The following is a 53,206-nucleotide window of genomic DNA, read 5'->3' on the forward strand; positions in this document are numbered from 1 at the left end:
GCCCGCCAGCCCCGCAACGATCACCTGCCGCCGCCCGCCCGGGGCTGCGCCGCGCGTGCCAAGGCTCCAGACCGCCGAAGCGACCATCGGCCCGATCACCGCCATGTTGAAGCAATTCGCGCCAAAGGCGGTGATGCCGCCATCACCAAAGAAGACCGCCTGAATGAGCAGCGCCACCGAAATCGCCAGCACCGCCGCCCAGGGCCCAAGCAGAATCGCCGCGATGCCAAGCCCCACCGCATGCGCCGTCGTGCCCCCGGGAATCGGCAGGTTGAACATCATGATCACGAAGCTGAAGGCCGAGACCAGTGCAATAAGCGGGATCGTCCGTGCCTCCTCGACCCGTTCGATCTTGCGCATCGCCTTGATCCAGAACGGCAACGTCGCGGCAAGGGTCACCGCACAGGTGGCAGGGCTGAGATAACCGTCGGGAATGTGCATCGCAATGCTCCTGTCCTGGCATGCCCCGGGAAACGCTCGTCGCACCAACGTGCCCGAGGTGGCGGTATGATTTTTTCATCCTTTCGTCATAAGTCCGGGCTGTCAAGCGCAGAGGACGGCCCGGAGAGGCATCCCGGGGATGACCGCTAGCGACAAAGGATCTGGGGCCGAGGGACGCAAATCCCCCGATTGACCGGCGCGACACCACAGTGCCACGGAGGGAGCCACATTCTATGATCCCTACGCTGAACCATGGGGGCACGTCGGCGATGTCATGCGAGATCGCTTCGTCCATCGCTCCTGCGGACGGATCTCTCCCGAGGCGGCAGAGCCTGTCGTGCGCAAGACCCGCGAGGTCTCGAGCCGGGCAGGGCGGGGAACGTCGTGCACCGGGAAAAGATGTGAACCGCCTGTAGAATAAGGCGCGTCTTGCCCCGGGAAGCCCGGCACCTGTCATCTGGGTCGAGGCATCCGGAGAGCAAAATTCGCATCGCTGCAGCCGTTCCGGCCCGTTCTGCCCCCTCTCGAATCATCTTTTCACAATACATCGGCACTCTCGCAAAACGCGGGCGCAGTTTTCGAGCCGCACGCTTCCAGCCGTGAACAGATCCTGTCGGCGGCCTGATCGACCTTCCCCGACCGAAAGAAGCGCACAAATCGACCACGAAATTTCCTTGCGCAGTCGGGCCTTAGAGGATGGCTGTCAGGCGCGGCGAACAGTTTTGGCAAAAAGTGAAGACAAGGTTGACGGCGGAAAGCACAAAAGCGGCATTTTGACCGCAGTTCCGTTTTGAAAACGTCGCATTAACGCGAATGACCGATACCTCCGTCAATCGAAGCTGACACGTCTCCTTTCGTAAACGGCGCATGAGCCAGGCAGATCGCTGCCCGCAAGCTCCTCGGGGTGAAGCCCTGTCGCCGTCCTGCATCCCTCCAATCACCGGGTCTTCCGGCAACCGAAGTCAGGCAAAATGGCACTGGTCAAACGCACCGATATCACCGCTTCCGCCGCCCCCAAGGCCGCGCCCGTCAAATCCAAGGAAGACACCGCGGCAAAAGCCCGCGGTGGCGCGCCGATCGACGCGCAGCGCCGTCAGGCCCGCACCTTTGCACGTCAGCAGGCGGCGGCGGAGCAGATCGCCTCGGCGACCACCGAACTGGCGACCGGCGTCGCCGAAGCCACCTCGGCGAGCGAGGAACTGAAGCGCGCGATGGAAGAGATTGCCGCGGGCGCCGAACAGGCCTCGACCGCGGCTTCGGTTTCGCTGAAAGCGGTGCGGGAAATGTCGGCCATTCTGGTGACGAGCCGCGAGGCCGCCGGAATCTCCGTCGACAAGACCGAGGCGCTGCAACGCCTCGTCGGCAGCACCCGCGACCAGATCGTGAATTCCATCGCCGCCATTTCCCGCGCGGCGCAGCGTCAGGAAAACTCGGTCAAGATCGCCCGCGAGCTGGAAAATCAAGCCTCGACCATCGGCGAGATCGTCAAGGCTGTGGCGCGGATCGCCGATCAGACGAACCTTCTGGCCCTGAATGCCGCGATTGAGGCGGCCCGGGCAGGCGAGCATGGCAAGGGCTTTGCCGTCGTCGCCGATCAGGTGCGCACGCTGGCCGAAACCTCGGAAAAATCCGCCCGCGAAATTCAGGATCTGATCGGCAAGATCCAGGAAGAGGTGCAGGTGATCGCCGAGGGGATCAAGCAATCCGCCGACACTGCCCGCGCCGAAGTCGAACGCGGGGAAAAGGTCAATCATCAGCTCGTGCAGGTGAGCGACGACATGTCGATCATCGTCGAGGGCGGACGCGATATCGCCAGCCAGGCGCGGGAATCCGAGCTGGCTGCCGGAGAGGCGCAACGCGGCGCCGAGGATATTTCGAGTTCCGCGAACACCCAGGCCGCCGCCTGCGAAGAAATTCTCTCGACGCTCGATCAGCAGAACGTGGCGCTGTCGGAAAGCGAAGCCTCGTCGGCGGTGCTGTCGGAAATTGCTGACGAGCTGAAGAACAGCTCCGACGTACGCAAGAGCGCCGAAGAGGTCGCCGCCGCGGCGGAAGAGCTGTCCTCGGCCATTGAAGAGATCAACCGTGCCGCGTCGCAGATCCTGACCGCGATCGATCAGATCGCGGCCGGGGCGAATACGCAGGCCGCCGCCACCACCCAGGCCGCCGCCGCCGTGACGCAGATCCAGAGCGGGGCGGAAAACTCGCGGGTGCGGGCCGAGCAGGCGCTCGACCGCGGCTCGGCCATCGCCGATCTCCTGTCTCAATCGCGCGCAGCGGTCGACGAACTTGTCGGCGGCGTGCAGGAATCGGTCGAGGCCAATGGCCGTCTGCGCGAACAGATCGCGGCACTGGCGCAGGTGTCCGGGCGGATCGACAAGATCGTCGACGCGATCTCGACCGTCGGCATCCAGACCAACATGCTGGCGGTGAACGGCTCGATCGAGGCCGCGCGGGCCGGCGAATTCGGCAAAGGCTTTGCGGTCGTGTCGACCGACATTCGCAACCTTGCCGAGGAGAGCAGCGAAAATGCGTCGCGCATCAAGGATATGGTCAAGATGATCCAGGAACAGATCGGCATCGTGCGGGTCGATCTGGATGAAATCTCGGCCGCGGCTCTGGTCGAGGTGGAAAAGAACCGGGCGATGACAGCTGATCTGGCGCGGGTCGCCGCTGATATGTCTCAGGTGCTCGACGGCAACCGCACCATCGCCAGCGAAGCCGAGTCGATGATCTCGCGCATCACCGACGTGCAGACGGGGATCAACCAGATCGCCGCGGCAGCCGGTCAGGCGAACCAGAATTCGGCCCGCGCCGCAGCAGCCGCCAAGCAGCAGTCGCAAGGGGCGGATGAGCTGGCCTTGGCCGTCGAGTCGATCGCTTCGCTCGCCGACGAACTGCAAACCGGGCTCTGAGGCGGATCCGTCATGACCGACAGTATCGAGACGGGCGCAAGCCCCTCCGCCCCCCCGAAATCCGGGGCCAAAGGGGCACGCGCGGGCAAGGCAAAAGCGGCGCCCGGCAGCACGGCCCCGACCGGAGAGCCCGCGCAGGCGGGCCCCGTTGCGGGGACGGCGGCGCGCCAATTCGTGATCTTCTCGATCGCGGGCGAGGATTTCGCCGTCGCGCTGAGCGCGGTGCGCGAGATCATCCGCGTTCCGGCCATCGTCAAGCTGCCGCTGGCGCCCATCGCACTCGAAGGTCTCGTCAACCTGCGCGGCTCGGTTCTGCCGGTGGTCAACACCCGCCGCCTGTTCGGGCTGGCGGAACAGGCGCATGACGATGCCACCCGCGTCGTCATCCTTGACGGCGAGCGACCGGTGGGGATCGTCGTCGATGATGTGGCCAATGTGATCAGCGTCGATGCCGACCGCATCGAGGCGGCAGGATCGGTCACCACCACCGTGCGCTCGGACCTGCTCGACGGCGTGATCAAGGCCGAGGAAACGCGCGGCATGATCATGATTCTGGATGCGCTCGGCATGATCGCGCGGGAATTCGAGGCGTTCGAGGCCCGCAGCAACGATGTGGCCGCCCGGCTGCAGGCGGTGGCACAGACCGCCCCCACCGCCGGGGTGGACAGCGATCAGATGCAACTCGTGTCCTTCGATGTGGCCGGTCAGGAATACGGGCTCGAAATCACCTGCGTGCAGGAAATCGTTCAGGTGCCCGAACGCATCACCACGGTGCCGAAGGCTGCCTCGGCGGTGATCGGCATGATGAACCTGCGCGACCGGCTGCTGCCGGTTCTGTCGATGCGCGCGCTGTTCGGCATGGCTCCCGCGGCACTTGCCGATCACAACCGGGTTGTCGTCGTCTCGCTCGATGGCGGGCAAAGCTCGGTCGGCCTGGTGATGGATCGGGTGCGCGAAGTGCTGCGGGTGCCGCGCCATCTGATCGATCCGATGCCCCCGCTTCTGGCCGCCGATGCGCGGCTGCGCGACATCACCGCGGTCTGCCGTCTCGACAATGGCAACCGCATCGTTTCGGTGCTCTCGGCGGACAAGATCTTCGACGATGGCGCCCTGCAAGGCAGCCTTGCCGCCCTGACCGAGGAAGGATCCGAGATGGCCACGTCGCAAACCACGGCTGATGCCTCGGAAGAGGAACAATTCGTGGTGTTCCGGCTGATGAACGAGGAATACGGCGTCGCCATCGCCGATGTGCAGGAAATCGTGCGCCTGCCCGAGTCCATCGCCCGGGTTCCGCGCAGCCCCGATTTTATCGAAGGCGTGATCAACCTGCGCGGTGCGGTCATTCCCCTTGTCGATCAGCGCACCCGGTTCGGCCTGCCCGCGCAGGAACGCAATGACCGCCAGCGCGTCATGGTCTTCACCATCCGCGGCGTGCAGACGGGATTCATCGTCGACAGCGTTTCGGAAGTCATGCGCATCGCCCGCGCCCAGATCGAGGAGGCTCCGGAGCTGGCGCTCGAACAGGCGCAGATGATCCGCCGCGTCGCCAATCTGGCCGAGCGGCAGCGGATGATCCTGCTGCTCGAAAGCGATCGGTTGCTTGACGGGGCGGAACTCGCTGCCCTCGACGCGGCGTGAGCCCGACCGCCGTGGGCAAGGTTCTGGTGATCGACGATTCCGCGCTGATGCGCAAACGGCTCTCGCAGATGCTTGAGGCACGCGGCTGGAAGGTGGAAACCGCCCGAAACGGAGCACAGGCGCTCGACCTTGTCGAGACCTGTGCGCCCGATGTCATCACGCTCGACATCAACATGCCGGAGATGGACGGGCTGACCTTTCTTGGCCATGTCATGCACCGGCGCCCGACGCCGGTCGTGATGGTCTCCTCGCTGACTGAGGCGGGGGCGATGGCAACCTTCGAGGCGCTGCAACTCGGCGCCGTGGACTATGTGCACAAACCCGACGGGACAGTGTCGCTCGACCTGCATCGGGTCGAGGAAGAAATCTGTGCCAAGGTGGCCGGGGCGGCAAGGGCGCGACTGCCGCGTGCTGGCAGCCAGCGACGCCCGACCCCGTCGCCCCGGGCGCAACGGCCTGAACCGGCGGCGGGCCTTGCCGCAACGCGGACACCCGAAAAACTCGTGCTTGTGGGTGCCTCCACAGGCGGCCCACGCGCGCTGGAAGATTTCATCTCGGCGCTGCCGGCGAATTTCGCCGCGCCAGTGCTCATCTGCCAGCACATGCCGGCGGCCTTCACCGGGCCGTTCGCGCGCAGGCTTGATCAGATTTCGGCGTTGCGGGTGCAGGAAGTCACCTCTCCGACAAGTCTGGCGCCCAGCACGGTCTATATCGGACGCGGCGACGCCGATCTGGTGCTGACGCGCCGCGCGGGGGAGCTGATGGCCACTTCGGTCCCGACGGACGGGCGGCCCTGGCATCCTTCGATCGGTCGGCTTGTCGAAAGTGCAATGGGGCATTTGTCCCCGGATCGGCTGATCGGCGTGATGCTGACCGGCATGGGCGACGACGGCACACCCGAGATGACGAAGCTGCGGCGCGGCGGCGGACGGACCGTGGCGCAGGACGAGGAAACCTCGGTCGTTTTCGGCATGCCGGGCGCATTGATTGCGGCAGGTGGCGCCGAAACCGTGCTGCCTTTGGGGCGAATTCCGGCGCGGATCAGCGTCTGGTTGCAACGCGCCCCCTTGCGGCGGGGGGCCTGACCATGGGTCTTGTCCGTGCTGGGGCTCTGCCGCAGGCCGCTCCCCCCGAACTTGCGGCCGAAGATGCCGCACTGTCCCGACGCCGCGAGGCACATGCGCTCGGACAGGTCCCAGGCGCCGAGGGGGATCTCGGGCATCGGTTGCAGATCGAAACCGATCCTTCGGTGCGCGCGGCCCTTTTTCTTGCGCTTGTGGCGCAAGGAAGCCTGGCCGCGGTCGAGGTGCTGGCCGAGATCCTCCATGCCGAAGATGCCGGGCTGCGCAACGGGGCTATTGACGCGCTTGCCGCCCTGCCTGAGCAGGCGGCGACGGTGCTTGACCGACTGCTGGCCGATCCCGATCCGGGGATGCGCATGTTCGGCGTATTGCTTGCGGGTGATCTGCCCCTGCCCGGCATCGAACTGACACTGTTCGCCCTCCTGAACGGGGAACAGGATCCGAATGTCTGCGCGACCCTTCTTGAGGTGCTGCTGGGCCGTGGCCAACCCCTGCCCGCGACCTTGCATGCCGCCACCGCGCATCGATTCCGGACCGATCCTTTCGTGCAATTCCTGCTGTCGGACGCCCAGATGCTTGAGAGCGCATCGCCGGGGGAACGGTCATGAGCGCGCATGGACCGCTGCCCACCGAGCCGATCACCGTCAGCCCCGAGGAAATGCAGGCCTTTCAGGACTTCTTTTATCGAAAGACCGGGATCCGGCTTGACGCGAAACGGCGCAGTTTCACCGACCGGCGACTGGCAGAACGGATGAAACTGACCGGGTCGCGCAGTTTCCGCGACTATTTCATGCTTGTCCGGTTTCAGACCGGCGAGGAGGAATTGCAGCATCTCATCAACGAGATGACGGTGAACGAGACCTATTTCCTGCGCGAGGAATATCAGTTCGACTGTCTGGTGCGGAACATGCTCGACGAGGTGGTGCGCGACCGCCCGCCGGGGGATCGGATCAGGATCTGGTCAGCCCCCTGTTCGACCGGCGAGGAACCCTATTCGCTGGCGATCTCGATCCTTGAAGGCTGGTCCAAGGCCGACATCTACGACATCGAGATCCTCGCCTCGGATGTCGACAGCCGGGTGCTTGCGAAGGCGCGCGAGGGGCTTTACGAGCCGCGGGCCCTGCATCGCGTGCCGCTTTCGCTGCGCAACCGCTATTTCCATGCGATCAAGGGCGACAAATGGCAGGTCATCGACGAATTGCGCCAGTCGATCGACTTCTCGCTGATCAATGTCGTCGATCCGGCGCAGATGTCCCGCATCCGGCATGTGGACGTGATCTTCTGCCGGAATCTGCTGATCTATTTCGACGAGGCGTCGCGGCGTCAGGTCGCCGAAGCATTCTTTGACTGCCTCCGGCCCGGCGGTTTCATCTGCCTTGGCCATTCCGAAAGCATGTCGCGGATCTCGCCGCTGTTCACGCCGCGCAAATTTCCCGACGCGCTCGTGCATCAGAAACCCTTCTCAACCAAGCCTGTGTGAGGCCGAGCCCCGCCATGCCGAAACAGAAAACCAAGATCGCCACGCTTCCACCGCCGCGTCCGCGCATCCTGCTGATCGATGATGCCTTCACCGTGCGCCGCTATGGCCGCAGGCTGCTTGAGGCCGAGGGGTTCGAGCTGCGCGAGGCGATCAACGGCGTCGAGGCGATGGAGGTCGCCTTGCAGATGCGCTTCGATCTTTTCCTCGTCGACATCAACATGCGGATGATGGATGGGCTGAGCTTCCTGCGCAGCGCCCGCGCGACGCCGGAGCTGGCGGGGGTGCCCGCGGTGATCGTAAGTTCCGAACAAAGTGCCGCCGAACGGGCACGCGCCTTCGAGGCCGGGGCGAATTTCTACCTCACGAAGCCGATCAACCCCGATCTTTTCGTCCCGGTGGCCCGGGCGCTGTGCGGTCGCGGCGGTCTCTCCGTCCGCGGACGGAACGATCTTTCGGGGCGTGCAGCATGAGTGTTCCTCCCGATCTCGATCTTCTGCGTGACGGCTTCGTGCCCGAGATGCGCGATCTCGTCGAAACCGCCGCCGAGGCGCTCTTGCTTCTGGAGACGCAGCCAGGCGATGCGGTGGCGGTGAACGATCTTTTCCGTGTCGTGCATACGATCAAGGGCACGGCCGGGATGTTCGATCTGCCGATCCTGGTCGAGCTGGTTCATGCCGCCGAAGACCTGCTGGGTGCGGTGCGGGAGGGGCGCGTCGCGCTCAAGCCCGAGATCGTCGATGATCTGCTCGGCTGTTTCGATACGCTGTCGAGCTGGGTCGAGGCGATCGATGCCACGGGTGCGCTGCCGGAAGGCTCGGCCGACTTCGCCCGCACCCGGTCGCGCCGTTATCGCGGCTGGCTGGGGGAAGGGGACAACGGCCCCCAGGCCGCACCCGAAGCCGCCCCAAAGGTCGCAGCTCCCGCAACAACCGCTTTGCCCGACTGGTTCGATCTGCCCCTGCGGGCGCAGATCGCCGGGTTTCTCTCAGAGGCAGACCCCGCCGCCCGGTTCGTGTTGATCCGTTACAGCCCGCGTGCCGAATGCTTCTTCTCGGGCGACGATCCGGTGCATCTGATGGCGCAGGTGCCGCAGCGGCTCTGGTTCCGCGTCGAACCCAGCGCGCCCTGGGCACCGCCCGAGAGCTTCGATCCCTATCAGTGCCAGTTGCGCTTCGATCTGCTCAGCGCGGCCCCCCGTGCCGAGATCGATCAGCTGCTGCGCTATGTTCTGGCCGAAAGCGACGTGATCGAGATCGGCCGGGCCGAAGTCTTCGATGGCCCCTTCGACCCGATTGCAGCCGAGCTTCTGGCAACCCAGTTCCGCCTTGCCAGCGCCCCGGGCGCGGCCGTGGCCGCGATTGCCACCGCGGTTCAGGCGCTGTTTCGCGGCGCAGGCTACCATGTCACGCCCGAAGCGGTGACATTGGCGGTGCAGCAGGCGGGCGAGACCGGATCGGATTTGCCGCTGCGGCGGTTGCGCGTTTCGGTGACGGGCGAGCCCCTTGCCCTTGCCGAGCCGCCAACTCCCCCCGTGGCGCCCGACCCCGTCGCCAGTCCGCCGGAAGCCGGATCGGCGTCGGATCGGGCGCTGAAGATCGAACCCGCCAAGATCGACAGTCTCGTCGATCTGGTGGGCGAACTGGTGGTGGCCAAGAATGCCCTGCCCTTCCTCGCCGTGCGCGCCGAAGAGCATTTCGGCAGCCGCGACCTGGCCCGCGAGATCAAGCAGCATTTCGCGGTGCTCGATCGCATCGCGCAGGATCTGCAAACCTCGGTGATGGGCATCCGGATGCTGCCCGTCGCGGTGATCTTCAAGCGCTTCCCCCGCCTTGTGCGCGACATTTCCCGCAAGCTCGAAAAGACTGTCGATCTGCAGATCGAAGGCGAGACCACCGAAGCCGACAAGGCGGTGATCGAGGCGCTGGCCGATCCGCTGCTGCATCTGATGCGCAACAGTCTCGATCACGGCATCGAACCGCCCGAGGAACGGCGCGCGGCGGGCAAGCCCGATGCTGCGCGCCTTCTGCTGCGCGCGGCGCAGGAAGGCGACAAGGTGGTGATCCGGATCGAGGATGACGGGCGCGGCATCGACCCGACCAAGATCCGCGCCTCGGCGCTGCGCAAGGGTCTGATCTCTCAGGAAACCGCGGCGAACCTGTCCGAAAGCGAGGCGATCAACCTGATCTTCCTGCCCGGGTTCTCGACAGCCGAGACGGTCTCGGATCTGTCCGGGCGCGGCGTCGGCATGGATGCGGTGCGCCATGCGATCGAGGGGCTGGGCGGCACGGTGCGGCTGTCCTCGGTCGTGGGTCTGGGCACGACGGTCGAACTTGCCCTGCCGCTGACGCTGGTGGTGTCGAAGGTGATGGCGGTCGAGATCGCGGGGCAGCTTTATGGCGTACCGATGGCGCAGACGGCGGAAACCGTGCGCATCCCGACCGGGCAGATCCGCGGCATCAAGGGGGCCGAGCTTGTGCATCTGCGCGGCGCCCTCGTGCCCATCGTGCGGCTGCGCGAGCGCTTCCTGCTTGAGCCGCAACCACGCCCCGAAGAGGCGGTGCTGGTGGTGCGGATCGATGGCGTGCCGATCGGCATCGTGGTCGATGAATTCGTCTCGGGCATGGATGTGATCATGAAACCGCTGGGCGGCATCCTGCGCGGGGCACCGGGCTATGCCGGAACCGCGGTGCTTGGCGATGGCCGGGTTCTTCTCGTGCTCAATCTCAAGGAGTTGCTGTGATGGCGATCTGCTACGAAGACGGCGCCCTTGCCCGGTTCGCTGGCGCAGCCACCGTCGAGGAGGCGCTTGATTTCGCAGGCTGGCTGGCCGGAACCGAGGCGCCTCAGGTCGATCTGGCCGAGGCCGGCAGCATCCATGCGGCGGTGCTGCAATGCCTGCTCGCCTTTCGCCCGACCCTGCACGGCCTGCCTGCAGATGCCTTTCTTTCCGCCTGCCTGGCCGACTTGCCGAAGGCGACTCCAAAATCCGAACACTGAAGCGAGGACAGAATGAAGACGATTTATCTTGTTGATGACAGCCCGACCATGCTGATGAGCATGGAGACCGCCCTGACCCGCGCGGGCTATGCGGTTGCCAAGGCCTCCAGCGCCGAGGCCGCCCTGCAAGGTCTGGCCGGGGGCACGCGCCCCAATCTGATGATCACCGACCTGCACATGGGCGGGATGAACGGGATCGACCTGATCCGCGAAGTGCGCAAGACCCCGGCGGGGCGGTTCATGCCGATCCTGATGCTGACGACGGAATCCGCGCAGTCGCGCAAGGAAGAAGCCAAGTCGGCCGGGGCGACGGGCTGGATCGTCAAGCCGGTCGACCCCGATGCGCTGGTCAATGTCGTGCGCCAGGTGCTGCCGGGATCGTGACGATCTCGGCCGGGGGCAGACCGGCGCGACGATATTCGGAGGGGGACATGCCGACCTCCTTCTTGAAGGCTTTGCAGAAGTAATTCGCGTCCTGATAGGCGAGATCAAGCGCCACATTCACGATCGGCAGCCGCGAGCCGGTCAGCAGATCCTTGGCACGCTCGATCCGGCGCAGCTTCACATAGGCGATGAAGGTCATCTCCATCTGCCGATGAAACAGCCGACTGAGATAGCAGGGGCTGACATGGGCATGCTCGGCCGCATCTTCGAGCGTCACCGATTTGTGCAGATTGCGCTCGATGTAATTGCGCACCGTCTCGATGCGATCGCTGGCACAGACACCCGGATCTTCGGTTGGATCGAAAAGCTGATCGGTGAGTTCGGCGAACAATTCCTGCAGTTTGTAACTGTCGCGCGGATCCAGCCGCTGCGTTGAAAGCGCCTCGATCCGGCGGGCGAGGGCCGCAGGCAGACTGCGGCCGCTGCAATCGATCAGATCGGTCAGCACCCGGGCCAGATCAAGCACCCTCTGCCGGGCGGGCTTGTCATGGCTGCCGTGCAGGGTCTCGACCTGACGACGCACCAGCGCCAGCGCATCGCGATAGGCATGGGCAGCCACCGTCCGGCCGATCTCGCTGCGCAGATCAAGGCTGGCCTCGGGGGCAGGCGGTGACGCGACCTGCACGACGGGGACGGCCGTGCGCAAACAATCGGTGACGGATTTCAACAGCGCCTCGGTTCGCACGGGCTTGAGCAAAAAGCCGTCCGCCCGCAATTGAATGGCCGCCTGCATGATCTCGAAATGATCATAGGCCGTGATGATCAGCACCTTGGTCGGTGCCGCGCGGTTGCGTAGAAGCTCAAGGATTTCCAACCCGTCCGGGCGCGGAATCCGGATGTCGAGCAGCATCAGGTCGATCTTGCGGCTCTCGATCAGCCGCACCGCTTCGGCGCCGTTCTTCGCCTCGCCCACCACCGTGACATCAGGCAGGTTGCGTTCCAGGATCGAGCGCAGCGCCCGGCGTTCCAGTTCTTCGTCCTCGACGATGGCAATGTCAAACATCGGCGGCCTCAGAACGCGCAGGGGTCGAAATCGATCGGCAGACGCAGCCGCACCAGCGTGCCGCGGCCCTGCCGGAACGGGCTGACGATCTCCAGCCCGTGACTGTCGCCGAAATATTGCCGCATCCGGCTGTGGATGTTGTGCAGCCCGATGCTCTTGCGCCCGCCATGATCGGCATCGCCACGCAGCACGTCGTGGCGGCGTTCGGCGCTGATGCCGGGGCCGTTGTCGAGCACATCCAAAATCACGTCGCCGCCATCACGATAGAGCGAAATCTCGATCAGACCGCCGCTTTCCATCGGCTCGACCGCGTAGTTGATGCAGTTTTCCACCAGCGGATGCAGCACCATGAAGGGGCACAGGACGCGGTCGAATTCTTCGGGCGCATCCAGCGTGAAGTCGAAACGATCCCCCATCCGCAGCTTGAGCAGGTAAAGATAGTTGCGCACGTGATCGACCTCGGTCCGCAGCGGCACGAATTGCGAGCCCGAGCGCTTGAGCAGATAGCGCATCATGTCGGCAAAGGCCTGCACCGTGGTTTCCGTCTCGGGCGCGCCTTCGATCAGCGCCAGACGGCCGATGGTGTTGAGCACGTTGAACAGGAAATGCGGGTTGACCTGATAGGACAGCGCCTGCAACTCGGCTTCGCGCAAAAGCCGTTCCAGCTCGGCGCGGCGCTGCGATTCCTCGGCCAGACGCAGGTTCTTGGCGTAAAGCTCTTGCGTGACGCCCTGCGAATAGCTTTCCTCGACGATATGCGAGGCGATGGTGAACAGAGAAAACGCCGCCGAGCGCAGCCGGTCAAAGCTGATCTCGCCGATCTGCCCGTGCAGGGCCAGCAGTTCCGGATCGTCGCTCCACGAACCTTCGGTGGGGAAGATGTTCGACAGATCAACGATACGCGGATGCCCGCCGGGCGCCAGCTTCACCTGACCGCAGATCACCGCGCCCAGATATTCGCCGCGCAGATTGATCGGCGCGGCGAAATCGACAAGCTGGCAGTGACATTTGTAGATCGCGGGTTCCCCGGTCGACAGCGCCGTGCGCCCGCCCACCGCATCGCAGTGAAAACAGCGCTCGCGCCAGTCGGGGCGCGACCGCACCGCCTCGCAGAAAGGCGAAAAGCCCGAGGGTTTCGTCACCGGCGCCCCCTCGGGATCGACGATGACCATCGCAACGCCGACGGCGGCGCTGAAATTGTCCTGCACCTTCTGCAGCATCTCGGTGCTCATCAGATCGACAAGCTTGCGCCGCCGCGCGGCCTTGATCTCCTTGGTCTCCGGCAGCGGACGGAGGCCCGGACCGGCCAAAACCTCCATGGACTGCCCGAAAGGCGTATTGCTTCCCATGCCAACCCCTCTGCATCGCGCGCGACGGGGCGGGCGGTTCCCCCGCGCCGATGAGAGACCAGCCCGACGCAGGTCTCTGCCCGGGGGCCTTTGGCAGAAATTGCCCAAGCCCCCGGCGTGCAGGGTAGTGCCGACTCGCTCGCCGTGTTCTGCCGAGCCATAACGCAGTCGAACGGGGGAAAACCTGATCTGGCGCAAATCCCCCCGCCCTTCCCGGCCTCGTGACAAGTTACCGCACCATAAGGATTTTTTCGCGTTTTGGTTGCATCTCAGCCGCCGATCACGCAGCGCAGCCCCTCGGCTTCGACCAGCGTTTTCAACGGCATCACCGCCTCGGGTTTCAGATCGGGCAGCGCCCCCATCGGGCAGGTCCGTCCCAGCAGGCGATACTTGTTTTCGCCAAAGCTGTGATAGGGCAGCAAATGCACCGTATCGACGCCCGGCATCAGCTTCGCAAAGCGCGCAATCGCGGTGATCGCGGCGGGGCTGTCATTCACGCCGGGCACCACCGGCACCCGCACCACCGCATGCGTCAGTGCGGCCGCAATAAGCGCATTTTCCAGAATGATCCGGTTGTCGACGCCAGTATTTTGCCGGTGCACCGCCGGGTCGATCGACTTCAGATCCATCAGCAGATGATCGACATGCGGGATCACCTCGCGGATCACCTCGCGCGTGGCACAGCCGGTCGTTTCCATCGCGGTGTTCCAGCCCTGCTCGTGGCAGGCCATCAGCAGCTGTTTCGCAAAGGCCGCCTGCATCAGCGGCTCCCCCCCCGAGAGCGTCACCCCCCCGCCCGAGCGGCGGTAATGGATCGCATCCTTGCGCAGTTCTTGCATCACCTCGGCCACGCTCATCTTGCGGCCCGCACGCTTGAGCGCCTCGGTCGGGCAGACTTTGGTGCATTCGCCGCAGCGAGTGCATTTCGCCCGGTCGACAAAGCCCGGATTGTCGCGCGAGAGCGCCCCCACCGGGCAGACCGGGATGCATTTGCCGCAGCCGATGCAGGCCGAGGCGCGGAAGAACAGATCCGGCTCAGGCGATTGCGATTCCGGGTTCGAGCACCAGCGGCACGACAACGGACACCCCTTGAGGAAGACGATGGTCCGCACCCCCGGCCCGTCATGGATCGAATAACGCTGGATGTCGAAGACCGTGCCTTCGGCGGTGAAATCAAGGACGGACATAGGATCTTCCTTTCGTGGCTCTGGCCGGGGCCGTGGCTGCGGCTCAGAAGGCAGGGGCCTGCGCGGCAATCGCATCCATCGCGGCCCGGACCGAGGCGGTCTCGCCCAGAACGGCAAGCGTCGTCGTCGTTTGCGGGCAGGTGCCGGACAGCTCGACCGTCATCACATGGGCGGATTTGCCGGCGATATCGGCGAAGTAGAAAAGATCGGGAACACTTGCCTGCACGAAGCCGATCGCCGAGACGCGGTTGTCCTCGATCCATTTGCGCACCCCCGGCGCGACGCGGCGCGAGAGCATCTCCAGAAGATCGGGGGCCGGGGCGTTGATGATGCGGATCTGCATGGCAAGTGTCCTTTTCGGGTCTCAGCGCACGTTCAGCGCTTCGACCATCACGCATTTGCGGCGGCGGGCGAAGGAACGGGCAGAGGTCAGCCCCTCGCCCGTCGGCCCGGCGATGGTGAAGGTGGTGTAGCCCTCGCCGCCGACGCCAAGGCCTGCATAAGAGGGGCCGTTCTTCACGAAGATCGTGGTCTGAATGAGCTTCGCCATCTTCGTCAGCTTGCGCACATTGGTCGAATGCATGATCGCGGTATGGCGGTTGCCGTGTTCAAGAACGACCGCCAGATCAATGGCTTCGTCAACGCATGCCACGCGCACCAAAGGCAGGATCGGCATCATCAGCTCTTCGACGACAAAGGGGTGATCCTTGTCCGTCTCGATCAGGATGATCCGGGTTTCGGGCGCGGCTTTGACACCGATCTTGTCGAGCAACCAAACCGCCGATTTGCCGACGCAGCCCGTCTGCGGCCCGCCCTTTTCGGTCAGCACCAGTTTTTCCAGCGCGGCGATCTGCGCCGGATCGGTCAGCCGATGCGCGCCGTTGCGGACCAGCTCCGCGGTCAGGAAATCGGCGATTTCCGCCACCGCGATCAGCTCCTTTTCCGCCACGCAGGGCATGTTGTTGTCGAACGAACAGCCGTTGACGATATCCAGCGCCGCTTTCGGAATGTCGGCGGTTTCGTCAACCACCACCGGCGGATTGCCCGCCCCTGCCCCGATCGCCTTCTTGCCCGAGGACAGCACCGTCTTCACGATCGCCGGGCCGCCCGTCGCCACCAGCATTCGCACCTTCGGATGCGCCATCATTGCATTGGTGTTCTCGATCGAGGGGGCCTGCACGGTCACGACAAGGTTCGCAGGCGCGCCCAGCGCCGCGAGCTTGCGGTTGATCAGCTTGATCGCCAGCAGGCTGACACCACGCGCCCGCGGATGGGGGCTGAAGACCACCGCATTGCCCGCCGCCAGCATCCCGATAGCGTTGCAGATGATGGTTTCGGTCGGGTTCGTCGTCGGCGTGATCGCCCCGATGACGCCATAGGCGGAAAGCTCCACCAGCGTCAGCCCGTCATCGCCGCTTTGCGCCTCGGTGGTCAGGTCTTCGATGCCGGGGGTCTTTTCGGCCGCCAGCCGGTTCTTGATGATCTTGTGCGCGACATTGCCCATGCCGGTCTGTTCGACCGCCAGCCGCGAGATCCGGTCCAGCAGCGCGGGGTTCAGAAAGACTTCGCGGATGCCGTCGATGAAGCGCTTGCGCGCCGACATCGCACAGAACAGATATTGCCGCTGCGCCTCGGCCGCGGCCTCGACCGCCGCATCCATCGTGGCAAAGATGCCGTCGCCCAGGGTTTCCGCCTGATCGTCGGGGATCGAGAGGCAGTTTGCCGGCGCGGTGCAGCTGCCCGCCTTGCAGCAGGAACAGTTCTTCTCGCCCAGCTCGCGCGTCAGGATGCCGCCGATGATGTCGTCGATCGGATCGGCGGCTTTCGGGGCTTCCCAGACACAGCCCTGCGTGCCGGGTTTTGCCAGATCCGTCAGGGCCTTGGTCACCGTCGCCTCAAGGCTTTTCGGGGCGGTGTAGCCACTCAGCACGCGGGCCACGGCGTCTTCGATATCGCTGTCTTTCATTGTCCTTGTCCTTCGCTCGGGGCCGCGCCCCAATGTCCCGCAATCGCCTTTGTCGCGATCTGCATGTCTTCGGCGACGCTGCCGCCGCTGATGCCGATGGCGCCCAGCACCGCCGCCCCCCGCCCGGATCGGCAGGCCGCCGCCAAAGGGGACGATCGGCCCGCCCGAGGGGCCGAGCCCGGCGAGCATCCCCCCCGCCGCCGTCAGGGCACCCAACGCATCGGTGCCCATCCGGTAGGCCGCCGCCGTCCAAGCCTTGGCCGGCGCCAACGTGACCGAGGCGGGCAGCGCCCCCCTCCATGCGGTGAAACAGCATCGCCGTGCCCGCCGCATCGCAAAAGGCGATGCAGACCGGCACGCCCATCCGCTTCGCCTCAAGCTCGGCCACGGCGGCCATCCGGGTGACGTCGCACAGCCGCAGCGGGCGACGGGCGGCCAATTCGGTCCAAAGGATCGTGTCGATCAGCGACATGGCTCAGACCTCCGCCCCATCGTGGCATTCGACGGTATCGACGATGCCGACGATACTGGCATCGACCACCGATTGCCCCAGCATCCCCGCCAGCCGCCCGGCGCTGCCGGTGGTGACGATGACGGTTTCGCCATCGCCCGCACCGACGGTATCGACGGCGATCTGGGTCTCGCCCTCGGTCCGCAGCCGGGCGTCAAGGCGAATGACGATGAGCAGTTTGGCGCCCGACAGGCTTTGGTCCTTGGTGGTGGCGACGACGCGGCCGATGACTTTTGCCAGATACATGATCGCTCCTAACCTCTTGAAATCGCGATACCGCGGGCGGCAAGGATGTCGCTTGCGGCGGGCGTCAGCAGGACGGCCCGGCCCAGATGGACCGAAGGGCCGGAGACGGCGCGGGCTTGCTGGGCACCGAAGAGGCCGCTGTCCTGCATCGGGGCTGCGGCAGCCCCTGCCCCGGCGACGGTCGTGGCGAGGGTCGCGGCCCAACTCAGCTCGACGCCCTGCGCGGCAAGCGCCTGCAGATGGTCGCGCATCAGCGCGCGCCGCGCCTCGGTCGCGGGCACAAGGCCGCGGGCCAGCCGATCACGCGCCGCGGGGCAGACGCCATCGCGGGCGGCGACGATGCGGCGGCCCCGATCGAGCGCCTCGGTCAGCAGGTTTGACAGCGGATCATCGGCCAGCCCCAGCGCCAGTTTCGCCGCGAGCGTGAGGCTGAGCGCGGGCACCAGCACCAGCGCCGAGCGGGACAGGTTCACTGGCGCCGTCGCCTCGGGCCAGTCCAGCCGGGAGGCCAAGTCCTCGCGCAGCGCGGCTTCGGCGGTCCATTCAAAACTCCACCCCGCCTCGGCCAGGGTGGCAAGGCTGCGCAAAGCCGCCTCAAGCCCCAGATCGGTTGCGGCAAAGACCAAAAGCCCACGGCGGCGGCGGGCCGTCAGCTCTGCCACGATCCGGTCGGACAGGAGGTCGATCAGGATGCGGTCGAGGTCCATCACAGCCCCCCCTCGGGATAAAGCGCGATGCCGAGCGGCGTCACCAGCAGCGGTTCGGCCGGTTTCAACACCTTGCGGCCCAGATGCGCGGCGAAGACCGGAGCAAAGTCGTCAAAGGAACAGGCGCCACCGACGACATGCACGGTCTCGACCTCGGGGAAGCGGGTCAGCACGCCCGCAACGATCGCGGCCATCTTGTCGACGACCGGACGGACAAGCGAAAACACCTCGCGCGCTTGCGTGGGATCGAGCTTCATCGCCTCGGCCTCCGCGATCGAGAGCCGCAGCGCCCCGGCCAGAACCAGCGTCATATGGGTGCCGCCCGTCGCCTCATCGACCGAGGCCAGAACCTGACCGCGCTTCAGCACCGAAATCCCCGTCGTGCCACCGCCGACATCGACCACGGCGCCATCTGTGACGCCCAGAAGCCGGGCGGCGGCCAGCGGTTCGTCGATGATCTCGACCAGCTCGAACTCAGCCGCCTCGATCACATTGCCGATGGCTTTGGCATTGCCGGGCAGGATGCCGGGGGGAATGGCGGTGGCGGCCCGGGTCAGGCGCTGGCCAAGCCGGGTTTCCAGCTCGGCCTTCATCGCCCGGACGCTGCGAACCGTTGCCGGATAATCGACCACGATGCCGTCGCGGATGCCGCCCGAGCGTTGCGACAGCCCCGCCACCGGGCGGCCCGCCGCATCGACGACGGCCAGCACCAGGTTCGCCGTGCCCAGATCGACGCCAACGCGCAGCGGGCCCTGCGCCCGTGCCTCGGGCGAGAGGCAATCGCCTTCCCGCACCAGGGCGGCGAAGTCGTGCAGGATCGCGTCGATGCCGGACATGATGACCCCTCAGACTTTCCGCACCCGCACGAGCGCGTCATTCGTCAGCCCGAAGGCATTCGCTTCTTCGACGTCGATGTGCATTTCCGTGGCCGAAACCTCGTCCGAGCGGATGGCGACATTGTGCATGACACCGCCGCGCGGACCGGAGACGACGACATCGACGCTGTCGCCGTTCTTCACACCCAGCCGCACGGCATCTTCGGGGCGCATGTGGATGTGGCGCAGCGCGACGATCACACCCGCGTCCTTCGTCACCGATCCGGCAGGGCCGACGACGGTCAACCCGGCCGAGCCGTCAAGCTTGCCCGACATCCGCATCGGCGGCTTGATCCCGAGGGCGAAGCCATCGGCGACCGAGACTTCGATCTGCGTTTCCTTGCGCAAGGGCCCCAGCACCCGGACCTTGCCGATCTCGCCTTTCGGGCCGCGCAGCGTCACGGTTTCGGTGGCGGCATATTGGCCGGGCTGTTTCATCGCCTTCATCCGCGTCAGCACGGAGCCGGGGCCAAACAGCGCGTCCATGTCGGGCCGCGACAGGTGAACATGCCGGTTCGAGACGCCGACGGGGACAAGAGCCGGGTCGGTGTCTGCTGCGGTGAGCGGGCTTTGCCCGGCGGCCGCAGCCCGGCCTTGCGCCAGAAGCTCGGCAACGATGCGGTCGATCAGCGAATGCATGGACATGAACGGGGTCTTTCGGTCTTAGCGGCCCTTCGGCCCTTTGGGACGGGTCAGGCGATAGGGCACGGGCGGCGGTTCGGGGGTGGGATCGGGCTCCGGCTCGGGTTCGGGCGCAGTCTCGGCGACAGGCGCCGGTTCGGGCAGAGGCTCGGGCTCGGGCTCGGGCAACGCGGCCGGTTCGGCGCCGGACACCTCGGAGGGCGAGGCATCCGGCGGGGTCGGCACCGGTTCGGCGGGCACCTCCTCCTGCGGCGGCACGGGGACGGGACCCTGTGCCCCGTTCCGTCCGCAGCCGACTGTCTCGGCGCTGTCGATCAGCCGGATCAGTCCGGCGGCGGGACGTGCGATGACCCGGGTCGCAACGACCCGTCCGACGCGCCCCGCCGCCATCTCCGCGGCGGCGACGGCGGCCTTGACGGCCCCCACGTCGCCGCGAAGCTTGACCACCGTCATGCCGTCGCCCTTGGCAAATTCGTAGCCCACCAGCGTGACATTGGCCGATTTCACCGCGGCATCCGCGGCCGTGACCGCCGCCGCCAGACCGAGCGTCTCGATCAGCCCAAGGCTTTGTTCCGACATGACGATGTGTCCTTTTCGTCTCAGATGTAGGGTTTCGTGGAGGAGACGATTTCCGCGCCATCAAGGGTGGAGAGGAGCTGCTTGCCCACTTCCCGCGCCGCAATGATCGCCTGCCGCACCGCCCCCGAGTCGCCGGTGAACATGAAGATCACCTCGTTCGAGTGGCTGGTCCCGCCGTTACCGGGCGAGGCATAGCCCACCGGCACCACGGTCGCGGCCTTGGCGGCGGTATCGGCCATCAGGACGCCGATGGCGGCGGGCGCCCCCACGGTGATGCCGAAGGCCTGGCCCAGCGGCGCCCCGAAGGCCTTGTGCAGCGCATGGCTGGCGCGGGCGGTGTATTGGAACTCGAGGTGCCCCGCGGGCGAGCCATAGACATCGCCGAAGGTGCGGTTGAGTTCCGAGAGCGTCACCTCGACCGCGCGGCGGGCGTCGGACACGTCCTCGGCCCCGAACAGGATCAGCGAGCCATGCCCGGCCCCGCCCTCGGTGTCGCGCGGCAGTTCGATCAGCACCACTTCGCTGTTCGTCGCCTTCACCGCCTCGTCGGCCGCGAAGATATGCGGACCGGCCCCGGTGCGGGCGCCGACGATGCCGATCGAGCGGTATTTCCGGTCGATGTTCATCTTTTCATGCAGCAGCGGATCGACGTTCGCGATCACAAGGCCAACCGTGTGGCCGATCGCCGTGCCGACGAATTCGGTCAGGTTGCAGGCTTTCGGCGCGGCTTTCGCGACGGGCGCTTCGGCAACGGCGGGGGCGGCGGGGGCTTCGGTCGAGCCCATTTTCCGCATCACCTCATCCATCAGTTTTTCGACAAGATCGTCTTTCATCGTCTGGACTCCTTCCTAAGGCTCAGACGGCTTTCGGCGTCGGCAGGATTTTTTCGACTTCGGTGTGCGGGCGCGGGATCACATGGACCGAGACGACCGAGCCGACCTTTTCGGCGGCCACGGCCCCGGCATCGGTGGCGGCCTTGACCGCGCCGACATCGCCGCGCACCATCACGGTCACGAGGCCCGAGCCGATCTTTTCATAGCCGACCATCGCGACATTGGCCGATTTGACCATCGCATCCGCAGCTTCGATCGCGGCGACCAGACCCTTGGTCTCGACCATTCCGAGAGCTTCCTGTTGCATGACTTTCTCCTTGCCTTCCGGCGTTCAAGATGTTGGTTCGATTGAGGAAACGGGTATCTTCGTGCTGATCTTCCAGTCTGCCCCCCTCCTCAGCCCCCGGCCCGATCGAGCAGCATTTCCAGATCTGCGAGAGCGGGTCGGCGCGGGTTGCCCGCGGTGCAGGCATCCGCAAAGGCGGCTGCCGCAAGGTCGGGGATCGCCCGACGGTAGTCCTCGATCACGACCCCAAGGCCGCGCAGCGAGGAAGGGATCCCGAAGCGCGCATTCAGCGCCTCGATCGCCCGAATGAGCGCGATGACCCCGGCCCGCGTGCCCGGCACATCCAGGCCGACACGGGCGGCGATGCGGGCATAGCGGCTGGCGGTCTCGCGGCAGCCCGGCGCGTCATCGGCAAGACCGGCGTTCCAGGCGATGACATGGGGCAGCAGCACCGCGTTGATGCGGCCATGCACCAGATGCAGCCGGCCGCCGATCGCATGGGCCAGACCGTGGTTGATGCCGAGCCCCGCCTCGGTGAAGGCCATGCCCGCAAGGCACGAGGCCTGATGCATCGCATCGCGGGCGGCCAGATCGTTGCCGTTGTCGTAAGCCTTGGGCAGCGCCGCAAAGGCGAGTTCGAGCGCCTTTTCGGCGAAAGCGTCGGTGAAGTTCGAAGCGCCCCGGGCCACGACTGCCTCGATCGCATGGGTGATCACATCCATGCCGGTATCGGCGGTCACTTTCGGCGGTGCGGTGCGCACCAGCTCCGGATCAAGGATCGCCACATCGGGGATCAGGTCATTGGAAATCAGCGGGAATTTCCGGTTGTTGGCGGGGTCCGAGATCACCGCGAAGGCGGTGACCTCGGAGCCGGTGCCGCTGGTCGTCGGGATCGCAACCAGCCGGATCGGATGAGAGGGGTCGATGCCGCGCACCACCGCAAGGATGGCTTTCGCCGCATCGATGGGCGAACCGCCGCCCAGCGCCAGCACCACATCGGGGCGGAAGTCGGCGAACAGGCGGGCGCCTGCGGAAACGGTGGCAAGGGGCGGCTCGGGGATGGCTTCGGCGAAGATCTCGACGGTGCAGCCGTCAAGATGCGCCAGAACACGATCGAGCGGGCCGGACCGGGCCATGAACTCGTCGGTCACGATGCCGACGCGCTGGCCGCGATAGGCGTGCAGGCGCTCCAGCAGCCCTTCGCCGAAGACGATTTCGGTCCGCGGAGAGAAACTATGATAGCGGGTCATCGGAACACCTGTCCGTGAGGGGTGAAAGGGCCCGGTCGGGCTGACGCGAGGCGGGAGGAGGTGGCCGCGCCCGACCGGGAGGGCAGGCCCCGCGTCACCGCGGGACCGGCTGTGTCAGAAGGCCTGTTCAGTCCGGCTGATGATGTCGTCCTGCACTTCTTTCGCGAGCACGACGAACTGCGCCGAATAGCCGGCCACCCGCACCACGAGGTCATTGTAATCCTCGGGGTTTTTCTGCGCCTTCAGCAGGGTTTCGCGGTCGATCACGTTGAACTGCACATGCATGCCCTTGTGATCGAAATACGACCGCACCAGCGAGGCGAAGTTCTGCAACCCGGCATCCCCTGCCAGAGCGGAAGGCAGGAATTTCTGGTTGTAGAGCGTGCCGTTCGAGGCGATGAAGTGGTCCAGTTTCGCCACCGAGTTTGCCGCGGCGGTCGGGCCGAGCCGGTCCTTGCCCTGCCGCGGCGAGACGCCATCGGCCAGCGGCAGTTTCGCCGGACGACCATCGGGCAGCGCGCCCACGTCCTTGCCGAAGAGCACGTTCGCCGAGACCGGATAGATCCCTGCCTGGAACTGGCCACCGCGCGGGTTGGTGTATTTCTCCACTTCCTTGCAGTAGATCTGCGCGCATTTCCGGGCGATCAGGTCAACGTCGTCATTGTCGTTCCCGAAGGCTTCGGCACTGTCGAGCAGGCGGCGGATGCCGTCATATTTCGACGAGGCGGCAGGCGCGGAGCCGGTCGAAAGCGTGCGATAGACCTCGTCCTTGAGCGCGGCGACATCAAGGCTGGCATTCGAGGCCAGCACTTTCTTGACCGCTTCGTAGATCTGGCTTTCGCTCATCTCGGCGGGCGCATTCGCCCCGGTGACCATCCCGAAGTTCGCGTCGAGCGCTTCCTTCAGCTCGGCCATCGTCAGCTTCTTGTCGTCCCAGACGAATTTCTTCATCGCATAGACCGAGTCGCCGGTGTCGGCGACACCGAAGGCTTGCGGACCGGTGAAGTTGTAGATCGCCCCACCTTCCTGCACCGACTTGCCACGGCCCATGCAGTCATCGACCATCGCCGACAGGAACGGCAGCGGCGCCCGTTCGGCATGGGCGATGTCGACGCAGTTGTCGGCCTCGGCCAGGTATTTGACGAAGAACGACATTTGCCCAGTGAAGGCGGCATAGAAATCTTCAAGCGATTTCCAGTCCTTCGCATCGCCGGTGACCGGACCAAGCTGGGTGTCGCCGACCTTGCCGTTGTTGAGCGTGATTTCCAGAACCTTCGCCACGTTGAAGAAGGCCGCGTCGTGCCAACCCTCGGTGCGGTGGATCGCCTGCGGTTCGACGCAGCCGACGATGCCGTAATCGCGGGCATCCGACAGCGAAACACCGCGGTTTTGCAGCGAGGGGATGATCACCTCGTCATTGTAGACGGCGGGAACACCCAGCCCCAGACGCACGACCTCGGCGGCACGGTGCAGGAATTCATCCGGCGTGCCCTGCCAGACGCGGATCGAGAAGGACGGCGCGGGCAGACGCACATGGGCCACGGCTTCCATGCACATGTAGGACACGTCGTTCGTCGCATCGAGACCGTCTTCGGTCTGACCGCCGACGCAGAGGTTCTGGAACACCGCATAACCGGCAAAGGCTTGCGCCGAAACTTCGTCGCGGGTCTTGTTGACGTCGTTCAGCTTGATCCAGATGCAGTCGATCAGTTCCTGCGCAAACTCGCGGCTGATCGCGGTGTCGGCTTTCAGGAACGGATACATGTACTGGTCGAAACGGCCGGGCGAAATCGAGTGGCCCGAGGATTCGATCTGCAGCATGCATTGCACGAACCACATCGTCTGGCAGGCTTCCCAGAAGCTCGTGGCGCCATGTTCGGGCACGCGGCGGCAGTTCTTGGCGATCTGTTCCAGTTCCGCCTTGCGGGTCGGGTTGGTGCAGTTGCGCGCCAGCTCTTCGGCCTTGTCGGCATAGCGGTTGGCAAAGCCGATCGCGGCCGTGTAGGCGATGATGACGGCGGTGTAGAACTGCTGTTTCTTGATCGTGTCGGGGTCGCGTTCATCCAGGGTTTCGCGGCGTTTGATCGCCTCGATGATGACACCGCGGAAGCCGGTTTTCAGGATCTTGCCATAGTCGACGCAGACGTGGCCGACGCCGCCATAGAAATAGTTGCCGACAGTGAAGACGCCATTCGCGATGCAGTCTTTCGCCTTCTTCGACATGTAGGACGCGGCAAGATCGGCAGTGGTGCGGCCGGGCCAGTATTTGAACGCCTCATGCAGGGCGGCGGCGGTTTCCTTCGGGATTTCGAACGGGTCGGCGACGCGGGTCGCCATCGTGTCGAATTCCTTTTCCACCCAGTCGAAGCTGAATTCGGGCCAGATCTCGGTCGAGCGCGGGTTGACGGTGATCGAGCCGACCACAAGTTCGTCGTCGCGGATGGTGATCGGCAGTTCGGCGAAGATCTTTTCCACCACCTTGGCGCGGCGCAGGATCGGCGACAGGCCTTCGGTCACCTTGTAGGCTTCGGTGGCCAGCACGGCGCGGTCGGCCTCGACATGGGGCCGGGCATTCAGGATCTGGTTCTTCAGCCGCGTGATGCGGTCGGTCGGTTTGGTGAAGCCCTTCTCAATCATTCTATCCTCCAGGCGGTGGAGGCTGCCCGGCGGTGTCTGATCCCGCCGGAAAGCCATGTCAGTTCAACAGGTTCGGGTCGATGATCTGGACGAACGCACGCATCAGCGTCTGATGCCCGGGCCAGGCCGGTGCGGTCGCAAGATTGCCGTCGATCACGGTGTGCTCCGGCGCGGTTGCGACGAAGTGGGCCCCTGCCGCCTTCACTTCCGGTTCGACAGCCGGATAGGCCGTCAACCGACGTCCGCGCACCACGTCGGCGGCGGTCAGGAGCTGCGCGCCATGGCAGATCGCGGCCACCGGCCGGTTCTCCGTCATGAAGGCCCGCACGATGGCCAGGACCGGCGCCTCAAGACGCAGGTATTCGCAGGCACGGCCACCGGCGAGATAGAGACCGGCATAGTCCTCGGCGCTGACAGTGGCGAAGCTCGCCGTCAGCCGGAACAGATGGCCGGGTTTTTCCGAATAGGTCTGATCGCCCTCGAAATCATGGATCGCGGTGCGGATCGTCTCGCCCTTGCGCTTGCCGGGGCAGACGGCGTCGACGGTGAAGCCCAGCATTTCCAGCGCCTGAAACGGCACCATCACCTCGTAATCTTCGGAGTAATCTCCGACGATCATCAGGATTTTATTTTGGGGCGAGCGTTTCATTCGTTTCGATCCTGGGCTGCCGTTTTCGGCGTCTGGGAAATGAATAGGCCCGAGATGCCAAAAGGGTCAACGCGAGCCCCTTGACCAGAAAGGGGAATAACTTGCCCCAGGGTTTCTCCGTGTGATTTCCCCTGCAAATACGGGGGTTTTGGCGAGATCGGCCCCCAAAGAAGGCAAGCGGCAGGACAAGAAAAGACCATGACCAGGTGATTTCTTGTCCTGCCCCGAACAAACCCGGACGGGTCCGCAAGCACGACTTGCACGGCCCCTACCCGACCAGACCGAGCAAAACACAACCAAGACAGAAAAATAATCACTATAATTCAGGCAATTGACAGAAACTACGACTCACCAGTGTCCGGTTTTGCAAGAAACTACCCGTGAAGGCCAAGGCGCTCGCGTTGACCCGCGACGGGCTGCGGCGGTAGTTTCAAGGGCAATCGACCGCCCGCGTCGGAAAAGAAACTCGCGTCAGTCGGAACCGGATTTGCGCATCGGAAAGCAATTTTCCGATGCTATTTTTCCGCACGCGCATTTTCCCGGCGCAGGTCATTTCGACGGTCCTCCGGCCGTCATCCTTAAAACCGCATCAAGACCCCGGACAAACTCCATTCGGACCGCCCGGAATATACAAGGAGACCAGAATGACACTGCTTGGTTTGCTCGTCGCTTTCGGCGGCGGAATATTCGGGGCCGCGATCGGCGCGCTGCCCGCCTTCGCCTTCGTCGGCTTCCTGACGATGATCGGCGTCGCGATCCAGCTCGCCATCGGCGCGGGCACGACTGACTTCTTCGGCATCCCGTTCGGCGCCTTCGGCCCGCATACCGGCGGCTTTGCGGCGGGCGTCGCGGCGGCGGCCTATGCGGCGAAGAAAGGCAAGCTTGACAGCGGGCGCAACATCGTCACCGCGGGCATGGGGCTGAACAGTCCCGACGTGCTGCTGGTGGGCGGCATCTTCGGCCTGATCGGCTATGTGATCTTCTGGGCGCTGCAATTCGTGCCGAGCTTCGGGCCGGGCCTTGCCTTCAGCGACCTGCCCGCCGTCGGCGTGGTGATCTCGGCCTTCCTCGCACGGTTCCTCTGGGGGACCTGCGGCTTTTGCGGCAAGGCCGATCCGGGCCGCGGCTTCTTCCATCCGACCGACGCGACGAAATGGCTGGTGTTCCAGTCCTCCCCGGCGCAGATCGCGGTGATCGGCCTTGGCGGCGGCTTGCTTGGCGCCTGGCTGGGCGTGACCCATGGCGTGCCGGGCGCGCTGCTGGCCTTCGGCATCGCGGCCTCGTCGCTCTTTTTCCTGACGCTGGGCGTGCTGATCCCGGTCACCCACCACATCATGCTGCCCGCCGCCCTTGCGGGCGTGGCTTCGGGGTCGGTGATCTGGGGCGCGGTCGTCGGCATCATCGCGGCCTTCCTGGGCGAGTTCTTTGCCCGCGCCTTCCTGTGCCACGGCGACACCCACGTCGATCCGCCCGCCTGCGCCATCGCCGTAATGACCTTTGCGATCAACCTTCTGACCGCGGTGGGCTTCTGGACACTCGTTCCTCTGCCGGTCTGATCAGGGGGCGGTCCCTCCCCCCCGCTCCCGCCCCGGCGGCGCGACTGTAGCCGGACAGCAGCTTTGATAGCAGCGGACAACTGATTTGACACCAAATTAGCTGCCGGTCTGAGCGCCGTCCGCACCATATTCGCAAACCAGTTCGGTGGTCGCGCCGCCACCAGTTCGAAAGCTCCAGCGGTGCGTTGCCTGCTTGCATACCCAGCCGCCGTCCGCGTCTAGACTGACACCAGACACCGTGATGCGGGCCTCCGCCCGAGCCGACGGCGTACCAATCATTGTCAACGTCAGTTCCGCCTCTGAAGCCCGCACCTTTCGGGCCTCGGCCGAGACTGCGCAACGGCATTCCTCCTCGTTTTGATAGACCTCTCGAAGGGTTTTCAGAGGCCCTTTATCGGCTGCTTTTTCGCGCACTTCACGCGTTTTCCCGCCAGTACGATCCCGCCACCTCCCACGGACCTCGCCAAATCTGGCGCTGGGCTTGAGCGTAACCCGATAGCCACTGGATGCGATCAAGTTTGCAGGCCCCACAGTCACCTCGGGCATATCCTTCCCCGAGGCGGTCTTGGCACCATGGCGCTCTGTCGCAATCAGACGGCCATCCTTGGGCGCGATCACCGCCCCGATACGCTGCCCCAGCCTGGTCAACAGGTGCTGATCACTTTCTTCGGTCTGTGCCAGAAACGCGACTTTGATCGCCCCGAGCTTGTCCGAAACGATAGGTGTGAGGTTATTGTCAGCGGCAATCTGTTTCAGGATATCCGCGACTGTCTTGGCCTCCCACGATCTCGTCTTCGGCTCCTTCAGGGTGCCCGCGCCGTCTGCGGCCTTTGCGATCAGCACCAACTCGCGCGGCCAACCGCTACGCTCGATCTCTTCGACGACATAGGTGCCAAACTCAACTAACCCGGTGCTTAGATATCCGATGGAGATCGTCAGTTTTGCTCCCTCGCGGGGACGTGCAATCTGGGGCTCTGCGTCGTCGAGCACAACGATAAGCTGGTCACTCTTGTAACCGGCTTCATCTGTGATCTCGACCTCCAGAACTCTTGCCGCGGCGAGCGGATTGCCATCTGCAGTCAGCGAAATGATCGGACGGTCAGTCATAGAGCTTTACCGGGCGTGCAGCAGGGGTGGCGGGGAGTATGGGAACCATGATCGTGACGCCAGGCGGCAGGATAACCGGCTGCATTGCGAGGCCCGGGTTTGCAGCCAAAAGACGCTCCGTCGATCCGAGGCTCGTGCCGTAATGGGTCAGGGCGATCTGATCGAGCACCTCTCCACCGGTTGTCGTATAGGACGTTGCCATCTCGATATCTCCTAAGCAGACTGCGTGACGTCGATCAGAACACTTCTGACGGTTTGTGTCTCTGGTCCGACTGTCACTCTCACATCGAGCTGCCAGATCCCGGCGGACAGCGCCCCTTTGCCGAGAATAACGCCGATCACGCCATCATCTGCGAATGACATGTCGATTGTCGCCTGCACATTCCTGACGCCGTTTGATGCTGAGGCCTCAACACTGGCGCCCGTCAGTGGCATAGGGACACCACCACGGCGCACTGGAACACGCAAACGGAAACTGTCCGCGGAATAGATCTCGAATTTCACGCCGCCCTCACATGCCAAACGCCAACAGCCTCGCGGTCGATCCACTTGCCCGGGGCTGCATGATCCACCCACTGTCCTGTTACCAAATACGAATATGACCCCGTATTTGCGGGGGCGAGCCCATTTGCTGTCCCATCAATTTCAAAGGCACCGGATGCCTGACCACGCACCTCGGCCCGCCCTGCGCCAGCTGCCGCGACATCGAGCGACCCGGATGCCTGACCATGTGCCTCGGCCCGCCCCGCGCCAGCTGCCGCGACATCGAGCGACCCGGCTGCGGCGCCCTGCGCCAATGCCTGTCCCTGCGCCGATCCAGTAATATCGAGCGACCCGGATGCCGTGCCGGTAGCCCCGGCGCTCACAGGCGTGGCAACGCGCAGGATGACGACACCATGCCCGCCGCGTCCGCCCTGCGATCCGTTACCGCCACCACCACCACCACCACCACCACCGAGACCGTCGACGCCGTTTGATCCTGGGTAGCTAGTGCCTGCAGCATCTGTGTAACCACCGTCACCGCCACCGCCATCACCGCCACGCGCGCCAGACGTAGCGGCGCGCCGAGATCCCGCACCAGCGCCGCAAAATCTCTGGGGCGTGCCAGTAATAGTGCTGATTACGCCCTTGCCGCCTTGCGACCCAGTGCCTGTGAGGCCGCCATCATAACCCGCCTCTCCGGCGCCACCGCCGCCACCTCCGGCGCGATTTGTGTTACCGGAATAGATGCCGATCCCACCAGCATACCCCTGACCCGCAGTGCCAGACCCACCGGATCTGTTGACGATCCCCGCCGCACCGCCAGACCCATTTGGGCCCGACCGTCCTACCCTGTCATATCCAGCGGCACTTACACCGCCAGGCGCAGATAGCCCGGCAAATGACGATGGAGATCCGTCTGAGCCGTAGTTGGTAGCGGTACCTGTCGCATCGGCCGCGCCGCCAGCGCCAACCGTGATCGGGTATGACTGCGCGCTGACGGAGGCCACAGTCTCGATCGGGCGGCCAGCACTGGCGCCCCCAGCCGCTGATCCAGCGTTCGCACCGGCACCGCTTGGGACGATCAAACAATCAACATCGCCCCCGGCCGAAAACGTGATCTCGCCGCCAGAGGTCGATGAAAACGTGTAGAGGTCGTAACTCACGCCGCCAATGCTGACGGTCGTTTTTGCCGCGCCAGAGTAGCTGGATACAACGGCGTAGGTCATGATCAGGCGCCCACAGCCTCGAAGGATGTGATCAGCGCTGCAAGTTCAGGAGAGGCGCGAAGTGCGGCAGCTTCGGCAGACGGGATGAAACCCGGCCGCTCGATGTGCCAAGTTCCGTTGATGCCGTTCAGATCGCGGCGCACCAGACCGACAAGACAGGATTGCGGAAGCGCGGCGAGATATCCCTCCAGGAATGCGTTCCATGCCTCTGCGGCCCCGACGAAGCTTTCCAGCTTGCCTTGGAATTCAACGAGTGTCGCAGGGCCGCCGATCGATGCCATAAAAACGCCTGCTGCCTCGGGTGCTTTCGCTCCCTCGACAAGAGCCTCAAGGGAAGCGCCGTAGGCAGGGCGAAGGCTGTCCTGTGCGGTTTCGAGCGCGAGCCACGTCAGATCGCCGGATGTGTCGCGCAGATAGCGCAGCGAGGCAGCCGCGGCGACAATCGCCGCCACAGCGCGCGGCATGACCACAGGGAATTGCGAGAGCGCCATCACGCACCCCCCGCGAGGAGGTTGTAGCCCGTAATCGTCACGACCTGCCCGACCGCGAGCACATTGTTGTCCAGCGTCATATCACCACCCTGCCCAGTGATCGTCACAGTGCCCTGCACGTCGCACACGCCACCGGCTTTGATCCTGTAGTGCCCGACCGTGCCCGCCGCGTCGGCGGCGCTGTCCTGCCACGTGCCAAGCAGCCCCTTGGCCCCGTTTGCCGCATCCGAGAGCCAGTCAGCGGGCAGCACCATCGATGCCAACAGCACGCCGGTATCGGCTGCGGCGGCATTTGCCGGGGGCGGCCCAGAGCGTAGCTCCAGCGTCGGGGCCGGGCCGATCGTGGTTTCGACGGCATTAAGCGCGGCATTGCGCACGCGAACAGAAAATTGGGTCATGCAGTCTCCTTTTAGAACAGTGATATGCCACCGATCCCGAAACCGAGCGGCGAGCGTGTGAGAGAGATCCGCACCTCCATTTTCTGGAAGGTGCCGTTCGGCAGGACGTGGGTTTTGACCACCTCCAGTTCGCGGATCAGGAAGAAACCGTAGAAGTGCCCGGCGCGGGCAATCAATGGCAGGCGCAGACCGGCCCGCAGCGCCAGACGCATCGCCTCGATCACAAATGGACCGCCGGGTGACAGCACCTCTTTGTAAATCAGCGCGGTGATCTCGATTTCGCGGTCGCCCGGCCCAAGAAACTGCGGCGTGGGCATTGCCGCGGCCCGTTCCATCTGCTCGATGCGCGCGACTTCGCGGTCGGTCAGCGTGTCGAGCAGCTGCGTCGTGACGGTGAACAGGAAAGGGCCCAGCGCCATCAGCATGGCCGCACCTCCGCTTTATTGCAGATCGGACACGGAACTTTGGCGCGGATGTCGGTGGCGCTCATATTGAAGAGCCACCCCTCGTCATGGCCGCACTTGCCGCAAACCCAGTGTGCCCCCTTGGACGTGGTCCACCCGGGCATCAGGCCGGGTGCCTGACCGATATCGACTGCCGTCATCAGCATGCGGCGCGGCCGAGATCTGGGCAGCCTCCCTTGAAACAGGTCCATCACTGCGGCCCCCCGTGATCGGACAGCGCCCGACGTGTCGCCGCCTCAGTCCGCGCCCCGACCTCGCGCGCGATGCGGGCGCTGTCCGCCGCAATCTGTTGCGTGATCTGCACCGGCACCGTGACGGTGATCGACTGCTCGGACCGGTAATCGTGGTTGATCGTCTCCTCGATCTTCTGCGGCGCCGCGGCCGAGGGCGGCGTGGCCATGCGCGCCGCCGAACCGGCGCTGTCCCGGGTCACGATCTGCGGCTGAGCCAGCCACTGTTCGGCAGCCGCGCGCGTGGCGGCTGAAGATTGTCCGCCCATCGGCAGCATCCCAGGCGCGCGGAAATCCGGTTTTACAAAACCGGAAGGCACGGCCGTGCGCGGCCCACCCCAGTTGAAGTCAAACGAGGGCATGTCTGGAATGATGTCGGCCCAATTCCATTTAGGCAGCACGTCGCTCCAGCTAAACCCCAGCCACTCCGCGATGGCCAGCGGAGGGATCAGAAGTTTCCAGCTCCATTTGGGGACGAGATTTGCCCAATCGACGCGCCCAACCCACTCGGGCCAGTCGATCGCAGACATGAACTTCGACCAGTCCAATTCCGGCAGCCAACCGTGCCATGAAAACGCCCCCCAGACACGTCCCCAGTCGATCGACGGCAAATACTTGTCCCATCCGAGCGGCTTGATCAGCAGGTTCCAGATGAGTTCACCGGCGAGCAGCGCCCAACCGATCACGGGGATCAAACGAGTGGTCCATTTCAGCGCAGTGACCAGAGCGCGCAAGGCGAACTTGCCTCCCGCCAAGGCCGCCCACGGGATGCGCGGGATCAACCCGGCCGTCCAGCGCAGCGGCGTGACCAGTTTTGAAAGGGCGAACTTTCCGAGTTTTCCCAAGCCGCCAAAAGCCCATCCAAGACCGCGCACCGCCTTGGCGGCGATCGAGACGTTGCGCCCCGCATCATTGAACTTCAGGAAGAGCCCCAGCGTGCGGATCAATCCACCGCGCATGATCGCAAAGCCGTAACCAAGCACGCGCGATCCGATCCCGAACACCAGAAGCGCCGCGCCGCCCTTGACGATGGCTTCGGTCAGTTTCGGGTGTTCCTTGGTCCAGTCCGACACGGCATAGACAAAGGATGTCGCTTGTTTCGTGATGTCCGTCAGGATCGGCAACAGCACGCCACTCGCCCCGAACAGTTCCATCACCGCGTTCTTCAGTTGCACGGTGCTTTCGACAAAGCCGCCCATCTTTGCCTCGTAGTCGGCGTCGATGATGCCATCTGCGCCAAGGGCAGCTTGCTTGATGCGCCGGTACTCTTCGAGGTTCGGGATCGCCGCGCGCAGGAAGTCCAAGACCTGCTTATCCGAAAACAGCTCGCCCATCTTGAACTGGTCGCCGCCGGTCACCTTCTGGATCACGCCCAGCATGTGTTCGAGCGGATCCGCCCCGGAGGCCGCCGCCTTGTTCAGTTCGGCCTGCACATCCACCCCGAACTCGGCGAACTTCTTCACCGTGTCAGGCGAGGTCAGCTTGCCCATGAAGTTCGAAAAGTTGTTGGCAGCCTGATCGGCCGAGCCTGCCGACTTCATCGCGATCTGAAGCGCGGCCGCCAGCGAGGCGACGCCGTCCACACCTTCCATCCCAAGCGCCCTTGCCCCGGCGGTGATCTCGGGGAAGTTGCGCGCCATGTCTTTGAGCTCGAACGACCCTTCCTTGCCGCTTTTGGCCATCGCGTCGAAGACCTTGCGCAGCTGCTCTGGCGCGACGGTCAGGTTATCCATCACCGCAAAGCCCGCGGCGGCCATGTCATTGAACTCGGAATTCGTCGCCTTTGCCGCCCGGCCGGTCGCCAAAAGCGCCTTCAGAGCGGCGTCCTGATCGAGGCCTTTCCCAACATATGTTTGCAGCCCAGCCAGCAGCTCGGGCGCGGACATGCCGGTCTTGCTCGCCCTGGACAGCGCGTTCAGATCGACACCCAAAGACCGCAGCTTTTCGCCTGTCAGACCGGCGAGGTTGCCATAGTCGATCAGATCTGCCTGCATCTTGCCCGAGGCCATCACCGGCGCGGCCAGTGTCAACCCCATGCCGAACGCCCCCATGAGCCGCCCGCGGGCCGAGGCGATGGCCTGCTCGTTCTTTGCCAGAGCATCCGCGATATTCGCCTCGCTGAACCCCGCGCGGATCTGCTGGGCGAACCCTTGACGAAACTCCTTCGCGCTGTTGCCCATGCCCCGGATCGCCGCCCGCACCTTGTCCGCGGGCGTCGAAAACTGGTCGATCAGGCGCAGGATCAGGGCGACGTTGAGATCGGTCATTTCCCGGGGCTCATGGCTTTGTAGAGGCTTCGGATTTCAGCCTGCCATGCGAGCATTTCGTCCCACGGCAGGCTGAGGATTTCGGCAAGCGGCCAGTGAAATGCGAAGGCGATGTCGGTTACGACGCCGCGCCAGTGCGGGATTTCAGTTCGGCGAGCATCAGTTCCTGCGCGGCGTCCAGGGCCGCCCGCAGGCTGCGCGGCAAAAAATCGGCAAGCCGCGCCTTCAGCTCGATCATGTCGTCCTGGTCGAGCGCCTCGATCACTTCGACGCGCTCGCCCGTGAACAGTGCCAGAACCTCCGCCTCTTTGCCCGCCAGCATCAGTTCCTGCACTTTTGCCACTTCGCTCCCCAGCAGGCGGCGCAGATGCAGCACGTCGATGCGCCCGCCTGCGGGCAATTGCAGCGGCCATTCGAGCGGCAATTCAGCCATTCGCGCCCGGCCGGTTTCCACGAAGGTGATCTTGTCCGACACGGGTTCGAATTCCGCATCCGTCATCAGCGCGCCGCCGCCCGCCGCCGCATCCTTGTTGCCCGTCATCACAGCCCAAGCCCCGCGCGCAGATCCGCCCATTGGTCGACGCCATCGACGATGCAGATGCAGTTGATAATGTCGATTTCGTAAAGCAGCTCGCCATCGACGCGATGCTGGTAATAGTTGATCGAGCCGATCTTGTAGTCCGTCGTACTGGCCGAGTTTGCCGACCAGCTGTTGCCATCGACGTTCAGCCGCCCCTTGATCACCAACACCTCGTTTTGCTGGCTGCCATCGATCTCGCTGATCGACACCACCCGGAAGGTGATCGACACGAACTTGCCGGGCGTGATGCCCGCTTGCTTCATCAGCGCCTTTTGGCGGCTGTTCAGCTTCATCGACGCTTCAAGCTTTTGCAGCCCGAGCGGCGCATCCATCGGCGCAAGCATGGCGCCCGCCTTGACCTCTTCGGCAAGGTCGCGCACGAGCGGCGGGGTGATCTCCTCGATCTCAAGGCGGGTGTCGTAGCCCTCGACGAAGGCGGTGAAGCGGCGCAGGATCTGCGTCATGGCGGTCCCCGATCAGGCAGTCAGACGGGCGATTTCCGCGACGGCCTTGGCCGAAAGCGTGTCGTAATAGCCCGTGTTGCGGTTGAAGTAGAAGGTGATGCGCTGCATCGGCGCGGGGGCCTCGGCGTCGTAATCGACGTAAAGATGCCCGGCGACCCACGTTTCCTTGGTGTTCTTGGCCGGATCGAGCCAGACGCGCCCGCCCAGAAGCCGCCCGAGCGCCGTCATCTGCCGCAGGAAGCCGTTCACCGTCTCGGCGATATCCACGAGCAGCTGCAGCGAGAACGGCTTGTCCACCGCCCACAGATGCGCCGCCTGGATGCTGTCGGCCACGACGTCATGCGTGCGCCGAACCGACAGGAACTTGTTGAGCGGATCGACCGAGGTGGTCTCGTTGCCCCACAGCCGCAGCCCCTGATCGCGCACGATCGTGGCGATGCGCTGTTCGTTCAGATAGTTCGCCTCGGTATCCGGATCGCCAAGGAAATGATCGATCGGCCGGGCCGTGCCGGTGATACCGTAGATCTCGTGGTTCGACGGCGAATAGTGATAGCCTTCATCCCGATCAACACGGGCGATAAGCCCGGCGACATACGCACTTGCGGGGCGCACCACGGTTTCCCCGCCAACATAGACCATCACGCCCGGGTCCACGATGTAGATACGGTCGGACCCCCAATCTTGCCGATAGGTGTAGGCGGCCTCCTTGGTGGTATTCGGCCCGTCGGCGATGATCACGGCGCGGCGACGATCCGCGAAACCCCGCATCGCGCCGACGACCGGGTTGGCAAGATTGCCCGGCCGCTGCGACGTGAACCCGGGCGCAATCAGGATGCGCGGCGATACCCCAAAAAGCGCTTGCGCCGACCAGAAGGCATTGACCCCGGTACGCGCGGCGGCATCGCCGACGACATTCGAGATGGTATCAGCAAGCGCTGCACCTTCCTCGACCCGAACGGTGATCACTGTCAGACCGACGCCTTGGGCAAACATGGCCGCGAACGCATCGGCAAGCGTACCATCAGCGCCCAGATCAGCGACGCTCTCGGCACCGCCGATCGTCAGCACCGGCGTATTCAGCGGCCACTTGTCGGGGTCTGCATCCGGCGCGGTGCCGATGACGCCGATAACGGACGAGCGCACCACCTCGACGGGGCGCGCACCACTGGTGACCTCGACGGTCTCCACACCGTGCAGATATGCCATGCTCACTCCTAGCAAAATTGCGCGGCTTGCCCCGCGCGGTCGATGCTTCAGAAGTGACACGATAAGATGCATCCGGCCTTGGTAGCGTCACTACCAAGGCCGGGATCATGTTTGATTTGACGCCAGATTGTGCCGCGGCAGTGGCAAAATCAAGAGTGCATCATGCGGTGATGGTGGCCGCCTGCCGAAACAGATCGTCGATAGCCTGGTCATCCAGCCCCAGAACAATCGCCAAGGCCGCAATCGTAGGACTGTCGCGGCGAAAATCGCGAGCGTCCGTCCAGGCGAGTTGCGTCAGCCGATCCGCAGCCGCGACAGCGGCTTCCGCATCATCAAGCAAGCCTGCTAGGTGCAGCGCGGCGCGCGCCTGAAACCGGCTGACACTTGTGGGCACATCTGCATGGGATGGTCCGGATTGTATCCACTCAGATCCAGACCAGTTCCATCCTTGCCCGGGGCACAAAGGCACTTCAACCGTACCATCTGGGTACGAGGCCAAGATTTCGGGCCCGGGCGCGGAATTGGTCTGCCAATAGCCGATATCGTGATGGAAAAAACCGTGCTCTGTCATTAGCGCAGCTCTGCAAATTGAGACCATGTCCCGGTGTAGCGGTAGTAGTGACCGACCGGGATCAGGATCTCGACAAATCCGTTGGTATCAGTCGTGGTCAAGGACGCGAGCGTCACCCAAGTTGTGCCGTTTGTGGAGACCTGCATAGTCGATCCCTGCGCCTCAGAATACGCCATTACCGTTATCGGACGGGTTGTGGTGTTTTGATATGAGGTCCCAGCGGTGCGCGCCACCGCCTGCCACGTTTGCCCGTAACCGGGGGTCATCGCCGCAATGGCCTGCGCGACCTTCAGCGGTGTCATGCCCTTAGTATCGATCGTGCCCGCCTCGGCTTCGGCCTGCGTCGCGATGGTCAGCGCGATAGTCGGGTTGCCAGCCACGCCGTTGCCGTTCGCCACCGTGACCCCGGTTCCCGCCGTAATTGTACGCGCGGCTACCGTGCCCGCAGCCGTACGCACGATGATCCCTGCCGTGGCCAGCGCAGAGATCGCCGAAAGAATAGCAGAACCAGCCTGCAGCGTACCGCCCGCGATGGCTGCGGCAATGGCCTGCGCGACCTTCAGCGGTGTCATGCCCTTAGTATCGATCGTGCCCGCCTCGGCTTCGGCTTGCGTCGCGATGGTCAGCGCGACAGTCGGGTTGCCAGCCACGCCATCTCCGTTTGTGACAGTCATGCCTGTTCCAGCGGCAATCGTCCGCGCAGCCACCGTTCCCGCGGCCGTACGCACGATTATACCCGCCGTGGCCAGCGCAGAAATCGCCGACAGAATAGCAGAACCAGCCTGCAGCGTGCCGCCCGCGATGGCTGCGGCAATGGCCTGCGCGACCTTCAGCGGTGTCATGCCCTTAGTATCGATCGTGCCCGCCTCGGCCTCGGCCTGCGTCGCGATGGTCAGCGTGATGGTCGGATTACCCGCGACGCCGTTGCCGTTCGTCACCGTAACCCCGGTACCGCCCGTCACCGCGCGCGTCTCGACCGTACCCGCGGCCGTGCGCACGATGATGCCAGCCGTAGCCAGCGCAGAGATCGCCGACAGAATAGCAGAACCAGCCTGCAGCGTGCCGCCCGCGATGGCTGCGGCAATGGCCTGCGCGACCTTCAGCGGCGTCATGGCCTTGGTGTCAACCGTGCCCGCCTCGGCCTCGGCCTGCGTCGCGGCAGGAACGGTAATGGTACGATCCGCGCCAAGGCTACCACCGCCGGTGGCCAAACCAGCTGCCGTAATTGTCGTCGTTTGCAGCGCACGGGTATTGGCATTGTCGTTCGCCGCCTTGACCGCCGACGGGGTAGCAGCCATGTCGGTGGCCGTCGAACTGGTCGAAGTGGACAGCCGCACGATGCCAGCAACTGTAGTGGATGCAGCCACGACCGCTGCCAGAAGCTGATCCACACGCGTCTTCAGCCAGCGAGTGCGGTTCGCCAACTCCAGAAGCGGAACATTCATCGCACCGGCCATCGTCGCGCGATTTGGCGCGCCACCAACAGCGGGGGTAGTGGTCTCGAACTGATAGACCCCGGCAGGGTAGGTATCGGTTTCCGGCAAATCTGCCATCATGCAACTCCCAGTGTGTAGGTGCCGTCGAGCAGCCAACTGCCGTCGAGCGTATTCAGAGCGCGGGTGTAGTTGAGTTCTTTCAACCAGCACCCGGCTGGGGCTACCGATGACAGCAGCTTGCGAACCCGCGCGGCCTGCTTGGTTGTGATCGGCGCGTCCAGATAGACGCGGTATTCAGCCCAGTGATCGCTGGTCGAGAGTGTGCGAGATCCATCGAGCAGCCAGGTCCCGTCCAGCCGCGATGCTGCGTACCGCTCGTAAATCTGCGCCGTGCCATAGCCCAGCAGATCCAGCGAGCGGCGGATCGCCCACGGCGTGCCTTTGTGCCGCTGGATCTCGATCGATGCGGCGATCACCTCGCGCTTGCGTGCATCGGTCCAGGTGCTGTCCCATTCGTCGACCGACAGCGCCCAGGCGAGATAGGGCAGCAACGCGGACGGGCAGGATGCCGGAGACCACAAGCGATCCACGGGGCAATCGAGATCCAGCACCTGCGCGATCAGCATCTCGATCGCGCGTTCGAGTTTCGTGGCATTCGCTGGCAGCAATGTCATGCGGTGCTCGCCAGTTGCAGGTTGATTGATGTGCAAAGAGGTGCCGCGGTCGCACTGCAGACAATGTCGGCGGCCGGGGCAGTCATGGCGACCCGGATGACGCTGGGACGATGCAATGCGGCCAGCAGTCCAGACATAGCTACCGTCGCTCCAATGCGGCGTACGGATGCGAGATACTCGTCCAAAGCAGCCCGGGCCGCGGTCAGCACGGCAGCGGCATCCGGCCCATCCCCGACCTCTATCGTCGCGGTCACCTCGAAATCCATCATGGTCGGTGCGACGACCGTGACCCCGTGGCAGAGTGGCCGTACGTTGGTCTGGGACAGGGCCTCCTGCACGATCGAGAGCAAACTGACGGAGGGCACGCCAGTCTGGGTATTGGCCAGCACGGTGATCAGGACTTCGCCTGGCAAGGGCGTTGTGACGCTGACATCTTGCACCCGCGGGTCTGCTGCGCGGGCGTGATACTCATACGCTCCAATGCTGCCAGCCGTGGTGTAAGCCTCCGGGGCGAGCTGTGTACGCGCGCGCAAGGCTGCATCTGTCTCCCAGACGGCCGCCGCATCAGCTGTTGCCGGGCTCACCAGCAACCTGGAAACGCCGAACAGCGCCGCGAGGTTTTCAAGATCTGCGCCGCTCGCCGTGGCCAACATCGTTGCACGCGCTGCATCATTGATCCGGGCACGCAAAAGCAGAACGGTGTAGCTGAGCAACTCGATCAACTTGCGCAGCGGCTCGCTCTCCAGCGCCAGCGCCTCCGATACTTCGGGCATCAGATCGGCCATCCTGGCCAGCGCATCGGTCAGCAGCGCGTCATAATCCAGCGTCTCGATCACGTCAGGGGGCGGCAGTTGCGAGAGATCGATCTGCGAAAATCGGCTCATGCCGTCACCTCGACGCTGTATTCGCGACCGGTCGCAACTTCGGCCAGATTGACACCGATCACGGCGCCCCCGTCCGCCGCCATGCTGGTCAACGTAAAGCCGCGCAGGGTGACGCGCGGCTCGAACCGATCGAGCGCTTCGGCGATCGCCACATATCGGCGCAATACCGCTTCCCCATTCCCCGGCTGATCGATCAGATCGACCGCCTCCGACCCGTAATCTCGACGCATGACACGCGTACCGACCCGTGTCGAAAGCAGATCGGCAACGGATTGACGGATGTGATCCGAGCCACTGATCTTGCGCCCCGTCTGACGATCCATGCCGATCATTCAGTCCCCTCCGGCGCGGCCGAGGGGGAGAGCGATTTTTCGCGCCGCTTAGGCTTTGGTGCGGGTTCAACAACCGCGGCCGTGGCAATCTCGGCTCCCCGATATTTGGCAGCTTCCCGCGAAAGCTGGACGACCTCGCCCGGCATCCGCAAACGACCGGCGTGCCAGAACGGCGTCATAACCGTAAACTCTTGCATGTTTGCCCCCTTAACCCGTCGCCCGCACCGTGCCGGACCCGGAGATGATCTTGTGCGTGCCGGGATCGACCTGATCGCCAATGCGCGCGACAGGCTTGCCACCCGTGCCTCCCAAGTCGATCGACGGACTATTGACCGTGACCTGAGGCGCCTCGATCACGACGCTGTCGCCCTTGATGGTGATCGTGACCCCGCCAACCGCAAATACAGCCGCATCTCCATCGCCAGACGGCGCGGGCGTGGCATCGGTGAACCCGCCATGCACTGCGATGGATCGCTCGCTCAGATCACCGGACGGCGAAAGCACCGTCATCACTTCGCCCACCGTCGGCGGGTTCCACGAACGCCGCGCCCCGGCCCGTTCGGGCCACGGGATCATCGGCGTCAGCAGTGGCGCGCCATCGTCCCCGACATCGAGGCGGACGAGGCCGCGCGCCGCGTCCACCTCGACCACCTTGCCCGTACGCATGACATTGGCCTGCCGACGGCTCAGTTCCGCAACCTCGCGGCGCAGATCGGCGATGATGCTGGGCAGATCAGCCATTGCCAAGCTCCCCCGCCAGCGTTTGCTGCAGCTCTGCCCCGACCGGCCCCAGCGCCATCGGATCATGCGGCCCTGCGTCGATTTCGTCGGACCCGAGCCGCACGCTTTGGACCCAGCTCACCGCATGCAAGGCAATCCCGCGCTGGTCGATCTCGCTGGTGTAAAGCGCGTCGAAGCGCAGATCCCGCGGGATGCCCGCACCGCGCACCAACTGCGACACCGGCCACAGGATGACCCGATCCACGACCCACTCGCCGATCTGCGCCCCCACGGGGCCTCTGGCCTTCGCCTCGGTGACGATGAACACCGAAAAGGCGGCATCGAAGCGCCGCTCTTCATTCGGCGATGCTTTCGACTTCGCCGCCCCCAGAAAGCAGAGCCGAAGCGCGGGCGGGCGCAGCGATTTGCGGGCAAGTTCGGTCACGTCGAACTTGCCGGGCGCGACCTCAATGTCGGTCACACCCGCCAAACCGGGGGTTTTCAAATGGCCTTGAAGGGCGCTCAAAACCTCGTTGATCATTGCAGCAATCCTTCGATGAACTCGGCGATCACCTCTTCGGCCTCGGCGATGTTGTCCGCGCTGAGCCCGAGGTAAGGCCGCGCTGGGATGGTGACGGATTTGAGGAAGACCTTTTCGCTCCCTCCGGGCATGGCCTTGCGCAGGCCGCCGGGGACAGAGAACGACAGAGCTTTCTTGTCCTTCGGTTTGATCGTGCCGCCGAACTGGTGGATGCGGGCGTAAACCAGCGGCGAACCGACATGCACTTCATGTTGGTTCGACAGGTAGTCGATGCTATCCGCCAAGGTTCCGGTGTTGAAAAGGATCGACGATCCGCGCCACGTCTTCGCCCAAGGCGTGCCGTCCGGCGCAGTTTTCTCGACCTCTATGCGTTGTCGTGTCTGCAGCTGAACAAGGCGGCCAAGGCTGTCCATCAGCTCGTGTCGATCGAGCGCGGTCAGCCGTTCGATCCGGGCAATTGCCTCGTCCAGACCCTGTTCGATGATCTCGACAGCGGTGCCCGCCATGGCTCAGCCTCGCGCCCGGACGCCGAACCGGCGCGGGTTGGCGCTGAAGTCCGCTCCCGCCGCGGTGCCGGTGCTGGTATCGACTGCGGCCGAGGGCTCGGCGTCGCCAAGCCCCGCGCGCCCGGCGCCAATCGCCTTGGCAAAATCGACTGCATATTTGTATCGATCCTCGATCGTCACGGTCAGACGGGCGTGGCTGTTGGCCAGAATGTAGGCGGCGATGTCGATGCAGGGCCGCTCCAGCGTCTTGGGCGCGCTGGCGAGCGGCGTCTTGTAGCGGGCCGAGATCCAGCCGTCGATCTCGGCCGAGGCTTGCACCAGCGCCCGATCAATGGCCGCGTCAGGATCGGCGACGCCATCTGGGGTCAGATCCGTCAGGAAGTCATCGCCGTAGATCTCGGCAATGGTGGCACGGGTGGCGTAGATCATGATCAGCCCTTGAATGGTGAAAGGCCGCCCCGCCGCTGCAGCCTCTCGATCATTCGCGCCTGTCGGCGGGCGCTCCGGTTATTCTTCCAAGGCATCAGCCGCCCTGGTGGGCCTCATCCTCGTCGATGTCAGGCGCGGGCTCGGCGCGGATGCTCAGCATCGGATCGCTCTGAAGCGCGGCGATCTGATCATCGTTCAGATCAGCCAGCTGCAGCACCTTGGGCTGCGTATCGAAGCGCATCCCGGCGCGGCGGCGTGGCCCGCCCGGCGCCGTCACGGTGATGGCGGCGGGAAGGACCATGTCGCGAGCGGGGAGCGTGTCGGGTTTCGGTTTCGCGGCCATCATGTTCTCCTTACGACGCCAGCCAGGGCGTCATCAGCACCTCGGCCTTCTTGAAGAGCGGGTTATCCGCGCCCGAGGCGGTGCGCTGGACGCTCACCACCTCGTTGGCGGCGTCTTCCAGTTCCGGCGGCACGATCAGCAGATCGGGCACGATGTTGAGCGAATTGCCCTCGTTGTCCTTCAGCGTCGTCATGCCCAGCCGCAGGGCCTTGAAGGTCTCGGCCGTCAGCGCCGCCTTCGAGGCCGCCGCGAGCTGCCAGTAGGTGTAGCCCGCCGCGCCGCGAGAGCGGGTGCCGTAGACGAATTCATCACGGTTGAACACGGCGTCCGATTTCCCGGCGTCGTCCTGGATGATCAGCTCCGCCTTGACGCGGTCCTGATACAGCATCGGCTTCACGGGCCGCTTGGTGCACAGCAGATACCAGGCCGGACCAGACCCCGCCTGCATGTTCGACACGGACACCTCTTTGCCGTTCACCTGCACCGGGTGATCCGTGTCGAAGAAGAACTGCCCATCGTAACAGGCGGACGCGAAACCGGCCTTGAGCGCCTGATAGACCAGCCGTTCGGGATGCTCGGCCGCCGCCTGCGCCATGCCCGCGATCGCCGGACGAAACAGGCCGACCTGATCATCCTCGATCACCGTGCGCGGCACGGTGACAGTGTCTTCGAACAGCTTGTTCCTGAGCATGTAAGCCTCGACTTCGAGGTTTTTGCGGAACCGTTCGCCGATCCATTCGCGCATGCCGGGGATCGCCCCCAACCAGGCATAGGTTTCGACGGCAGCGGTCGAATTCACGACTTCCGTGAACCGCGTATAGGTCGAGGGCGCGGACGTGAACGCGCCTTGGAAGACCGCTTGAAACGACGCGTTCACGGCCTCGACGGCCTGCCGCATCGAAGAACGGCGCAGGATGGGTTGGGGCATGTGCCTCTCCTCAGATGGTGACCCAGACGCCGTCGACATCGACGGCACGCACGCGACCGGCTCGCGAGCGCGTGCCAGTGCCATTGGTTTTCGCGACCGACGCGGGGCCGGTCAGGTAGCAATCATTGCCGATATCGGCGAGGCCGACCGGGTCCACCGCGTCGTTGTCGAGCAGGTAGGTTCCCGCCACGGCATCAACCATCGACGCGCCCGCGGATCCGGAGTTGACGACGGTCGCTTCGGCGACGCCGACAGCGACAAGAGCGGTGGCCACCAGCCCTTCCTTGGCCGCACCCGCCTGCATCACCACCACATTGCCAGCGTAGATCGTCACCCCGGCCGCCATGGGGTACGAAAACCGCCGCCCATCGCGCGAGATCGTGTTGCGCTCACCCATTGCTGCCTCCTCAGGTGTTGTCCGCCGCGCGCAGCGAGGCGCGGGCAGAGATATATTGATCGTCGCTCAGCCCCATGCTGCTCGCGATGTGACGCTCGACATCGGACAGCGCCGTGCCGGGCTGGTTCACGTCGCCGACCGGCACGGATCCGACGACCGGCGGCAGGGTGGCGCAGAGCTGCTTGACCTGCTCAAAGCCAGCATCCGTCGCGGCAAGCGCCACATAGTGCGGCTTCGAGGCCGGGGCGATCTTGCCCGCCGAGACGGCAGCCGCGATCACCGCATCAACCTCGGCCACGCGCTGCGCGGTGCGGATCGAGGCGAGTTCGGTTTCGGCGCACGTGGCGCGCGCCAGCACCGCGTCATAATCGGCGCGCGGCATGAAGCGATCCGCGGGCGGCGTGCGCGCCGAAGCCAGTTCGGTATTGCGGGTTGCGATGGCCGCCAGAATGGCCGCCTCGTCCGCGTCCTCGGACAGGCCGAGCGCGGTTGCGATTGCGCGCATGTCGTCGTCTCCTTGGTTGGGATTGGACCGCGCCAAGGCGGTCATGGTAAAAGCGGGACGGTTGACCAGACTGATCGCCGCGAGCCAGGCGACCTCACCGGTTTCCCGATCCACGGAAAATTCGGGCGAGATGAAGCGAAACTCCCGGTCGCGGATCCGCTGCGCAGCCAGCGGCGTCCAGTCGATCCGCGCCCAGATCCCGTCCGCCCGCGCCTCAACGGCCGAGCACCAGCCCGCGGCCAGCGTGTCGCCGCCGTCGTAGGGCTCAAAGTAAGACCGATGGTCGTAATCGACCAACACGGGCATCTTGCCCGCATTGATCGCCGCCGCGAGGCGGACTGGATCGGTGATCCGAAAGGCGCGGCCATCATTTGTGGCCACCACCGGCCCGGCCGGGAAGATCTGAACCCAGTCCGGCGCGGCCTGTTCGGCGGCTCCGCTCCCGGGCAGCTGAAATGCCAGCACCGACGCCTGCGTCTTCGCGCGGCCGGTGTCGCTTTGCGTGGGGTTGGGTTTCTTGCTCATGGCCGATCACTACCGGATCGGCGGCGGGCGGGGCTTGGTAGCACGGCTACCAAAATCACCCTGAGCTTATGGCCAGATCCTAGACCGAGAAACCTCTCCGGCGCTAGCCCCTCAATTGCCCTCTAAGAGCCGTTTAAAAGCCGCTAGAAGGGCTACCGAAAGGTTTCATGGGGGTCTGTGGCCGCCGACAGCCGGGGCGCACCAGCGGCCCAGTTTTGTGACGGCATCCTGCGGGCTTGAATTTTACGCCCAGCGGGGCGATATTCTGGGGGTGAGGCCGAGCCAACATTGCCTGGCTGGATCCAGTGGGGAGGTTGTGGCCCCCCGGCCTCACGTTCTTCATCGCACCTTCTGCCAAGCTTGGCTCGAATAATCGTCAGGGCGGGCGCGGCGCATCGATTTCAGGAAGATGAACTTGCGATCTGCAGATTGCTGCAAAGCGATCGACCAGATCTTGCCTTCGATCTCGGCAACGAAGTTATGGTTCCGCGCGCCACGCTTCATGTCGCGGTAGATCGATCCGTTCAAGATCAGGTGCTGCACCATCCCGTAAAGATCGGCCTCCCATGCTGCGCGCTCTGGCTTGCCCAAGTGCTTGGCTGCATCCGCCACCGAAAAATGCACCAACGTCACTTCTGCCCCAAGCAGCTCGGCGACATCAGCTGGCAGCGCGGCCACGGGCGTTGCAATATGGCCGACTTCGCGCATCGCCCGGTCGCCAGCGCGGGCAGGATCGTACCCGAACTCGTTCGCCTGGATCGCACGGAAGAGCCGCGAGCCGACGATGTCCTTGACCGCCACGTCGCGCGCCGCCTCGCTCATTGCCTCGATGCGCGACGACAGCAGCTGCTGAACGTTTGCGGCCCGCGTCATGCCCGGGTTCGTCTGCCAACCCGGGTCGATGCCCATGGGCACCTCGACCACCTCGCCCGTGCGCTTGTTCGTCCAGGTGAACGTCTCGATCTCCGGTGCAGGCGCGTCGGGGTCGTAGCCCCTGCGCATCGCCTCGCGCCGCGAAATCTGCTCCGCTCGGCACTGGCACAGCCACCCGTTCGGCGGATAGTGCGTGGCCCACCACGGATCATCCGCGAGCAGGATCGTGCCCACCCATGTCAGATGCAGCGGGCGTTTGTTCTCGGCGCGGGATTGGCCATACATCAGGAAGGGCAGCGCCCGCTTGGTGCGCTGGATCCGCTCCCATTCCCCGGCCGCGCGCGCTGTCGATTTGTTCGCCCAATAGATCGTGCGCAGCCGGTGCAGGCTGCCCAGCTGGACAGCTTCGCCCGTGGCCGCATCGACCTTGCGCCCCCACCAGCCCTTGCGCCGCAACACCGGCTCCAGATCATCGACGAACTGGCCAAAATCGCCGTAATTGCGGATCACATCGGACGCCGCAGCGCGGATGTCGTCGATCACATCATATCCGGCCGTACGCGCAACGGTAAATGACACGGCATGTTCATAAGGCGCTACGTCGCGCCAATCGACGCTCGGCTTGGAACGCTTGGCGTCGAAGTAGCGCGTGACCTCTGGCGGCGCTTCGGTGAAAAGCTGATCACTCTCCGACATCGCCATCGCCCCGGGCCTTCATCGCCATGATGGCAAGGCGGCGCGCCAGCGCGGCGGTGTCCGGTGTCATCCGCGCAAGGGCAGCCTCAAACTCGGCGAAGCCACCGCCCGCGGCCCGGATCGATCGCGCGGTTTCAAGGATCGGATCGGTGATCGGCGCAATGTCGGCTTCCCAGTCTTCCAGCGCCGCAGCGATCAGCGGATCCTCTTCGGCGTCTGCTGTGCCCGCCGCTGCGCGATGCACCGTGCCACACCCCGGGCAGGCTGCGGCGCGGCCGAGCTGCCGCGCGGTTTGGTTCGCGGGCGACGCTACCGCAGGGGCAGCAAGCACGGCCTCACCTGCATCGGGCACGCGCAGCCCCATCCGCTTGGCGACATCGGACACGGCCACGGGTTGGCCAAGCGGGACCAAGCGTGCCACCGCCTCGGTGAAGGCGGTGACGTCCTCTGGATCTTCGACCGGCCAGACCACCTGCGGCGGCGGCACATCGGGGCCGAAGTTGAACGCCGTGAAGGGCGCGGCCAGATCCCGGCTGATCGTTGTGCCCAGCTGCTTGGCATCGGCGCGGCGGATATCGAGACGCACCTCATCATGCGTCTTGCTCTGCGCGAGGCTCGACCCTTCGTCCGTCGTCATAGTCTGGCCGATGACGGCTTTCGAAACCTGCTTGTCCAGGTAATCGGCCATCGCCCCGAAGACGGCGTTGCCGCCGCCCCCCTTGGCTTCGATGAACTCGATCTCCATACCCATCGGGATGATCGCCGCGGCATCGGTGGCCAGGTCGCGCACGGCACGCAAAAGGACGCGCTTTTCCTCGGCCGAGGCCTGACGATCATAGCGCCCCACCCGCAGCGGCATGCCGAAGATCTCAAGGAACGCCGCCCAGTCCTGCAGCGTGTAGGACTTCAGCATGAAGGTCCAGCATACGAGCCGCGCCAGCCCGCCCCGCACGGTGAGGCCGGATTTGAGCCGCGGGCGGTGCAGGATCACCGACCATGGCGGCACCTCAAGACCGTCCTGCGTCTCGGCCGAGCGGATCCGCAGATCGTCAGCGGCGTCGAACTGGAAGTTCCGCGGATCGTGCCGAAGATATTTGCCCGGTTGCCAGACCTCGCCGAACTGCCACAGCGGTTGCACCACGGCGTAACCCTTGCCGAGCGCATCGAGCAGGTTATCGACTGCATCATCGAATTGCGGCGCGAAGACCACCTTTTCGAACGCATCAGCCGCCGCTTTGGCCTGCACGTCATTCTCTGCCCCGGGCAAGACCACCGGTTCGATCCCGCTCACCGCGCGCTTGCGCTGCCCCAGCACGGATGCGTAGTGCGTGTCACGCTCTTCCATTTCCTCGGCAAGCGTCAGCAGATCCCGGTTGTCGCCCTCGTTTGCCGCGCGCAGGATCTGCGCCAATCGCCCCGGCGTAAGCCCGCTGGCAATCGAGTTCGCCCAGTCCTGCCGCACACCGATCGACGACGGCGGCAGGACATCATCCGTGATCGTCGAGACCTGCAACGGCACCCCATCCGGCCCCAGAACCGTGCTTTCACGCTTCGCCATCACCACAATCCCCCATGCCGCCGGAACCCGCCTTGCGGTTCATCATCTTCAAAGTCGGCTTCTTGCCGATCGTCATCGCGGCCCACGGCCTGATAGCCGTAGGACACGCCGTCCTGTCGTGAGGCGAAAAACATCAGCGCCCCCGCAATCGCGCTGTCGCCGTGGCGATCGAGCCCATCCGATCCCTTGAACCGGTGATCCTCAGGGATGCGGATTACGCCGCCGACGTATTGCAGCGCCTGGTGATCCTGCAGGATGTCCGGGTGAGCGGGCAGTTCGATCGTGCCGTCACCGAAGGCCTCGACATAGGCCGCCATTTCGGTGCGATACCACTCCTGGGAAAAGTGCACCTCGATCACGAGCGAGCCATAGCGCTGGCTGGCTTTCTCGGCGAGATATGCCCCGTTCCCGGTCTTGTCGAGCGCCGCCCTGGTCAGCCGCGGCACCCGGTCGAAGACGTAATACAGGATCTCGCGCTGCTGATCGAAAGGGATGTTGCGCAACTCGACCACCATCCGCGCCCGACGCACAAGATCAGTCCCTTCCTCGCCGATCACGATCGACGTGGTGTCGCCCGATCGCGCGAAGTCCTCGCCCGCATAGTGCCGCAGATGCGGGTTGAGCCCCGACAGGATCGGGCGCAGGACGGTTTCGCACCAATCCAGCGCATCTGCCTTGCGCACATGGTCGGGCGCGTTCTTGAAATCGTCCTCGCGGTGCCAGCTGACCACCGGCACACCCGCCCGCATCCGCGCCTCGATCTGCACCCGTGTCAGCGCCGCACCCTCGGCCTCGGCCGGGATCGCATCCAGTTCCTGACGCATCGCCGCCGTCCGCGCCCCATAGGACCGGCGGATCATCGCTTCCCATTCCGCCTCGGCGGCGGGCGACCAGGGCTTGCGCTTCATCGCACAGACGCGCCGGAACAGCCCGTTCTTCACCGCCGCGGCGAAGGGGATGTGGTGCACCACAAACCCGTTCTTGCCCGCCAGCGCCTCGCGGATCAGTTCGTTGAAGGCGTTCAGCACGCCCTTGTGGGTCGAGATCACCCGGACCTTGCCACCCCAGATCAAGAGCGCGTTGACCGCGTCGATCACCGCCCGCACGTCACGGTGATACGCGGCCTCATCGATCACCACCGTGCCCTGCAGACCCCGGATGTTGGCCGGGTTCGACGACAGCGCTTCGACGCGGAACCCGGAGGCGAACTGGATGCGATAGGCCGAGATGTCACGCGTACTGCCATCGGGCTGTTCGTCCTTGAAGACGAACTCCTCGATCGGGTGCAGCTCGCCCGCGATCACCTTGGCGAAATGAGCCACATAGCCGATGAACTCGCGCCCCTTGTCCTTGGTGTCGCCGATGTAAAAGACGTTCTCACCCCCGGCGGTGCGGGCCGAGGCCGCAAGCAGCATGTCATCCAGCGCCTCGGCGAAGGTGATCCCGGTGCGCCGCCCTTTCTCGGCGATCTTCAGGGGCGACTTGTCCGCCAGCCAGTCGATCTGATGCTGCATCAGGATCCCGTCCGCCATCGGGTCGAGATCCTCGGGGATATCGCCGCCGCGCGGCAGCTCCTCTGGCAGATCGGCAGAGGCCCGCGCCAGAACGGGCGGTCCGGCAAAGACGGTTGGATCGGTGGTCATTGACCAAGCCGCGGTCGGTCCGCGCCCCCCGCAGCGACACCATGCGAAAGCGAAACATCATTGCCCGCCGCTGCGCCCGCGGCAATGGCGACAGTGTTGCGCCCCTTGACCGAGGCGCGGCCCCGCACCGCGGCCCGATTGGGGAACATCTGTGCCAAAGCCCCGCGCGCAGCGGCGCGGGCTTCATCTGAGCGAATATCCGCGAAAAGGTCATGCAGTTTCATGTGCAGCCGCAGCACCATAGCAGCCGTGAAATCCGCCACCGCCTCGCGTTTGCTCTTTAAGGACTTCCTCCGTCGGTAGTTCGGCGTTGCCTTGTAATCCATGATCGCGCCATCGATGGCACGGTCGAGCACCGTGAACAGATAGACGGCGATGTCCGGCCCAGGCCCGGTGCCGACGAATGTCACAGTTCGCTCACCAAAGATCAGCGCCGTGTTTGTGGCGATCGCCAAGGCCGACCACAGCCGGTCCCGCACACCCGCACCGCTTGTTTTGGACGGCGAACTCAGTTTCGTGAACAGCACGTCAGCTTCCGAGAGCCCGTGATCCTTCATCAACTGCGCTGCCTTCTCGGTAGCCGCGATGGCCTCCGCTTCCGAGCATCCGCGCGCCCTGGTCATTTCCAACAGGGCGGAGATCTTGCGCTTGATGTCTTCGCTCACGACTTCACTCCCAGCACGCCTTCGCGGATTGCCGCCAGCGTGTCTTTGTCGAGACCCTTTTCCGAGCCGACCCGCTTCAGGGCACCGTCCACCTGGGCGGCAAACTTGGCCTCCATCTCGCGCCGCCGCTGCAGGGGCATCTTCGCCGCCGTCTCGGCCGCGCGCAGCGCCTGGGCGAGATCGAGCGCCTCCTTGGGCTTTAGCCCGTCGCCCTCCATCAGCTCGTAAACGAGGGTCTTCAGCGTCTCGGCTGCCATGATCGTCAGATCATCTGCGTCATCAGGGTCAAGCCGCTCGGTCAGGGCCGACGTGATCGCCCGCACTTCCTCATGCCGCCGCGCCATGATGGCCAGCCGGAAGCTGTGCCGGTTGAACGCCGAATAGCTGATCGGGCCCAGCCCCAGTTTGGCCAGTTTCGCGTTGAACTCGGCGTGGATGTCCTTTTGCTCGCGGGTGCGGTCGCGAAGTTCGGCATAGGCCCACGCGACCACCTCTTCCGCCTCGGGCGGCAGCATGTCGATCGCCGACAGCCGCCCGCGTCCCTTGCGCCGCTCCACCATCTCAGCCCCGCACCGGCGCCGGGCGCTTGACGCCATCCAGAACCTGCCGCCGTTCGACGTGATCATTCCCCGCTTCGGTGATCTGGGCGATTATCAGCGGCCCCTGTTCGCCCGGCACCTCGCGCAGCACCACAGCCCCGGCTTCCTGTTCCAGCCAGCGCAATTGCGTGCGCAGCCATGACCGACCGCGCCGAAATGCGAAGTCTTCCAGCATGCTGTGAAGCAAGCTTTCGTTCAAACGTCCGTCCGGTTGTTGCGCCAGAGACCGCAGAATGGTCAGCCGGGCGGCCTCGTTGTAATGATCGATGTAGCCTACAAGAAACTGGCTCATTTCGCCCCCCGCTGCGACACTTCCAGAAGAAACCCTTCGATCCGGCTTACCGCCGCACCTGTTGCCGAAATCGCGCGATCCAGCGCATTCAGCTTCTCGACCTGCGTCGCCTGGTTCAGCTGCAGCGCATGCAGATCGTCCCGCGTCGGCATCGCCCGCATATGCACCTCGACCGCCGTCAGGCGCACATCAAGGTCGGCGATCTCGGTGCGGATGCTCGACAGTTCGCCCGCAGTGCCCGGCGCAGACCCGGGCGCGGGCGAGGCCAGCTTGCCGCGCTCGCGCAACCAGTTGCCCAGGACAAGGACGGCGACAACCGCCAGAAATCCGGCAATTCCACCCTCGTTCAGGAGTGGCAGGAGGTTGGTTTCCATCCCAGATAGATCCCCGCATAAAAACAAGCGACCGCCGCCGCAACCAGATCGGGGCGCCCAAGCACCCAAGCGATCGACGTCCAGGCACCCGCCGCCAGCGCCATGGCCTCAAAGCGCCGCCGCGCCCAGCCAAAGTGCCGCGCCACCATCGCTGCGGCCTGACAGACGGCGACGAGGGCCAGCATCCAACCGACGTTCGCACCGGGCACGACAGTGGGCAGATGAGCCGACCACCAGAAGAGCCCCGCCACCGAGAGCATTTCCAAGAACCGCAGTTCGTCGTGCAGCACAAACCGGCGAAAAGAGGCGATGACTTTACGCATGTCGATGGTCCTTCTCGAAGCGCCGCTGGCACTGGATGCAGCGGCAGGCAAACGGAGCGGCGGCGCGCCGCTCGGCGTCGATCTCCTCCCCGCAATCGCGGCAGATGCTTTGCCCATCTGCCGCAACCAAACTCCGCGCCACTTGCACCCCGGCCGTGCGCTCGGCTTCGGCCAATTCTTCCGCCCGGTCGAAATCGCGCTCGTCCGTCACGAGCGGCCCGCGATCACGCCGGGCGCCGCATCAGCCAGTTTTGCAGCGGCAATCGCTTCCAGAACGCCACTCTTGGGCTTGAGGGCCGCGATCGCGTCGGGCACGCTCTTCCGCGCATGGTTCACTGCCTCCCGCGTAACCTCGGTACCAGCGATGCCGCGCATCAGAGCTGACCGGACACCGCTCATCAGCGCAGCATGCAACGCGTCACGATGCGCAGCTTCAATCTCCAGCCCCCAGCGGGTGCGAGCGACATCCGCGGCGCGCGCCAAGAGCAGGCTCAGGACAAGACCGATGATCTGCAGCAGCGCAGGCATGATGGCGGCGTAGAGTTCCTGTAAATCCATTTGATCACCTCAGCTTTTGATGGGGGTGGTGTAGGCGGCGACGATCCAGCCCTCGCGGCCGTCGTAGATGACGCGCAGCCAGTCGCGGCCGCAGAAGGTGCCCGCGCGCTCGACCGGCACCTTCGTGCCGCCCGGGATCGTCGCGATGACGTTGGGGTTGAAGCTCGGCCAGCGCCGCATGTTCAAAGACGCGACGCCGTCATTGACGCAAACCATCTGCCCGGCCTCGGCAGCGGTGCTTTGATATTCTGCGGCCAGCTCGGCAGGATCATCCTGACCCAGAACGACATCCCGAATTTGCCGCAGCGGGAACAGGGGGTTCACGTCAACCTTGCGACCGGGCGAGATGTACCAGTGCGTGGTGATGTCCGTCAGCGTCGGGATCGCCTCGAACAGCGCCGTCAGCAGTTGCAGCAACGCAGCAATCTGCGCTTCGGGATAACCCATCCACATCCCTTCGCCGTGCATGTCCGTTTTGGCATATTCGACATTCACGCCCGTCTTCGGATCGTCGGCGTAGGTCACGCCAAACCACGATCGCCCCGCCTCGCCCCCAGACCCATAGGCCATCACCATCTTGCCGGGGTTCACCAGCTCGATCCCGATCGAGAAAGCATTGCATCCTTGGCGGCCGTGGTAACTGGA

The 53,206-nt window shown here is 64.8% G+C and carries 62 protein-coding genes and 2 pseudogenes (2 of these 64 cut by a window edge); 10 read left to right on the top strand and 54 right to left on the bottom strand.

Translation table 11 applies throughout. The features are described from left to right. Positions 1-441 carry the 5' end (the start) of a cobalt transporter CbiM gene (gene cbiM / locus ACTTAI_RS18950; protein WP_444453058.1) on the bottom strand. It extends 606 nt beyond the left edge of the window, so the window shows 441 of its 1,047 coding nt (coding positions 1-441); its start codon is at positions 439-441; the stop codon falls past the left edge of the window. 971 nt (positions 442-1,412) lie between these two features. Between cbiM and ACTTAI_RS18955 the strand changes: the two genes are divergently transcribed. From ACTTAI_RS18955 to ACTTAI_RS18995, 9 genes are read left to right on the top strand one after another with little or no spacing between them, the layout of a single operon-like run. Beyond that, positions 1,413-3,356, top strand: a complete 1,944-nt coding sequence (locus ACTTAI_RS18955) for a methyl-accepting chemotaxis protein (RefSeq protein ID WP_444453060.1) — start codon at positions 1,413-1,415, stop codon at positions 3,354-3,356. A gap of 12 nt (positions 3,357-3,368) precedes the next feature. Continuing rightward, on the top strand, positions 3,369-4,994 hold the full coding sequence (locus ACTTAI_RS18960; RefSeq protein ID WP_444453061.1) for a chemotaxis protein CheW: 1,626 nt from the start codon (positions 3,369-3,371) through the stop codon (positions 4,992-4,994). Further along, positions 4,991-6,079, top strand: a complete 1,089-nt coding sequence (gene cheB, locus ACTTAI_RS18965; protein WP_444453062.1) for a chemotaxis-specific protein-glutamate methyltransferase CheB — start codon at positions 4,991-4,993, stop codon at positions 6,077-6,079. The genes ACTTAI_RS18960 and cheB overlap by 4 nt, the downstream gene beginning before the upstream one ends. Positions 6,080-6,081: 2 nt before the next feature. After that, a complete protein-coding gene (locus ACTTAI_RS18970; RefSeq protein WP_444453063.1) occupies positions 6,082-6,684 on the top strand; it encodes a HEAT repeat domain-containing protein in 603 nt (200 codons plus the stop codon). Further along, on the top strand, positions 6,681-7,556 hold the full coding sequence (locus ACTTAI_RS18975; RefSeq protein WP_444453065.1) for a CheR family methyltransferase: 876 nt from the start codon (positions 6,681-6,683) through the stop codon (positions 7,554-7,556). Before ACTTAI_RS18970 ends, ACTTAI_RS18975 begins: the two co-directional genes overlap by 4 nt. A 14-nt stretch (positions 7,557-7,570) precedes the next feature. Continuing rightward, positions 7,571-8,026 (top strand): response regulator, encoded by a 456-nt coding sequence (locus tag ACTTAI_RS18980; protein ID WP_444453067.1) that lies wholly within the window; start codon positions 7,571-7,573, stop codon positions 8,024-8,026. Further along, complete coding sequence (locus ACTTAI_RS18985; protein WP_444453068.1) at positions 8,023-10,296, top strand: chemotaxis protein CheA; 2,274 nt, start codon at positions 8,023-8,025, stop codon at positions 10,294-10,296. Before ACTTAI_RS18980 ends, ACTTAI_RS18985 begins: the two co-directional genes overlap by 4 nt. Then, the gene (locus ACTTAI_RS18990; RefSeq protein ID WP_444453069.1) at positions 10,296-10,553 is read left to right on the top strand and encodes a hypothetical protein; all 258 of its coding nucleotides are present in this window, start codon (positions 10,296-10,298) and stop codon (positions 10,551-10,553) included. Before ACTTAI_RS18985 ends, ACTTAI_RS18990 begins: the two co-directional genes overlap by 1 nt. 12 nt (positions 10,554-10,565) lie before the next feature. Beyond that, the gene (locus ACTTAI_RS18995; protein WP_444453070.1) at positions 10,566-10,937 is read left to right on the top strand and encodes a response regulator; all 372 of its coding nucleotides are present in this window, start codon (positions 10,566-10,568) and stop codon (positions 10,935-10,937) included. On the opposite strand, the gene ACTTAI_RS19000 is transcribed toward ACTTAI_RS18995, so the two are convergent. The 17 genes and pseudogenes from ACTTAI_RS19000 to ACTTAI_RS19080 form a co-directional block, all read right to left on the bottom strand. Continuing rightward, positions 10,903-12,000 (bottom strand): response regulator transcription factor, encoded by a 1,098-nt coding sequence (locus ACTTAI_RS19000; protein WP_444453071.1) that lies wholly within the window; start codon positions 11,998-12,000, stop codon positions 10,903-10,905. The genes ACTTAI_RS18995 and ACTTAI_RS19000 overlap by 35 nt on opposite strands. 8 nt (positions 12,001-12,008) lie before the next feature. Continuing rightward, positions 12,009-13,349, bottom strand: coding sequence for a sensor histidine kinase (locus tag ACTTAI_RS19005; protein ID WP_444453073.1), 1,341 nt, complete (start codon positions 13,347-13,349; stop codon positions 12,009-12,011). 269 nt (positions 13,350-13,618) lie between these two features. Then, positions 13,619-14,536, bottom strand: a complete 918-nt coding sequence (locus tag ACTTAI_RS19010; protein ID WP_444453075.1) for a glycyl-radical enzyme activating protein — start codon at positions 14,534-14,536, stop codon at positions 13,619-13,621. Between the two features lie 43 nt (positions 14,537-14,579). Further along, a complete protein-coding gene (locus tag ACTTAI_RS19015) occupies positions 14,580-14,879 on the bottom strand; it encodes a BMC domain-containing protein (protein WP_444453077.1) in 300 nt (99 codons plus the stop codon). A 21-nt stretch (positions 14,880-14,900) separates the two neighbouring features. Continuing rightward, entirely contained in the window at positions 14,901-16,502 is a 1,602-nt protein-coding gene (locus ACTTAI_RS19020) for an aldehyde dehydrogenase family protein (RefSeq protein ID WP_444455809.1), read from the bottom strand. A 171-nt stretch (positions 16,503-16,673) separates the two neighbouring features. After that, a pseudogene (locus ACTTAI_RS19025) lies at positions 16,674-16,835 on the bottom strand (hypothetical protein); the annotation flags it as partial. 16 nt (positions 16,836-16,851) lie between these two features. Continuing rightward, positions 16,852-16,974 (bottom strand): annotated as a pseudogene (locus ACTTAI_RS19030) (GlcG/HbpS family heme-binding protein); the annotation flags it as partial. Between the two features lie 3 nt (positions 16,975-16,977). Then, a complete protein-coding gene (locus ACTTAI_RS19035) occupies positions 16,978-17,259 on the bottom strand; it encodes a EutN/CcmL family microcompartment protein (RefSeq protein WP_444453078.1) in 282 nt (93 codons plus the stop codon). An 8-nt stretch (positions 17,260-17,267) separates the two neighbouring features. Then, positions 17,268-17,966 carry a hypothetical protein gene (locus ACTTAI_RS19040; RefSeq protein ID WP_444453080.1) on the bottom strand — a complete coding sequence of 233 codons (699 nt, stop codon included), beginning with the start codon at positions 17,964-17,966 and terminating at the stop codon, positions 17,268-17,270. After that, the gene (eutJ, locus tag ACTTAI_RS19045; protein ID WP_444453082.1) at positions 17,966-18,802 is read right to left on the bottom strand and encodes an ethanolamine utilization protein EutJ; all 837 of its coding nucleotides are present in this window, start codon (positions 18,800-18,802) and stop codon (positions 17,966-17,968) included. The genes ACTTAI_RS19040 and eutJ overlap by 1 nt, the downstream gene beginning before the upstream one ends. 9 nt (positions 18,803-18,811) lie before the next feature. Further along, entirely contained in the window at positions 18,812-19,486 is a 675-nt protein-coding gene (locus tag ACTTAI_RS19050; protein WP_444453083.1) for a phosphate propanoyltransferase, read from the bottom strand. 18 nt (positions 19,487-19,504) lie between these two features. After that, complete coding sequence (locus ACTTAI_RS19055) at positions 19,505-20,062, bottom strand: BMC domain-containing protein (protein WP_444453084.1); 558 nt, start codon at positions 20,060-20,062, stop codon at positions 19,505-19,507. A gap of 20 nt (positions 20,063-20,082) precedes the next feature. Further along, on the bottom strand, positions 20,083-20,895 hold the full coding sequence (gene pduB / locus ACTTAI_RS19060; protein ID WP_444453086.1) for a propanediol utilization microcompartment protein PduB: 813 nt from the start codon (positions 20,893-20,895) through the stop codon (positions 20,083-20,085). 22 nt (positions 20,896-20,917) lie between these two features. Further along, positions 20,918-21,202, bottom strand: coding sequence for a propanediol utilization microcompartment protein PduA (gene pduA, locus ACTTAI_RS19065; RefSeq protein ID WP_013067918.1), 285 nt, complete (start codon positions 21,200-21,202; stop codon positions 20,918-20,920). A gap of 89 nt (positions 21,203-21,291) precedes the next feature. Then, positions 21,292-22,431 carry a 1-propanol dehydrogenase PduQ gene (locus tag ACTTAI_RS19070; RefSeq protein ID WP_444453088.1) on the bottom strand — a complete coding sequence of 380 codons (1,140 nt, stop codon included), beginning with the start codon at positions 22,429-22,431 and terminating at the stop codon, positions 21,292-21,294. 114 nt (positions 22,432-22,545) lie between these two features. Next, positions 22,546-25,068: a glycyl radical protein gene (locus ACTTAI_RS19075; protein ID WP_444453089.1), complete on the bottom strand. Its 2,523-nt coding sequence runs from the start codon at positions 25,066-25,068 to the stop codon at positions 22,546-22,548. Between the two features lie 58 nt (positions 25,069-25,126). After that, positions 25,127-25,717 carry a DJ-1/PfpI family protein gene (locus ACTTAI_RS19080; RefSeq protein ID WP_444453091.1) on the bottom strand — a complete coding sequence of 197 codons (591 nt, stop codon included), beginning with the start codon at positions 25,715-25,717 and terminating at the stop codon, positions 25,127-25,129. A gap of 644 nt (positions 25,718-26,361) precedes the next feature. Here ACTTAI_RS19080 and ACTTAI_RS19085 point away from each other — a divergent pair. Then, positions 26,362-27,273: a permease gene (locus ACTTAI_RS19085; RefSeq protein ID WP_444453093.1), complete on the top strand. Its 912-nt coding sequence runs from the start codon at positions 26,362-26,364 to the stop codon at positions 27,271-27,273. A gap of 96 nt (positions 27,274-27,369) precedes the next feature. Here the strand turns inward: ACTTAI_RS19085 and ACTTAI_RS19090 are convergent, their stop codons facing one another. The 36 genes from ACTTAI_RS19090 to ACTTAI_RS19265 form a co-directional block, all read right to left on the bottom strand. Next, complete coding sequence (locus ACTTAI_RS19090) at positions 27,370-28,380, bottom strand: contractile injection system protein, VgrG/Pvc8 family (RefSeq protein WP_444453095.1); 1,011 nt, start codon at positions 28,378-28,380, stop codon at positions 27,370-27,372. Next, positions 28,373-28,582, bottom strand: coding sequence for a tail protein X (locus ACTTAI_RS19095; protein ID WP_444453096.1), 210 nt, complete (start codon positions 28,580-28,582; stop codon positions 28,373-28,375). Before ACTTAI_RS19095 ends, ACTTAI_RS19090 begins: the two co-directional genes overlap by 8 nt. Positions 28,583-28,593: 11 nt before the next feature. Then, positions 28,594-28,884, bottom strand: coding sequence for a hypothetical protein (locus ACTTAI_RS19100; RefSeq protein WP_444453097.1), 291 nt, complete (start codon positions 28,882-28,884; stop codon positions 28,594-28,596). Further along, positions 28,881-30,089 (bottom strand): glycine-rich domain-containing protein, encoded by a 1,209-nt coding sequence (locus ACTTAI_RS19105; protein ID WP_444453099.1) that lies wholly within the window; start codon positions 30,087-30,089, stop codon positions 28,881-28,883. Before ACTTAI_RS19105 ends, ACTTAI_RS19100 begins: the two co-directional genes overlap by 4 nt. A 2-nt stretch (positions 30,090-30,091) precedes the next feature. After that, complete coding sequence (locus ACTTAI_RS19110; RefSeq protein ID WP_444453101.1) at positions 30,092-30,580, bottom strand: hypothetical protein; 489 nt, start codon at positions 30,578-30,580, stop codon at positions 30,092-30,094. Next, on the bottom strand, positions 30,580-30,978 hold the full coding sequence (locus tag ACTTAI_RS19115; protein ID WP_444453103.1) for a hypothetical protein: 399 nt from the start codon (positions 30,976-30,978) through the stop codon (positions 30,580-30,582). Before ACTTAI_RS19115 ends, ACTTAI_RS19110 begins: the two co-directional genes overlap by 1 nt. An 11-nt stretch (positions 30,979-30,989) precedes the next feature. Continuing rightward, the gene (locus ACTTAI_RS19120) at positions 30,990-31,403 is read right to left on the bottom strand and encodes a phage tail protein (protein ID WP_444453104.1); all 414 of its coding nucleotides are present in this window, start codon (positions 31,401-31,403) and stop codon (positions 30,990-30,992) included. A 229-nt stretch (positions 31,404-31,632) separates the two neighbouring features. Next, a complete protein-coding gene (locus ACTTAI_RS19125) occupies positions 31,633-33,939 on the bottom strand; it encodes a phage tail tape measure protein (RefSeq protein WP_444453106.1) in 2,307 nt (768 codons plus the stop codon). Between the two features lie 118 nt (positions 33,940-34,057). Then, complete coding sequence (locus ACTTAI_RS19130) at positions 34,058-34,480, bottom strand: hypothetical protein (RefSeq protein WP_444453107.1); 423 nt, start codon at positions 34,478-34,480, stop codon at positions 34,058-34,060. After that, positions 34,480-34,983, bottom strand: coding sequence for a phage major tail tube protein (locus ACTTAI_RS19135; protein ID WP_444453109.1), 504 nt, complete (start codon positions 34,981-34,983; stop codon positions 34,480-34,482). The genes ACTTAI_RS19130 and ACTTAI_RS19135 overlap by 1 nt, the downstream gene beginning before the upstream one ends. Positions 34,984-34,995: 12 nt before the next feature. After that, positions 34,996-36,189 carry a phage tail sheath subtilisin-like domain-containing protein gene (locus tag ACTTAI_RS19140; RefSeq protein ID WP_444453111.1) on the bottom strand — a complete coding sequence of 398 codons (1,194 nt, stop codon included), beginning with the start codon at positions 36,187-36,189 and terminating at the stop codon, positions 34,996-34,998. 160 nt (positions 36,190-36,349) lie between these two features. Then, positions 36,350-36,760: a hypothetical protein gene (locus tag ACTTAI_RS19145; RefSeq protein WP_444453112.1), complete on the bottom strand. Its 411-nt coding sequence runs from the start codon at positions 36,758-36,760 to the stop codon at positions 36,350-36,352. Beyond that, entirely contained in the window at positions 36,760-38,313 is a 1,554-nt protein-coding gene (locus tag ACTTAI_RS19150) for a tail fiber protein (RefSeq protein ID WP_444453114.1), read from the bottom strand. Before ACTTAI_RS19150 ends, ACTTAI_RS19145 begins: the two co-directional genes overlap by 1 nt. Further along, complete coding sequence (locus ACTTAI_RS19155; RefSeq protein WP_444453116.1) at positions 38,313-38,870, bottom strand: phage tail protein I; 558 nt, start codon at positions 38,868-38,870, stop codon at positions 38,313-38,315. Before ACTTAI_RS19155 ends, ACTTAI_RS19150 begins: the two co-directional genes overlap by 1 nt. Further along, a complete protein-coding gene (locus ACTTAI_RS19160; RefSeq protein ID WP_444453117.1) occupies positions 38,867-39,754 on the bottom strand; it encodes a baseplate assembly protein in 888 nt (295 codons plus the stop codon). Before ACTTAI_RS19160 ends, ACTTAI_RS19155 begins: the two co-directional genes overlap by 4 nt. Beyond that, entirely contained in the window at positions 39,751-40,086 is a 336-nt protein-coding gene (locus ACTTAI_RS19165; RefSeq protein WP_444453119.1) for a GPW/gp25 family protein, read from the bottom strand. Before ACTTAI_RS19165 ends, ACTTAI_RS19160 begins: the two co-directional genes overlap by 4 nt. Continuing rightward, positions 40,083-40,283 (bottom strand): hypothetical protein, encoded by a 201-nt coding sequence (locus ACTTAI_RS19170; RefSeq protein WP_444453121.1) that lies wholly within the window; start codon positions 40,281-40,283, stop codon positions 40,083-40,085. Before ACTTAI_RS19170 ends, ACTTAI_RS19165 begins: the two co-directional genes overlap by 4 nt. Positions 40,284-40,293: 10 nt before the next feature. Next, positions 40,294-40,827 carry a phage baseplate assembly protein V gene (locus ACTTAI_RS19175; protein ID WP_444453123.1) on the bottom strand — a complete coding sequence of 178 codons (534 nt, stop codon included), beginning with the start codon at positions 40,825-40,827 and terminating at the stop codon, positions 40,294-40,296. Next, a complete protein-coding gene (locus tag ACTTAI_RS19180; protein WP_444453125.1) occupies positions 40,820-41,347 on the bottom strand; it encodes a hypothetical protein in 528 nt (175 codons plus the stop codon). The genes ACTTAI_RS19175 and ACTTAI_RS19180 overlap by 8 nt, the downstream gene beginning before the upstream one ends. After that, positions 41,344-41,853 carry a phage virion morphogenesis protein gene (locus ACTTAI_RS19185; RefSeq protein WP_444453126.1) on the bottom strand — a complete coding sequence of 170 codons (510 nt, stop codon included), beginning with the start codon at positions 41,851-41,853 and terminating at the stop codon, positions 41,344-41,346. Before ACTTAI_RS19185 ends, ACTTAI_RS19180 begins: the two co-directional genes overlap by 4 nt. Positions 41,854-41,856: 3 nt before the next feature. After that, positions 41,857-42,282: a phage protein Gp36 family protein gene (locus ACTTAI_RS19190; protein ID WP_444453128.1), complete on the bottom strand. Its 426-nt coding sequence runs from the start codon at positions 42,280-42,282 to the stop codon at positions 41,857-41,859. Between the two features lie 94 nt (positions 42,283-42,376). Then, positions 42,377-42,625, bottom strand: a complete 249-nt coding sequence (locus ACTTAI_RS19195; RefSeq protein ID WP_444453130.1) for a hypothetical protein — start codon at positions 42,623-42,625, stop codon at positions 42,377-42,379. 10 nt (positions 42,626-42,635) lie between these two features. Then, positions 42,636-43,553: a Mu-like prophage major head subunit gpT family protein gene (locus tag ACTTAI_RS19200; protein WP_444453132.1), complete on the bottom strand. Its 918-nt coding sequence runs from the start codon at positions 43,551-43,553 to the stop codon at positions 42,636-42,638. A 10-nt stretch (positions 43,554-43,563) separates the two neighbouring features. Further along, positions 43,564-43,950: a hypothetical protein gene (locus ACTTAI_RS19205; RefSeq protein ID WP_444453133.1), complete on the bottom strand. Its 387-nt coding sequence runs from the start codon at positions 43,948-43,950 to the stop codon at positions 43,564-43,566. 10 nt (positions 43,951-43,960) lie between these two features. Continuing rightward, a complete protein-coding gene (locus ACTTAI_RS19210) occupies positions 43,961-44,980 on the bottom strand; it encodes a phage protease (RefSeq protein WP_444453135.1) in 1,020 nt (339 codons plus the stop codon). Positions 44,981-45,319: 339 nt separating this feature from the next. Next, entirely contained in the window at positions 45,320-46,549 is a 1,230-nt protein-coding gene (locus ACTTAI_RS19215; protein WP_444453137.1) for a phage head morphogenesis protein, read from the bottom strand. Next, on the bottom strand, positions 46,536-48,107 hold the full coding sequence (locus tag ACTTAI_RS19220) for a DUF935 domain-containing protein (protein WP_444453139.1): 1,572 nt from the start codon (positions 48,105-48,107) through the stop codon (positions 46,536-46,538). Before ACTTAI_RS19220 ends, ACTTAI_RS19215 begins: the two co-directional genes overlap by 14 nt. Further along, positions 48,107-49,750: a hypothetical protein gene (locus ACTTAI_RS19225; RefSeq protein WP_444453141.1), complete on the bottom strand. Its 1,644-nt coding sequence runs from the start codon at positions 49,748-49,750 to the stop codon at positions 48,107-48,109. The genes ACTTAI_RS19220 and ACTTAI_RS19225 overlap by 1 nt, the downstream gene beginning before the upstream one ends. Then, complete coding sequence (locus ACTTAI_RS19230; protein ID WP_444453143.1) at positions 49,747-50,415, bottom strand: DUF2786 domain-containing protein; 669 nt, start codon at positions 50,413-50,415, stop codon at positions 49,747-49,749. Before ACTTAI_RS19230 ends, ACTTAI_RS19225 begins: the two co-directional genes overlap by 4 nt. Continuing rightward, on the bottom strand, positions 50,412-50,975 hold the full coding sequence (locus ACTTAI_RS19235; protein ID WP_444453145.1) for a phage protein Gp27 family protein: 564 nt from the start codon (positions 50,973-50,975) through the stop codon (positions 50,412-50,414). The genes ACTTAI_RS19230 and ACTTAI_RS19235 overlap by 4 nt, the downstream gene beginning before the upstream one ends. A gap of 1 nt (position 50,976) precedes the next feature. Further along, entirely contained in the window at positions 50,977-51,306 is a 330-nt protein-coding gene (locus ACTTAI_RS19240) for a VpaChn25_0724 family phage protein (RefSeq protein WP_444453147.1), read from the bottom strand. Continuing rightward, positions 51,303-51,680 carry a DUF2730 family protein gene (locus tag ACTTAI_RS19245; RefSeq protein WP_444453148.1) on the bottom strand — a complete coding sequence of 126 codons (378 nt, stop codon included), beginning with the start codon at positions 51,678-51,680 and terminating at the stop codon, positions 51,303-51,305. The genes ACTTAI_RS19240 and ACTTAI_RS19245 overlap by 4 nt, the downstream gene beginning before the upstream one ends. Then, positions 51,653-52,003, bottom strand: coding sequence for a hypothetical protein (locus ACTTAI_RS19250; RefSeq protein WP_444453150.1), 351 nt, complete (start codon positions 52,001-52,003; stop codon positions 51,653-51,655). Before ACTTAI_RS19250 ends, ACTTAI_RS19245 begins: the two co-directional genes overlap by 28 nt. After that, positions 51,996-52,214 carry a TraR/DksA C4-type zinc finger protein gene (locus ACTTAI_RS19255; RefSeq protein ID WP_444453151.1) on the bottom strand — a complete coding sequence of 73 codons (219 nt, stop codon included), beginning with the start codon at positions 52,212-52,214 and terminating at the stop codon, positions 51,996-51,998. Before ACTTAI_RS19255 ends, ACTTAI_RS19250 begins: the two co-directional genes overlap by 8 nt. Continuing rightward, positions 52,211-52,561, bottom strand: a complete 351-nt coding sequence (locus ACTTAI_RS19260) for a hypothetical protein (protein WP_444453153.1) — start codon at positions 52,559-52,561, stop codon at positions 52,211-52,213. The genes ACTTAI_RS19255 and ACTTAI_RS19260 overlap by 4 nt, the downstream gene beginning before the upstream one ends. Before the next feature lie 9 nt (positions 52,562-52,570). Further along, a protein-coding gene (locus ACTTAI_RS19265) for an N-acetylmuramoyl-L-alanine amidase (protein WP_444453155.1) crosses the window boundary here: on the bottom strand, positions 52,571-53,206 show its 3' portion. The gene runs 243 nt beyond the window's last position; the window shows 636 of its 879 coding nt (coding positions 244-879); the start codon falls outside the window, past its right edge; the stop codon is at positions 52,571-52,573.

The organism is Rhodobacter capsulatus, assembly GCF_052363175.1.
GTDB lineage: Bacteria > Pseudomonadota > Alphaproteobacteria > Rhodobacterales > Rhodobacteraceae > Rhodobacter > Rhodobacter capsulatus_D.

What these genes read in the sequence shown, in the direction of transcription:
- ACTTAI_RS19040 (WP_444453080.1), bottom strand. Translation starts at nt 17,966, where the DNA reads ATGGACCTCGACCGCATCCTGATCGACCTCCTGTCCGACCGGATCGTG.
- ACTTAI_RS19115 (WP_444453103.1), bottom strand. Translation starts at nt 30,978, where the DNA reads ATGACCCAATTTTCTGTTCGCGTGCGCAATGCCGCGCTTAATGCCGTC.
- ACTTAI_RS19120 (WP_444453104.1), bottom strand. Translation starts at nt 31,403, where the DNA reads ATGCTGATGGCGCTGGGCCCTTTCCTGTTCACCGTCACGACGCAGCTG.
- ACTTAI_RS19175 (WP_444453123.1), bottom strand. Translation starts at nt 40,827, where the DNA reads ATGGCTGATCTGCCCAGCATCATCGCCGATCTGCGCCGCGAGGTTGCG.
- ACTTAI_RS19155 (WP_444453116.1), bottom strand. Translation starts at nt 38,870, where the DNA reads ATGACATTGCTGCCAGCGAATGCCACGAAACTCGAACGCGCGATCGAG.
- ACTTAI_RS19210 (WP_444453135.1), bottom strand. Translation starts at nt 44,980, where the DNA reads ATGAGCAAGAAACCCAACCCCACGCAAAGCGACACCGGCCGCGCGAAG.
- ACTTAI_RS19260 (WP_444453153.1), bottom strand. Translation starts at nt 52,561, where the DNA reads ATGGATTTACAGGAACTCTACGCCGCCATCATGCCTGCGCTGCTGCAG.
- ACTTAI_RS19170 (WP_444453121.1), bottom strand. Translation starts at nt 40,283, where the DNA reads ATGCAAGAGTTTACGGTTATGACGCCGTTCTGGCACGCCGGTCGTTTG.
- ACTTAI_RS19220 (WP_444453139.1), bottom strand. Translation starts at nt 48,107, where the DNA reads ATGGCGAAGCGTGAAAGCACGGTTCTGGGGCCGGATGGGGTGCCGTTG.
- eutJ (WP_444453082.1), bottom strand. Translation starts at nt 18,802, where the DNA reads ATGTCCGGCATCGACGCGATCCTGCACGACTTCGCCGCCCTGGTGCGG.
- ACTTAI_RS18995 (WP_444453070.1), top strand. Translation starts at nt 10,566, where the DNA reads ATGAAGACGATTTATCTTGTTGATGACAGCCCGACCATGCTGATGAGC.
- ACTTAI_RS19150 (WP_444453114.1), bottom strand. Translation starts at nt 38,313, where the DNA reads ATGGCAGATTTGCCGGAAACCGATACCTACCCTGCCGGGGTCTATCAG.
- ACTTAI_RS19000 (WP_444453071.1), bottom strand. Translation starts at nt 12,000, where the DNA reads ATGTTTGACATTGCCATCGTCGAGGACGAAGAACTGGAACGCCGGGCG.
- ACTTAI_RS19225 (WP_444453141.1), bottom strand. Translation starts at nt 49,750, where the DNA reads ATGACCACCGATCCAACCGTCTTTGCCGGACCGCCCGTTCTGGCGCGG.
- ACTTAI_RS19075 (WP_444453089.1), bottom strand. Translation starts at nt 25,068, where the DNA reads ATGATTGAGAAGGGCTTCACCAAACCGACCGACCGCATCACGCGGCTG.
- ACTTAI_RS19015 (WP_444453077.1), bottom strand. Translation starts at nt 14,879, where the DNA reads ATGCAGATCCGCATCATCAACGCCCCGGCCCCCGATCTTCTGGAGATG.
- ACTTAI_RS19105 (WP_444453099.1), bottom strand. Translation starts at nt 30,089, where the DNA reads ATGACCTACGCCGTTGTATCCAGCTACTCTGGCGCGGCAAAAACGACC.
- ACTTAI_RS19250 (WP_444453150.1), bottom strand. Translation starts at nt 52,003, where the DNA reads ATGCGTAAAGTCATCGCCTCTTTTCGCCGGTTTGTGCTGCACGACGAA.
- ACTTAI_RS19185 (WP_444453126.1), bottom strand. Translation starts at nt 41,853, where the DNA reads ATGGCGGGCACCGCTGTCGAGATCATCGAACAGGGTCTGGACGAGGCA.
- ACTTAI_RS19145 (WP_444453112.1), bottom strand. Translation starts at nt 36,760, where the DNA reads ATGACAGAGCACGGTTTTTTCCATCACGATATCGGCTATTGGCAGACC.
- ACTTAI_RS19130 (WP_444453107.1), bottom strand. Translation starts at nt 34,480, where the DNA reads ATGACGGGCAACAAGGATGCGGCGGCGGGCGGCGGCGCGCTGATGACG.
- ACTTAI_RS19235 (WP_444453145.1), bottom strand. Translation starts at nt 50,975, where the DNA reads ATGGTGGAGCGGCGCAAGGGACGCGGGCGGCTGTCGGCGATCGACATG.
- ACTTAI_RS19070 (WP_444453088.1), bottom strand. Translation starts at nt 22,431, where the DNA reads ATGACCCGCTATCATAGTTTCTCTCCGCGGACCGAAATCGTCTTCGGC.
- ACTTAI_RS19165 (WP_444453119.1), bottom strand. Translation starts at nt 40,086, where the DNA reads ATGATCGGCATGGATCGTCAGACGGGGCGCAAGATCAGTGGCTCGGAT.
- ACTTAI_RS18960 (WP_444453061.1), top strand. Translation starts at nt 3,369, where the DNA reads ATGACCGACAGTATCGAGACGGGCGCAAGCCCCTCCGCCCCCCCGAAA.
- ACTTAI_RS18955 (WP_444453060.1), top strand. Translation starts at nt 1,413, where the DNA reads ATGGCACTGGTCAAACGCACCGATATCACCGCTTCCGCCGCCCCCAAG.
- ACTTAI_RS19055 (WP_444453084.1), bottom strand. Translation starts at nt 20,062, where the DNA reads ATGTCGGAACAAAGCCTTGGGCTGATCGAGACGCTCGGTCTGGCGGCG.
- ACTTAI_RS19205 (WP_444453133.1), bottom strand. Translation starts at nt 43,950, where the DNA reads ATGGGTGAGCGCAACACGATCTCGCGCGATGGGCGGCGGTTTTCGTAC.
- ACTTAI_RS19080 (WP_444453091.1), bottom strand. Translation starts at nt 25,717, where the DNA reads ATGAAACGCTCGCCCCAAAATAAAATCCTGATGATCGTCGGAGATTAC.
- ACTTAI_RS19215 (WP_444453137.1), bottom strand. Translation starts at nt 46,549, where the DNA reads ATGTCGGAGAGTGATCAGCTTTTCACCGAAGCGCCGCCAGAGGTCACG.
- pduA (WP_013067918.1), bottom strand. Translation starts at nt 21,202, where the DNA reads ATGCAACAGGAAGCTCTCGGAATGGTCGAGACCAAGGGTCTGGTCGCC.
- ACTTAI_RS19090 (WP_444453095.1), bottom strand. Translation starts at nt 28,380, where the DNA reads ATGACTGACCGTCCGATCATTTCGCTGACTGCAGATGGCAATCCGCTC.
- ACTTAI_RS19200 (WP_444453132.1), bottom strand. Translation starts at nt 43,553, where the DNA reads ATGCCCCAACCCATCCTGCGCCGTTCTTCGATGCGGCAGGCCGTCGAG.
- ACTTAI_RS19195 (WP_444453130.1), bottom strand. Translation starts at nt 42,625, where the DNA reads ATGGCCGCGAAACCGAAACCCGACACGCTCCCCGCTCGCGACATGGTC.
- ACTTAI_RS18975 (WP_444453065.1), top strand. Translation starts at nt 6,681, where the DNA reads ATGAGCGCGCATGGACCGCTGCCCACCGAGCCGATCACCGTCAGCCCC.
- ACTTAI_RS19125 (WP_444453106.1), bottom strand. Translation starts at nt 33,939, where the DNA reads ATGACCGATCTCAACGTCGCCCTGATCCTGCGCCTGATCGACCAGTTT.
- ACTTAI_RS19095 (WP_444453096.1), bottom strand. Translation starts at nt 28,582, where the DNA reads ATGGCAACGTCCTATACGACAACCGGTGGAGAGGTGCTCGATCAGATC.
- ACTTAI_RS19245 (WP_444453148.1), bottom strand. Translation starts at nt 51,680, where the DNA reads ATGGAAACCAACCTCCTGCCACTCCTGAACGAGGGTGGAATTGCCGGA.
- ACTTAI_RS19085 (WP_444453093.1), top strand. Translation starts at nt 26,362, where the DNA reads ATGACACTGCTTGGTTTGCTCGTCGCTTTCGGCGGCGGAATATTCGGG.
- ACTTAI_RS18985 (WP_444453068.1), top strand. Translation starts at nt 8,023, where the DNA reads ATGAGTGTTCCTCCCGATCTCGATCTTCTGCGTGACGGCTTCGTGCCC.
- ACTTAI_RS18990 (WP_444453069.1), top strand. Translation starts at nt 10,296, where the DNA reads ATGGCGATCTGCTACGAAGACGGCGCCCTTGCCCGGTTCGCTGGCGCA.
- ACTTAI_RS19035 (WP_444453078.1), bottom strand. Translation starts at nt 17,259, where the DNA reads ATGTATCTGGCAAAAGTCATCGGCCGCGTCGTCGCCACCACCAAGGAC.
- ACTTAI_RS19020 (WP_444455809.1), bottom strand. Translation starts at nt 16,502, where the DNA reads ATGAAAGACAGCGATATCGAAGACGCCGTGGCCCGCGTGCTGAGTGGC.
- ACTTAI_RS19140 (WP_444453111.1), bottom strand. Translation starts at nt 36,189, where the DNA reads ATGGCATATCTGCACGGTGTGGAGACCGTCGAGGTCACCAGTGGTGCG.
- ACTTAI_RS19110 (WP_444453101.1), bottom strand. Translation starts at nt 30,580, where the DNA reads ATGGCGCTCTCGCAATTCCCTGTGGTCATGCCGCGCGCTGTGGCGGCG.
- ACTTAI_RS19135 (WP_444453109.1), bottom strand. Translation starts at nt 34,983, where the DNA reads ATGACGCAGATCCTGCGCCGCTTCACCGCCTTCGTCGAGGGCTACGAC.
- ACTTAI_RS18980 (WP_444453067.1), top strand. Translation starts at nt 7,571, where the DNA reads ATGCCGAAACAGAAAACCAAGATCGCCACGCTTCCACCGCCGCGTCCG.
- ACTTAI_RS18970 (WP_444453063.1), top strand. Translation starts at nt 6,082, where the DNA reads ATGGGTCTTGTCCGTGCTGGGGCTCTGCCGCAGGCCGCTCCCCCCGAA.
- ACTTAI_RS19240 (WP_444453147.1), bottom strand. Translation starts at nt 51,306, where the DNA reads ATGAGCCAGTTTCTTGTAGGCTACATCGATCATTACAACGAGGCCGCC.
- pduB (WP_444453086.1), bottom strand. Translation starts at nt 20,895, where the DNA reads ATGAAAGACGATCTTGTCGAAAAACTGATGGATGAGGTGATGCGGAAA.
- ACTTAI_RS19050 (WP_444453083.1), bottom strand. Translation starts at nt 19,486, where the DNA reads ATGTCCATGCATTCGCTGATCGACCGCATCGTTGCCGAGCTTCTGGCG.
- ACTTAI_RS19180 (WP_444453125.1), bottom strand. Translation starts at nt 41,347, where the DNA reads ATGATCAACGAGGTTTTGAGCGCCCTTCAAGGCCATTTGAAAACCCCC.
- ACTTAI_RS19005 (WP_444453073.1), bottom strand. Translation starts at nt 13,349, where the DNA reads ATGGGAAGCAATACGCCTTTCGGGCAGTCCATGGAGGTTTTGGCCGGT.
- ACTTAI_RS19010 (WP_444453075.1), bottom strand. Translation starts at nt 14,536, where the DNA reads ATGTCCGTCCTTGATTTCACCGCCGAAGGCACGGTCTTCGACATCCAG.
- ACTTAI_RS19190 (WP_444453128.1), bottom strand. Translation starts at nt 42,282, where the DNA reads ATGATCTACGCCACCCGTGCCACCATTGCCGAGATCTACGGCGATGAC.
- ACTTAI_RS19160 (WP_444453117.1), bottom strand. Translation starts at nt 39,754, where the DNA reads ATGAGCCGATTTTCGCAGATCGATCTCTCGCAACTGCCGCCCCCTGAC.